We start from the raw sequence: 57,671 nt of genomic DNA, 5'->3' as shown, positions 1-57,671 counted from the left end.
TCGGCGCTGGCGGCCGAGGCGCAGCAGCGCTTCCCGCACGGGACGGTCCACGATGAAGCCGTACTGGTGCTCGAAAAGCGGTTGCCGCAGTTCCTCTATTTTGCGGATTACCATCGCCTGCCTGCGGAAGTGTCCGTCGACGAACTGCTCCGCCACAAAGCCGCCAACCAGCTGACGGTGGTCGATTCGGTGTTCCTGGCGCTGCTCGAACTCGCGAATACATCGGCTGAGGATCTGCAGGAGATCGACCAGTTCGAGTACCTGGTCGCCGAACTCGAGTCGGTGTCGCAACGCATCACGCGCGACGTGCTCGACTACTGGACCCAGGATCGGTCGCTCGACGTCGAGTTCCGGTGTGATGCCGCCCGTCCAAACGATCCCCCGCCGTTCAACAGCGGCTACATCCTCCGGACCCGCATCCGGAACAAGCGGCACAACGTGACGCTCAGCTTTGACGAGCGAAGCAGCGGGTTCATCTGGTTTTTTTCCTTCCTCGTGTGGTTGTCGCACATCCGGCGCGAGCACGAATCCGACTACATCGTGCTGCTCGACGAGCCGGGCCTCAGCCTGCACGCCCGCGCGCAGATGGACATGATGCGGTTCATTCGCGAGCAGCTGCTGCCGCACTTTCAGGTGATCTACACGACGCACTCGCCGTTCATGATTGACCCCGAACACCTGGATGGCGTGCGAACCGCCGAAGACGCGGGCGCCAACGACAAGGTGCTGGGCACGAAGGTGGGCGACCGGTTCCTGAGCAACGACCAGGACACGTCGTTTCCGATCCGGGCGGCGCTGGCGTACGACGTGGCGCGGCGGGCGGTGTTGGGTCCCCAGACGTTGCTGCTCGACCGCGCCAGCGATGTGCTGTACCTGAAGTGGTTCTCGCGTGAGTTGCAGCAGCAGGGGCGCGATCATCTCGATCCAGCGTGGAGCCTGGTGCCGATCGGTGGACTCGACAGCATCGGGCCGTTCGCCGCGCTCTTCGCCAACGCGGCTCAGAAGATCGTGGTCCTGACTGATGGCCTGATGAGCCACCCGCGCCGGCTCGAGGGCCTGTGGGAGCGCGGCGTGCTCCAGTTCGGAAGGATCCTGAGGCCGGCGTTGTATGTGGATCAGGACGACGCGCAGATCGAAGACATGCTCGGCCGTCCCCTGTTCCGCGAACTGGTGACCGGGGCCTTCAACCTCGGCGAATCGGGCGTGCTCCCGGGGGACGCGCCGGCTGATGCGCCTCATCGGCTCGTGGCCGAAGTCGAGCGGTTCTTCGCCTCCATGCCGCCGTGGGCGCCGAAGTTCGACAGTTTCGCGCCGGCGTCTTATCTGTTCGAGAATACGGCCACGCTGCGCCTGGCGCTGCCCGATCTCGACGCGGCGCTCGATCGGTTCGAAAAGCTGTTTCGCGACCTGAACGGCATCGCCGCTGAGTGAGGAAGAAGCCAGAAGACGGGGTTCGGGATTCGGAACGAACCCAGGGGCCCGGAGAGAGCTGATGGCGATCGACTGGAACGATGTGCCGCAGTTCGCCGGTTATGAAACCGTCCCCAATGCAGATCGCTCGACCCAGATGTCGCAGAGATGGCCGAGCGTCTCCACCGACTTGGCCATCCATTCGAGCGGCACCCATTCCTTTTTGCCGTGGAAGTTCATCGAGCCGTTGAAGAGGTTCGGCGTCGGCAGTCCCATAAACGACAGGCGTGATCCGTCGGTGCCCCCGCGCACGGGGAGACGCTGCGGCACGAGACCGGCGCGCCGGACGGCCTGGTCGGCGCACTCGACGACATGCGGGACGGCGTCGAGTTTGTATTTCATGTTCCGGTAGGCGTCCTTGATCTCGACGGCTACTTTCGCGCCGGTGTACCGCTTCTCCATGAAGGCGGCGGTGTCGCGCAGGATGTCTTCGAGTTCGCGCAGACCTTCCTCGCTGAAGCTGCGGACGAGCAACTGCGCCTTCGATTCGGACGTATTGCCGGAGATCGAGATGGGATGCAGGAATCCTTCCCGGCCCTCGGTCGTCTCGGGCGTCTTGTGCTGCGGCAACGCCATCAGCAGTGCGCTCAGCACGCGCACGGCGTTCACCATCTTATTCTTGGCGTAACCCGGATGCACGTCCGCACCGGTCACCGTCACAAACGCCGTGTCCGCGCAGAACGTCTCGGCTTCGAGCGAACCCAGGCCGGACCCGTCAATCGTGTACGCGACGGCGGCGCCAAATTTTACGACATCGAAATGTTCTGTGCCGCGGCCCACCTCTTCGTCCGGCGTGAAGCCCACGCGGATGGGGCCGTGCAGTCGGGATGGGTGCTCCTTGAATTGCCACAGCGTCTCGACGATGACCGACACGCCAGCCTTGTCGTCGGCGCCGAGCAACGTCGTTCCGTCGGTGGTGATGACCGTCAGCCCCTTGCATGCCGCGAGTTCGGGTTCATCGGCCACACGGATGACCTGCGACGGATCACCGGGCAGGACGATGTCGCGGCCGTCGTAGTGGCGATGGATCTGCGGTTTGACGTTGGCGCCGCTGACTTCGTGATACGTGTCCACGTGGGCGATGAGGCCAACGGTCGGGACCTTGCCGCGGGCGGGATGCCCTGAGGGGATATTCGATGGAAGCGTGGCCATCACGTAGCCCCACTCGTCCATCGCGGCGTCGTCGAGCCCGGCCGCCTTCAGATCGTCTATCAGGACACGGAGCAATTCCTTCTGCTTCTCGGTGGACGGGTACGACGTCGAGGTCCCCGACGACTGGGTATCGATCTTCGCGTACCTGACAAACCTGTCGATCAGGGCTTCTCGTTCAGCCATCGTTTCCTCCCAACCCCATTTCGAGTGCTAGATCCCGCCGGTGATGTACCGTCCGTATGCGGTCGCGTCCACGCTGCCGCCGCTCAGCACGGCGACGGTCGGGCTTCCCGCCGGGACGGTCACTCTCGCCGCTCCATCCCGAGACCACGACGCGTCCTGGCGACCGAGCACGGCGGCGACCGTGGCCGCGCCGCTCGGTTCGACGACGAGTTTTGCGTGATCGAACAGCCACCGGATCGCACGCGCGATGGCCGCATCGTCCACGGTGATCATGTAGTCGACGTAGGCCTGCACGTGCCGGAACGTGATATCGCCTGGACGCACCGCGAGCAGGCCGTCGGCGATGCCGCTGACCGAATCCAGCGTGACCGGGCGACCGGCGTGTAGCGACTTCGTCATCCTGTTCGCGCCGGCCGGCTCGACGCCAATGATTCGCACGGCCCGGTTCAGGCTCTTGATCGCGGTGGCGACGCCCGCGATCATGCCTCCACCGCTGGCTGGAACATAGACAGCTGACACCTGCGGGCACTGTTCGAGAATCTCGAGTCCCATCGTGCCCTGGCCGGCGACAATCCACTCGTGGTCGAACGGCGGCACAATGGTGAGCCCACGTTCGGCCGCCAGCTTCTCAGTTCTGATCTTTCGCTCAATCGTCGTCGTGCCCTCGAACACGATTTCCGCACCCAGCCGGCGGGCCGCCTCTACTTTGACGGTTGGCGCCGTGGTCGGCATGACGACGACGGCGGACACGCCCAGTAGTTTCGCGGCCAGCGACATCGCGATGCCGTGGTTGCCGGATGAGAACGTGATGACACCTCGGGCCCGATCGGATTCGGGGAGCCTGAGCATCATGTTGACGGCGCCACGAATCTTGAAGGCCCCGCTGCGTTGGAGATTCTCACATTTCAGAAACAGCGGACCTGGAGGCTCGAGATCACCGCTGACGTCGGTCACCTCGAGAAGCGGCGTGACCCGGGCCAGCGGGCGAATGCGGGCGGACGCTTCGCGAATGGCGTCGATGCTGACGAGTCCGTCAATCATGGCAGCCAGATTCTGTCATGACGACCCGGTTGGGGCCAAGTGGGTGGGCAACGCTAACCCGAATCCCCAATCCCGTCTGAAGTTCAGGCCAGACCGTGCCGCAGCAGCAGGTCGTGATCACCGAGGATCGCCGCGACGGATCCGTCCGCCACGATGCCTCCGTGGTCGAGAACGACAGCACGCGAGCAGAGTTCGGTGACGAATCCCAGGTCGTGGCTCGCCACGACGATGGTCGCGGTCAGGCCGCGCAGCAATTCCGCCAGCCCGCGCCGGCCGCGGGGATCAAGACCAGACGAGGGCTCATCGAGCAGGAGCAGGCCGGGACGACACGCCAGCACGCCGGCAAGACACACGCGGCGCTTTTCGCCGGCCGAGAGATGGTGCGGCGAGCGGTGCTCGAATCCGGACAGGCCGACGGCGGCCAGGCTTTCTTCGACCGCGTGGGCAGTCGTCGTCGCCGTCCAGCGGCGGGCCCGTGGGCCGTAGGCGACATCCTCACCAACCGTCAGGCCAAACAACTGGTCATCGGGATCCTGAAACACGATGCCCACCAGATCGCGGATCCGTTTGATGCTGCCGGGCGCCAGTTCCGTACCGTCAACCACGACCCGTCCCACCAGGCCATGGCGATGTGCGGTTCCCCCTGGTTCGTGAACATGCAGGTATCGACGCCGTTCGGGCAGGAGGCCCGCCACGTGCAGGAGCAGCGTGGACTTACCGGCGCCATTGGGGCCGAGCAGCGCGACGCGTTCTCCGGCGTCGACACGCAGACTGATGCCGTCGAGCGCAGCCGATCCGTCCGGGTAGTGGTACGTGAGGCCGGAGACCTCGAAGCCGACAGCCCGCGGACGCTCGCTGCTCATGGCTCAAGCCCTCTTGCGCGGCGGGCGCGCTCGAGGGCCTCGGCCCGCTCGAGTGAGCGGAGGAGCAACGCGGCCACCAATCTGCCGAACCCGCGGACGGTGTCTGCCGGTTCCGTCAACATGTCACTCCACGCGCCGAAACGTGTGCGTCGAGCTTCGCGTGCCTGGAGCATGGCTCTGACCTGCCGCAGCACAGTCGCAAGGCTGGCGAGTGTCGCCTCGAGCACATCGACCAATCGTTGCGGCGCACCCAGGTGGCGGGTGCCGTTGACGATGCCGCTTGGCCCGAGCCAGGTGGCGATACCGGCGCCTGCGGCGGCCGCCGCCAACGCGCGCACCGAAAGGGTCAGCGCCACCAGACCTCGGGAACGAGTCGGTGCGAGTAGCGCCGCGGGCAGCGCGAACACCGCGACGACCGGCGTCAGCCAGGTGATCCGTCGCAGAGCTTCGGCGACGAGAAGGCCCGCTTTGTGAAATGCCCACAGTGCGGTAGCGAAGGCAAGCGTCCACAGACCCCACGCCCACACAGGTGGGCGATCCCCCTGCAAGCCTGCCGGCGCAAGGGCCGCGGCAGACGCGACGACCAACCCGCATGCGAAGACGAAGCCGTGGCGCCTACCGGTGTATGGCATCGGTCGGTGCCCGGAGACCGCGGCTGATGAGCCAGGCCAGCATGGCCACCGCGATCGTTCCGAGCGTTCCGGCGATCGCTGTGGCCACACGGCCCGAGGCTGCGAATGGAAGCGAGTACTCGGCAAAGGGCGCCGACCACGCGGCGTGGGCACGACCGGCAAAGCCGAGGCGCTCGGCCGCATACTCGAGACCGTCTGGCAGCGCTGACGCGAAGGGCGAGATGAAGGCCGCGATCACGACAGCCACGCCAAGGATGCCGACAAATGCAACGGCCGGATGGCTCACCGTATGACTGGTGTTGAGACCCCGCACCAAGTCCGGTCTCCACCGCAGCACGGTCACGAGGATGGCCCCGGTCAGTGCCGCTTCGAGCACGCCGATCGCCACATGCGTCACCAGCATGACCTGCACGATGGCCCCGAGCGGATAGAGGCCCGATAGGCCGAGCCAGACGCCGGTCAGGACGGATGCCGCAACGGTCGCCGCGAACGCGCCGACCACGACCCCGATGGCAAATCCGCGTGGGCTTCTCAACCAGCGGGTGGTGAGCGCCGCCACGGCGTACCCGACCGCGACACCCGCCACACCCATATCAACGATGTTGGCGCCGAGCGCGCTGATGCCCCCGTCCTGGAAGAGCACGGCCTGGATGGTCAGCACGACAGCCATGGCGACGAGCGCGCGCCAAGGCCCAAGCAGCGCCGCAGCCAGCGCGCTTCCAACCAGGTGGCCGCTGACGCCGGGCGCGATCGGCACGTTGATCATCTGGGCGGCGAACAGGAAGGCCGCCGTGGCGCCGAGAATGCCGGCTGGCATTGGATGGCTGTCGGCCTTCTCCGCCCGAAGCGCGGAGGCCACGCCGACGGTGGCCGCGGCCCAGGTGGCCGTGGTGACGCCGACGCTCAGAAAGCCGTCAGGGATGTGCACGCGCAAGAGCATACCATCGGGGATGGGCCATCGCCGGAGCGAGAGGAGAACCGGTTTCACAACCCGTTCTGACGGCCTGGTGACGGGCCGCATACGCAGGTTTTGAAACCGTCCCCAGTTAATCGAGACGTCGCACGTTGCGCGACACGGCGCGTCCAAGCATCCGGAGGCGGTCGCCCCACGGCAATCGCCAAAACGTGGTTGCCACGACGCCCTTGGTGAAGAACGTCTTTCGCGAATAGTCGATCGCGACGTCGACGACGACCGGCCTGCCGCCGCGCGCCACTTCGAATGCTCGATTGAGCGCGCCAGCGACGTGAGCGTCCTGTCGGCATGCCACGTACTCGGCGCCAACGGCGGCGGCCAGCGCGTCCACCTTGAACGGCGGCAGCACGCTGTTTTCCTCTTCGCCAAGCGCCGTTCTCTGAAACTGGGCAATCTGCGCGAGTTCGCCGTCGCGCAGCACGCAGACCACGACGCCGAGGCCGTACGACGCGGCCGTCGCCAGTTCCAGCCCGGTCATCAACAGTGCGCCATCCCCTGGCAGTGCGACAACGTCGCGAGCCGGGTTGGCCAGTTTGGCGCCGATGGCCGCTGGCACCGCATACCCCATACAGGAAAAATCCACCGGGGCGAGAAACTGTCCGGGCAGGTCCAGCCTGAGATGTTCCATGCCGAGAAACGTCCCGTTCCCGCTGTCGGTGGCATAGATCGCGTCGGGCGACAGGCTCTGGAGCGCGTCGAAGAGGACGGCCGGTGTCACACTCGTTTCGCTCCGGTCGCGCAGCCACGTCTCACGAAGGTCGCGATGGCCGACCGCCATGTGTTCTGTGGTGTCGCCCCATTCCTCACGGGCCGTGATGAGCGGCAGGAGTGCCGACGCGAATGCGGAGGCGTCGGCTTCGATGGCCAGTGTCGCCGGGAAGTTGCGATGAAAGACGTCGCGGTTGATATCGACGTGGATGAGCGTCGCCGGGGGCGTGAATCCGTAGCTTCCCGTGCCGACCTCTCCAAACCGGCATCCGATTGCCAGCATGACGTCACATCGGCCCGCGACCGTCCGGACAAACGGAGGCGCGGAACGACCGAGGCCGTTCCACAACCACAAGGGATGATGTTCGGGGAACACGCCCTTGCCCTGGATGGTCGTCGCGGCCGGTGAGCCGAGCTTCTCGGCGATGGCGACCAGCGCGGGCCCCGCGTCACGAGCGCCGTATCCGAGATAGAGCAGCACGCGTGTCGCGCCATTCAGGAGGCGGGCCGCTTCGGCGAGGGCATCGGGGGCGACCGTCATCGACGCGTCCACGGCGCTGTAGGGCGGCGTGGCCGCCACCTCGTGCGTCAGCAGATAGAAGTTCGCGGGGATCTCGACGGCGACCGGACCCGGTGTTCCAGCCTGGGCGAGATCAAACGCCTGTCGAACGACCTGGTAGATGTCATCCGGCGTCGCCGGTGTGAGACATGCCTTTGTGACAGGCCGGAGCAGGGCAAGCTGATCGATGTCGTGCAGTTGATACGCGCGGCCCGTGTCGTTGCGGATACCACAGGCCAGGACAATCAGCGGAATGCCATCCAGGTAGGCCTCTGCTATGCCGGAGAGGCAATGCGTGATGCCGGCGCCCGGCACGACGTTGACGACGCCCACGCTCGACGAGGTGCGCGAGACGCCGTCGGCCATGAAGCCGGCGCTCTGCTCGTCGGTGACCAGCACCGCGAGCACCTGTTGTGACCGATGCAGCGCGTCGTACAGCTCGATGTTGTGGGTGCCGGGGATCCCGAAGGCGAACCGTGCCCCCGCATCCTCCAATGCCCGTACGACCAGATCGGATCCCCGCATCCTCATGACGACAGCGCTCGCAGTTCCGGCAGTTGCCGGCGGACGCCTTCGGCGACGCGGTCGGCCAGTGCCATGATGGTTATGTACGGGTTGATCTCGGCGCAGCGGGGAAACAGGCTGCCGTCCGCCACAAACAGCCACGGCACGCCGTGGACCTGGCCCCAATGGTCGGTGACCGATTCGGTAGGGCTCGAGCCCATGCGGCATCCCCCCATCGGATGCGCGCTCGCGATGGCGACCTTGCCCAGCACGAGACCATCAAGTGGGATCAGTTCGTCGACTCGATGTACGTCGCTGGCCTCGATGAAGAACTGCGGCGACGCCGGCGCGTGGATCCGGGCCGCGCCTGCTGCAAAGAAAATGCGCGCCGACGCTCTCATCGCGAGCACCAGCGACCGTTTGACCCGGTCCGTGAAGCAGTAGCGCACCACCGTCCGGCCCTCGCGATCGACGAGCACACGGTTATCGGGCTCTGGCGGATCGATTGCCAGCACGAGAATCATCTGCAGCCGGTCCATGGCGCGCATCAAGCGACTGTGTTCGGCGCCGAACCCGGTCAGGCTCTTGGCCGTCGTAAACGGGAAGTACATGCACGTTTCCAGCAGGAACCCCTCCGAATCGGCAAAGTGATCGCAGTAGAAGCTCTTCGGGTGTCCAGCGTAGTTGGTGATAGGGCGGTCGTGCTGAGCGACAAGGATCAGCGCGGGATGGCACGTGAAGTACCGGCCGAGAGCCGGGAGCGGCGCGGGCAGTTGTGACCGCAACATCAGCGCCGGTGATCCGATGGCTCCTGCTGAGACGACCACGGCTCTGGCACGGACCCGGTACTCACCCGGAGCCCAGGCGGACGGCTCGCCGTACGACCGCTCGCTGACGGTGGCGACGACCGCGCGATCTTCGATGCGGTCGACCGTACAGTTGGTCACGACGCTGACGCCCTGCCGTTCGGCCTCCGGCAGTTGCACGCGATGGGTGCCCATCTTCGCGCCGCTGGGGCATCCGAGATTACACAGGCTCGATCCTGTGCAGCCTTTCAGATTCAGCGGGAACTGCTCGACGCGATACCCGAGCGTGCGGCAGCCTTCGGCGAACAGGCGGTTGTTGTCATTGAGGTCCTCTTCGTCGAGAAGATGGACGTTGTTGTCCGCCAGGTACTTCTGCGACCGCCGAAGCACATCGCCATGCGTCAGCCCGGGCACGCCCCACCGTTCCAGCGTCGGCTCGGCGATCGTCAACGATGTGCCCGTGTAGACGACCGTCGATCCTCCGTAGGCTCGTCCGAACGCAAGCGTCATGGCGCGGTCTTCGGTCAGGAACCCGCCGTCATCCACATACAGCCGCCGAGCCATTTCGACCTCGCGGCCCGTGAACTCCGATTCACGCAGTTTGGGACCCGCCTCGAGGACCACGACGCGCGCGCCATCCCGGCAGAGAGGAGCAAGTTCCCTGGCGACCGTGCCACCACCCGCGCCGGAGCCGATGATGACGATGTCAGCGTCGCGATCGAGCATGGAGCACCGCGTTGCCGTCGGCCGAAGGTTGGTAGCCGATCGATGCGCCCACTTCGGGGCGGGCGTAATAGCTCATCATCACCAGTGTGCGGACACCCCAGAATCCGCTTCGAATCACTTGAACGGGGAAGTCCTGGAACCAGCGCAACACGGAATCCTGCTGCTGTGGCGCGAGGCGGTCGAGCGGGCGTCCATAGCGCGCCACCGGTGCCCAACGCAACACGTGAAGGAATAGAGAGAACTGGCGCTGGATGGCGGCCGGCCGGTCAGCGAGAGCCTGGTCGATAAGCGCGAGCATCTCATCGTGCTCGGTGCGGGAGCGTTGCGCCGACTCTGGCACAAGACGTCCGGCAAGCAGGCGCAGCAGATTGCGTTGACTGTCGGGGATGACGCTCACGCGCGTATTGGACCAGAGAGAGGGCCGTTGGCGCAACCGATCTTCGACGCGAGCCTACCGTTTAGGTCGGGGCAGCGAGCGAGGCTCCGACGTCGCCGGCTTTGGGCACGCCAATGGTGGGTCCCGGCACAGGGAGACTCCTCCGCTTCTATGGCATGATACGAGCACTGATGAGCTCTGCTTCGTGCCGATTACGCGGGTCCGACATGCGGACGATGATTGGCGTTCTGTTGTTGACCGCTCTGCTGGCATCGTCTGCCGCCGCGCAGACCGCCGCGCCCGGTGACCTCTGGCGTTGGTCCCGATTCACCACACGCGACGGCCTGCCCTCCGACATGGTGCTCGACGTCGTCGACGCCCGCGATGGCACGTTGTGGGTGCTCACACGGGGAGACATCTCGTACTTCGATGGATTCCGATGGCGCCCCGTCGCGCTTCCTGCCGGATACGAGAACCGGGCAACCAACGTGGCGGCCATCTCCGGCAGCGGCGTGGCGGTGCTCGCCCGGGGCCAACTCCTGCTCGCCGACCGACACGGTGTCCGGGTAGCAGGGGCCGTCACCCGCGGGGCCGCTCGTGAGTGGGTGGCCATGGCCGGCGTGCGCAAGGGCCCGCTGCTATTGCTTGGGGATACTGGCGCGCTGTACGAATGGGACGGCAAGACGTTCCGGTCGCACCAGGCCGCTGCACCCTTTGGCCGCGTGCTCAGCTTGTACCAGGCGGGCCAGGCGGGAGTGTGGATCAGCACCGATCGCGGGCTGTACCGCTGGGATGGCACGACGTGGCACTCGCGGATGCCGCGCGTCACCGATCCCTACGTCCTCTCCAGCGTCGTTGAACTGGCAGACGGGCGGGCCTGGGCCTACATTCCGAGTCCCCAGTCGGTCCGGGGATTGTGGCGGTGGGACGCATCAGACGTTCTGCGGGGAACTCGCCAGCCGATCCTCAGTCAGGCGGTCTCGCTGGCCGTCGATAGCGACGGCGATGTGCTGGCTGCCCACCAGACCGGCGAACTGACGGTCCTCCGTAATCAGGAGTGGGGCCCGCTCACCACACGCTTTGCCGAGATCACTGACGCGCACGGGATCGGGGTTCGAGCAAATGGCGATGTCTGGGTGGCCTCGGACCACGGCCTGTTCCTCTACATCCATTCGGCCGTCCGATGGTCCTTCCTGTCGTTCCCATCGGCCGACGGCCGCAACGGCGTCAACGAGATCTATCGCGGCCACGACGGCCTGTGGCTGGCGACCGCCAACGGGCTCGTTCGCGTGCAGCGGGGCACCAACGCCACCGAACATATCGATCGGGTTGGTGGGGAGTTCCTCGGCGCGGTGACTGGCGTTGTACGGGACACACGCGATCGCCTCTGGATCTCGAGCGGGGCCAGTTTTACTGGCGTGCGGTGGCTGGATCGGACGGGTTGGCATCGGTTGACCGACGACCCCCTGCTGGACCGCAGCTACGTCCATCGGGTGGCCACTGATTCGAGCGGCGGCGTGTGGTTCCTGGGCATCGCGGCGACGGCTGGCCCCGGCGGGCCGCCGCCTGCCGAAGGCCCCGGTGCCTTTCGGCTCGGGCCCGACGGCCGCATCGCGCGCTGGGGCGTTGCCGAAGGCCTGAAGAACGGCAGGGTCTATGCCTTCGCGGAAGGGCCGGATGGCGCGTTCTGGTTTGGTACGGGCGGGGGACTGAGCCGCTTCTACCGCGGCCAGTGGCGTCACTGGGCCAGCGCCGAGGGACTTCTGGTCGACAGGGTATTCAGCCTGGCGATTGAATCGTCGGGGACGGTGTGGTTCGGCCATCAGATCAAGGGGGGCCTTGGCCGGTTACAGGGTGACACGCTCCGCTACTTCTCGAGCGTCGATGGGTTGGCGAGCGATGACGTCTGGGCGGTGCGCTCCGATGTGAAGGGTCGGTTGTGGGTCTCCTGCCTCGGGGGCCTGTCGCTTTTCGAGAACGGCAACTGGACCACATTCGACGCGGGCGCTGGATTGCGCAGCACGAGGGTGTGGCCTGTGCTGCCAGAGACGGACCACGCCTACGTCGGGACCAGCGGCGGTGGTCTGGCCGTTCTCAGTCTCCTGAAGCCGTCGCCGCCCCCGATCGTGATCAACGAGGCGCCGGTGACCGAAGCGAACGCGGTCCAGGTGAGCTGGCGTGCGTTTGCGTGGTGGGGCGAGCTTGCGTCATCCGACGTGCCGACTCGCGTACAGATTGATGACGGCCCCTGGACCCTGTGGTCGACCGAACGGACACGAAGGTTCGGCTCGCTCGCCTCGGGAGACCATGCTGTTCGGATCCAGGCGAAAGGCCTGCTTGGGCACCCCGGGCCAGTGACGACGATTTCCGTGCCCATTGCTCAGCCGTTCTATCTTCGCCCGACGTTCTACCTGCCGATGGCGACGCTGGGTGCCATCAGCCTCGGTCTTGCCGTCAGCATCGGTATTCGCCGTCGGCGTCATCGCCGCGAGCTCCAGGAACGAGAGCAGAGGTTCAGCCAGATCTTCCATTCCAGTCCGCTGGCCTCCGCGATCTCGTCGGTCGACGAGGGACGCTTCGTCGACATCAACGAGGCGTTTGTCCGGAACTTTGGGTTCGCGCGCGACGGGGTGATCGGCCGGACAGCAACCGACATTGGCCTGTGGCTTCGGCCGGAGGATCGATCTGCGGTCGTGTCGGCTCTCAGCGGCCCTGATGCCCAGCACTGGGTCGAGACATCGCTGCGCCGCAAGTCGGGCGAGGTCGCCGACGTCGTTACGTACGCCGCGCGGATCGAGATTGGCGGAAAGCCTGCGCTGGTCTGGCAGATCCTCGATGTCACCGCGCAACGCCGCCTCGAAGCGCAGCTTCGCCAGGCTCACAAGATGGAGAGCGTCGGGCGTCTGGCGGGAGGCGTTGCGCACGACTTCAACAATCTTTTGACCGTCATCATGGGCAATGCTTCGCTACTCGACGATGCCCTGGAGCACGGGGACGAGCGCCACGGCGAGGTCGAGCAGATTCGGATTGCGGCCGAGCGCGCGGAAAAGCTCACCCGTCAGTTGCTGGCGTTCGCCCGCAAGCAGATTGTCGAGCCGCGGACGACGAATCTCAACGACCTGGTGCTCAAGACCGATCGCATGCTGCGGCGTCTGATCGGCGAGCACGTCGAGCTGGTGACGATCATGACGCCTGATGCCGCGGCCGTGTTTGTCGATCCTGCGCAAATCGAACAAGTGCTGGTTAATATGGCGGTCAATGCGCGAGACGCGATGCCGAACGGTGGCACGCTGACGCTTCGCACCGCGAACGTCGGGATTGCGGAGAGCGACCCGACGCGTGAGCCGGACACGCCTCCGGGCGCGTACGTCAGGCTGTCGGTGGTTGATACGGGCACCGGCATGGATGCCCACACGGCCGCTCACGTGTTCGACCCGTTTTTCACGACGAAGGAAGCCGGCAAGGGAACCGGGCTCGGTCTGGCGACCTGCTATGGCATCGTCAAGCAGGCGCGGGGGCAGATCACTATCGACACCGCGTCAGGTCGCGGCACGGCGTTTCACATCGACCTGCCCGTGGCCCGGGTCCAGGACCAGCCCGCGGAGATGCCCGAGACGCAGGCCGAGTTGCCCAGGGGGCGCGAGGTGGTGCTGCTGGTGGAAGACGAGGTGCAGGTGCGCAGGCTTGCGGCCACGATCCTGCGCCAGCGCGGTTATGAGGTGTTCGAAGCGGCAAGCGGTTCGGACGCCCTGCAGTTCGAAGCGGCGCATCAGGGACCAATCGACATGCTCGTGACCGACATCGTGATGCCGCAGATGCGGGGGACCGAACTGGCCAGCCATCTGCGGTCCCGCCGGCCCGATCTGAAGGTGCTGTTCGTCTCGGGCTACACCGACGACCAGGTGTTCCGCCAGGAAGTCGGAGCCGGGCCGTTCGCGTTTCTCGCCAAACCGTTTACGCCGGCAGCCCTGGCCAACAAAGTCCGGGAGCAACTCGACAACCCCGTTCCGTAGTTCCGGTCGCCCCACGCCCAGCCGACGCGTCAGGACGTGCGGAACTGGAGTCCGCGCAGCATGCTGGCGAGTACGGACGAACCGCCGGTCACCGCGACCGCCGTCTGACGGAACTCCCGGCGCATCGGATATGTCCTGCGCAAGTCGTCGAAGACCAGACCACGTTCGACAGGTGTCATCTCCGCCGTTCGGCGTAGCGCCTCGTGGTCGCGCGCGATCGGATACACGGCCGTAACAGCTTCCGCCAGCACGTCCACCTCGTCTCGTCCCGCGGCGGCGATGGTGAGCTGCGGGACGGGCGGCGGCGGCGCCGCCGCTGTGGCGTTCCAACTCGGCTCGACCCCGAGGAAGCGGCAGGCGGCGTCGTACACCATGGCCGTGCCGTTGAGCTTGCCTTCGAGCGAATACCCGGCGATGTGCGGCGTGCCGATGTCGACACGCGCGACGAGCCGTCCGTCGATGGCCGGCTCGTGGTCCCACACATCGAGAATCGTCGCGCCGAGGCGACCCCGATCCAGCGCGCGATCGAGTGCCACCTCGTCGACCACCTCACCCCTCCCGGTGCTGCAGAACCACGCGCCCTGCTTCAGGCCCGAGAAGAAACCCTCGCCAATGAGCCGATACGTGGGATCCGGCCCGTCGTACGTCAGTGGCGTGTGACACGTGATGATGTCGCAGTCGAGGAGTTCGTCGATCGGACGGTAGGTGTCGCTCCCGGTGTCGCGCGCCTTTGGCGGGTCGTTCAGGACCGGCACCATGCCGAACGCCCTGACCTTATCTACGACCAGCGACCCGACGTGCCCGACGCCGATGACGCCTACGTGTCGGCCGGCGAGCGAACATCCGCGACGGCGAGCCAGCGTCAGCCATGCCGTTGCCATGTATTCGGCCACCGCGTTGGCGTTGCAGCCGAGCGCGACGTAGAACGCGATATCCCGCCGTGCGAGATCATCGACCACCACGTGGTCATAGCCCGACGTGGCCGTGCCCACGAATCGTACGCGGGTGCCGGCCAGCAATGGCTCGTCCACGCGAGTGACGGAACGGACGACGAGCAGGTCGACATCACGAAGATGATCGCGCGTGATCCGGCGCCCGTGCGACAGGCGTACCTCGCCGAGCGTCGCAAACGCCTCGCGCGCGAAGGGGATGTTCTCGTCGGCCAGAATGGTCACGGCGGCCACGAAGGGATTCTACTAGGCGCGGGGCGTGAGGCGATAGGCGGTGGGGGATGGTCACTTAAGGATGAGGCCGAACACCTGGCCGACAAAGGCCTGCACCTCCAGCGTGTGGCCGTCCGTGCGTGATCGCCGCCATCCCACGGTCACACCGCCGGCCAGCCCGCCCTTGCCGCTCTGGAGGAAGTACAGCGGCACGTCGAAGCCGATCGTCCCGGACGCCATGTTGACCGAAAAGCGCGGATTCACCGCGAGCCTGGAGCCCAGGAACTTCCGGAGTTCCACCCGTGCAATTTCCCGATGACGCCCTGTGGGCGCGCCCACCACCTTGTCAGAGCACTCCAGGATGTCGGCGCCGTCGACCGGGACACAGATGTGCCGGATCTCGGCGGCGTCATGGTCGACTTCGTGCAGGTACTCGGCACCAATCGACAAGGTCGGACCGGTGACGAGGCCTGCTCGCGCTGAGACCGACCAGTTCATCCGGCTTTCGCTCGCGCCGGCGGCGGATAGCGTCGGCGCAAACGTAAACCGTTCAGGCCCGACCTTGTAGCTCAGCCCGGCCAGAAAGAGGCGCCGCGGTTCGAGAAGACGCAAGACGCTATCTACCAGTGGTTCTGCGGGTTCGCCGGGCGCGCCCGACATCGCCTCCCGTTTAGCGGCGCGCAACTCCGGCATGGTGCATCGTGCAGGCGCGAGGGCCTGCCGTGACGTTGATTCGTAGTTGGCGCAGGCGGCCTCGAGGAGGCGCAGCGGAATGCTCCGCGGGTAACTGGCCCACAGGACGCCGAACTCCGCCGTCGACTTGTTGCGCAGCCCACCGAGGTCGGCCAGCACCGCCTGCCCGCTGTTGCTGTCGACCAGGCCCTGCAGTTTCAGGTCGAGCAGAAGGTCCCGATACTGGAACCCGACGCGAGCCGCTGCGGTCTTCGACGTTGCCCCGGCCTCGAGCAGAAAGGTCGGTGTCGGGCCGCTCACGACCGATCGCATGGTCGGGTCCGAGACCCGCGCCAGCGCCCCGTTGATGGCAGTGCGCCGCTCGGCCACACTCAACTCTTCCTGCTGGAACGTCGATGGGCGCGGCCCTGCTGTCTCCTGCGCGCGCAGGTTCACGCCGACCGCCAGAAGTACGACAGCTGTTGCCGCCCGCCTCATTCGCATGGCATCTCCTCGCAGTCTTCCGTCGTTCGCCTGGGCGAGCCTCGGCCCGACACCGCAGGCGTGTGCACCGCCATCACCGTGGTGAGTGCGTCAGTCGGGCATGAAGCGTGGCCGCTCGGCATCGACACGGATTATACGGAACCCCGGAGCCGGCACCTGCCGGATTGCACGGCGCGTTTGCACACAAACATCCGGCGCCGGTCGGTTGAGATAGAATTCGTCTACTTTCCCCAGGAGGATCCGTCATGGTGCGAGCCCGTCACTTGGTCGTCTGCCTCATCGTGTTGACTGCCCTCGCGGTTTCCGGGTTCTTTGGTCTCGCGCTGCGGGCCGAGCCGCCACAGGCGAACGCCGCGACTGGCGCCGACCAGGCGCTGCTCGCGGCCTTCAAGTGGCGCAGCATCGGCCCCGATCGGGGCGGCCGCTCGCTCACAGTCTCCGGTGTCGTCGGACGGCCGAAAGACGGGTACTTCGGCGCCACTGGTGGAGGGCTCTGGAAGACGACGGACGGTGGCGAGAACTGGGCACCGGTGACTGATGGCCAGATGACCAGCTCATCGGTTGGTGCCGTGGCGGTGGCCGAAACCAAACCTGATGTCGTGTTCATCGGCACCGGCGAGGCGTGCATTCGCGGCGACGTCCAGCCCGGCGATGGTGTGTACAAGTCCACTGACGCCGGCAAGACGTGGGCGCACGTTGGCCTGCGCGAGACCGAGAACATCTCGAAGATCCGCATCCACCCGACCAATCCGGACATCGTGTTCGTGGCGGCGTTCGGCAAGCACGGCGTGCCCAACGCCGAGCGCGGCGTCTTTAAAAGCACCGACGGCGGCACGACGTGGCGAAAGGTCCTCTTCCGCAACGACAAGACGGGCGCGGCCGATCTCTGGATTGACCGGCGTAATCCGAACGTGATCTTCGCGTCATTGTGGGAGGCGTACCGGGTTGAGTACCAGATGTCGAGCGGCGGTCCCGGAAGCGGCCTCTTCAAGTCGACCGACGGCGGAGAGACCTGGACCGAGATCACCCACAACCCCGGACTGCCGCCAGGCGTGGTCGGCCGCATCGGCGTGTCGGTCTCAGGCGCGGACTCGAACCGGGTGTACGCGATTGTCGAACACGAGAACGGGGGGCTCTTCAGTTCGGACGATGGCGGCGCGACGTGGCAACTGGTGAACAGTGGCCGCAATATCCGGCAACGGGCCTTCTACTATACGCACATCACCGCGGATCCCAACATCCGGGATGTGGTCTATGCCCTCAATGTCGGGACGTTCAAGTCAACCGACGGCGGCAAGACCCTCACCAGTTTTGCGGGCGGCGATTCACACGATCTGTGGATCGACCCAGCCGACTCGAAGCACATTCTCCACGCGAGCGACAGCGGTGGCGCCGTCACCTACACTGGCGCGCAGCCCTTCACCGCGCGCGATTATCCGACAGCGCAGTACTACCACGTCATCACGACGAAGCACCTGCCGTATCACGTCTGCGGTGCCCAGCAGGATGGCAGCACGGTGTGTCTCCCGAATGAGATGCCAGGGGGTGGAGGCCGCGGAGGCGGCGGAGGCCGGGGCGGCGCGGCCGCCACGCCGCAGTCGCTCGCCTACAGCCCCGGCGGTGCCGAACCCGCCTTCATTGCGCCCGATCCGAAGGACCCCGACGTGTTCTTCTCGGGCGGCAACAACGGGTCGTTTCTCGTGTGGACCAATCGCCGCACGGGCCAGAGCCGCGAGGTGCATCCCTATCCGCGCATGTTCTCGGGTGAACCATCGAGCGCGCTCGTCGAGCGTGTCCAGTGGACCTTTCCGATCGTCTTCTCTCCCGTCGATCCGACGGTCCTCTTTACCGCGACGCAGCACGTGTGGAAAACGACCAACGGCGGGCAGACGTGGACGAAGATCAGCGGCGACCTGACGCGGCATGATCCGAAGACGCTCGGGCCCTCCGGGGGGCCGATCACCCGGGATATGAACGGGCCAGAAGTGTACGCGACGGTTTTTACCCTGGCGCCTTCGAAAGTCGACGTCAACGTCATCTGGACTGGCTCAGACGACGGGATGATTCATGTCACCCGCGATGGCGGCAAGACATGGACCAACGTGACCCCGCCCGGCATGCCCGACTTCGGGCGCGTCAGCATCATCGATGCGTCGGCCTTCGATGCGGGCACGGCCTACGCCGCGGTGAAGCGCCCCCTGCTGGGCGACCATGCGCCGTACCTCTTCCGGACGCACGACTTCGGCAAGACGTGGACGAAAATCATCAACGGGCTCAAGCCCAACGACTTCACCCACACCATTCGCGAGGACCACAAGCGGCGCGCGATGCTCTATGCGGGTACGCAGCACGGCGTGTACTACTCATACGATGACGGTGACACATGGCAGTCGCTCTCGCTGAATCTGCCTGACGTGCAGGTGTCCGACCTGTGGGTGGAGGAGACGGACCTGGCCATTGCCACGCACGGTCGATCCTTCTGGATTCTCGACGACATCGCCCCGCTCCGGCAGTTCAACGCGGCCGCCGCTCAGGAGCCGGATGTGGTCCTGTTTGCGCCCGACGATCCGATCCGGTCGTTCAGCGGGGCGACGATCCGATACTGGGTCAAGCGTCCGGTCAAGAGCGTGAAGATCGACGTGCTCGACAAGACGGGGACCGTCGTGCGCAGCTTCGACAGCACGCCGGCAGCCGGAGCCGCGGCGGCGAGCGGTCGCGGCGGACAGGCAGGCGCACCCGAAGCCGGTGCGGGCCCGCCTTCGCCTGCGGCTACGGCGGGGCAGGCCGGTGGCGGGCGTGGTCGGGGAGGCGCAGGCGCGCTTGCGCCGCTCGCCACGGGCGTCGGATTGCAGAGCGCCACCTGGGACCTGCGGTACCCGAGCGCGACGTCGTTTCCCGGCATGATCCTGTGGGGCGGCGGTGTGACCGGGCCGATGGCGGCGCCCGGGACCTACCAGCTGAGGCTGACGGCGGATGGCAGGACGCAGACGCAGTCGTTCAAGGTCAGGCGTCATCCGCTGTTCAAGGAGGTGACCGACGCGGATCTGCAGGCCCAGTTCGATCTCGCGATCCAGATTCGCGACAAGACGAGCGAAGCCAATTACGCGGTCATCCGGATTCGAGCGATCAAAGCGCAGGTCGCTGATCGGCTCTCGAAATCACCTGACGCCACACTGAAAACCGCGGGCGGGAAACTGACGGACGGCCTGAGCGCGGTCGAACAGGAGATCTACCAGGTGAAGAACCAGAGCGGGCAGGATCCGCTCAACTTCCCGATCAAACTCAACAACCGTCTGGCCTCGCTGCTGTCGGTGGTGAGCCGCGGGGACGGTCGGCCCATCGGCAACGCGGAACCGATCTTCAAGGACCTGGTTGCGGAGTTGAGGGTGCAGACCGATCGGCTGACGCAGGCCCTCGTCAGAGATCTCGTCGCGTTCAACACGGAGGCGCGCCGGCTGGGACTGGAGCCCGTCACAGAGAAGTAACCCGGCTGCACGAGGTGACTGATGGTCGACGTGAGGGAAGTCCAATCGCGATCGGAGCTGAAGCAGTTCGTGACGTTCTCGGAACGCCTGTATCGGGGACACCCGCAGTACGTGCCCAAGCTCATCGATGACGAACTGAACACGCTCCGCCGGGATCGGAATCCCGCGTTCGAGTACTGCGAGGCCCGCTACTGGATGGCCTTCAAGGACGGCAAGCCCGTGGGCCGCATTGCCGGCATCATCAGCCACCGGTACATCGAGACGTGGAAGAAACGGCGGGCTCGCTTCGGGTGGATTGACTTCATTGACGATCCGGAGGTGTCGGCGGCGCTACTGGGCGCGGTCGAGCGCTGGGCAAAAGAGCAGTCGCTCGACGGCGTGCACGGACCGCTGGGATTCTGCGACATGGACCGGGAGGGCATGCTCATCGACGGCTTCGATGAACTCGACATGCTCATCACGATCTACAACCACCCGTACTACCCGGTCCACCTGGAGCGACTCGGCTACGCCAAGGACGTCGACTGGGTTGAATACCTGGTCGAGGCGCCCGCCGAGATGCCCGAAAATGTCGACCGCATCGCCCGGATCGTGCTCGATCGCTGCAAGCTCCGCCTCGTGGAGACCAAGGGCCGCCGCGATCTGCTCCCGTACGTCGATGGCATTTTCGCCCTCATCAACGATACCTACAAAGAGCTTTACAGCGTCGTCCTGCTGTCGGAGAAGCAGATCAAGTACTACACGAAGGCCTTCTTCGGCTTCCTCGATCATCAGTACGTCAAGATCATCCTCGACCAGCAGGGGAAGGTCGCCGCGTTCGGCGTCGCGATGCCCTCGCTGTCGAAGGCGCTCCAGCGATGCCGCGGGCGGTTGTTTCCATTTGGATTTGTGGGCATCCTGCGGGCGCTCAAGAAGAACGACCGCCTTGACCTCCTGTTGACGGCTGTGCGGCAGGACCTGCAGAACAAGGGCGTCAATGCCGTGCTGATCAACGAGGTCTGGAAATCAGCCGTGAAAAACGGCATCACGTACGCCGAGACCGGACCCGAACTGGAAACCAACGACAAGGTGCAGTCGCAGTGGAAGCACTTCACCAATCGCCAGCACCGGCGACGGCGCTGCTTCTACAAAGCGATCTAAACCCTGAGCTCACGTGGGTCGCGGACGGCAGTGGAACATTGGGCCCTCGTTTTGCGGCTGAGAGAAGGCCGGGTAGTGCGCAACACAACTCGGGTCGAAGGGTGAGGCCTCGAACATGCCGTCTCCGTTCCGCCTGCTGACCCAGGCCGATGTGCGCCGTTCGCTCGATGGCGTCGACCTGGTCGCGCTGATGGAGGACGCGCTGCGCGCGTTTTCGGCGCGAGAGGTGGTGCAGCCGGTCCGAACGGCCCTGTTTGTCGGACCCGAGCGATCCGTGCTCGGCCTGATGCCGGCCCACGTCCCCTCTCGGGCCGCGCTTGGCGCAAAACTCGTCGCCGTGTTCAACAGCAATCACACACGCGGGCTGCCGAGCCACTTCGCGACGATTCTCCTGATGGACGACCAGACCGGCGAACTCGTGTCAATCATGGACGGCAGCTACATCACAGAAACGCGGACGGCGGCGGTGTCGGCCGTAGCGGTTCGCCATCTGGCGTCGGGGCCGGCGTGCCGGCTTGCGGTCTTCGGCTGTGGTGTTCAGGCACGAAGCCACGTCCGGGCGATCGCTGCTGCCGGAGCCCCGCTTCGGGATGTGAGGATGTGGAGTCCGGTCGGCGACCCCGTCGAGTGCGCCGCCGAACTGAGCGCGGAGATAGGCTGTCCTTGCACGGCCGCGACAGGCGGTGAGGCGGCTGCAGAAGGCGCGGACGTCATTGTGCTGGCCACCTCATCACCCGATCCCGTCATCGATCGGGGCTGGGTGAATCCAGGTGCCCTGGTGATCTCGGTGGGTGCCTGCCGCCGCGACCACCGCGAAATGGACCCCGAACTGGTCGCTGCTGGCCGACTGTTCGTCGATTCGCGCGACGCCGCCCTGGTCGAGTCTGGCGACATTGTGCAGGGGATCGCCGAGGGCCGGTTTGGATCGGATCATGTCCGCGGAGAACTAGGCGAGGTCATCCTCGGCCGCGCCATCCCGCGCGAGCGACCGAGCGAGGTTGTCGTCTTCAAGTCGCTCGGTCTGGCCGTCGAGGATCTCATGGCCGCCGATGCGGTCTACCGCCGGGCGGTCGCCGAGAACCTCGGGACGTTGCTGACGCTCTGAGTCGGGGTCAGGACTCTTCGTGGATTGACCCCTTTTCCCAGGGCTGCCGTTTGACGCGTGGGCGCGGTGCTCGGCGTCAGCCTGACCCCGGAGGACCGCGAGATCGGACGATGACCTTGATCCGATCAAGAAGCGGCCTGAGGTCGTGGAGTTGTTGCGGGGGAATCGATAACCAACGGTGTTGTTCACGGGTTGGAGCGGTCTTACTCACATGGAGGGAGCATCATGAAGTACAAGGGAGTCACCAGAGTCATTACCATCTTCATCAACAAGGTTGTGGGCCAGAGGTACGCCATCGACGTCGCCCCGGATCCTGCAGAGGTCGTGGTTGGAGACAAGATCGTGTGGCACGTGCAGAACGCCCCGCACGGCATCAAGGTATCGGTCGGGAATTTTCGGCGCCTCGAACCAGCCCCGGATGTCCTGCTTCGTGCTGACAAGGCGCCGCTTGTGAGGGAGAGGACGTTCAATCCCGCGGCTCCGTCGGGACTGATTCACCAGGCCAAGAAGGCAGACATCGGGTACTACAAGTACGACGTCCTGTTCGACGGGCAGACGGTGCTTGACCCCGAGATTGAGGTCAGGGGGCCGAAGGTCTAGTCGTCGCGAGCGACCTCCCCGGAACGGCGCGCGTCAGGTTCGGCCGATGGCCTGCTTGACGCGCGCCGGCGTCATCGGCAAGTGGTCCAGGCGCGCCCCCACCGCATCGAAAATCGCGTTGGCGACGACCGCCCCCACCGGAACAATCGTCGGTTCGCCGCAACCGGCCGCGGGAATGTCGGGCGCGTCGATGAAGACCGCCTCGATGCGCGGCACCCACGAGAAGCGCGGCAGTTCGTAGGTGTCGAAGTTCTTGTCGAGCACCTCGCCACCCTTGAAGCGGATCTCCTCGCTGAACGTGTAGCCGAGGCCCATCGTGATGCAGCCTTCAACCTGCTGCAGCGATCCCTCCCGGTTCACGATGACGCCCTGATCCTGCGCGCACACCACCCGCTTGACCTGCACCCGGCCGGTGGCCTTGTCGACGGCAACCTCGGTCATCAACGTAACATAGGTGCCCGCGTCGATGCCGCAGGCGACGCCGACGCCGCGCCCGCTCGGCCCGGGCCTAGGGGTCCAGCCGAACTGTTTCGCGGCCGCCTGCAGCGTGCGGATCATGCGCGTGTCCGTCAGGTTCTTCAGCCTGAAAGCGACCGGGTCCAAACCGGCCTTCGCCGCCATCACGTCGATGTGCGACTCGCGCGCAAACGCATTGGTGCTGGCCCCAGGCGCACGCCACGGACCGATCGCGAACGGATGGTAGCCGGCCGTGCCGGCGTCGCCCCCGCCGCCCCAGCTCCCGTACACCATCGTCCGGTGGTTGGCGATGTTGTAGAACTGCGCCGCGCCCCGTTCCCCGGCGGCATACACGTTGTAGTCCCACAGCACAATGGCGCCTGAGGCGTCGATGGCCGACTTGATCTTTATCACCGCAGCGGGACGGAACGTGTCGTAGAAGAACTCCTCGTCTCGCCCGAAAATGACGCGCACCGGTTTGCCCGTCAGCACGGCGAGCCGGGCCGCCTCGACCGCCTGCCGCGACGCGGACTTGCCGCCGAACCCCCCGCCCACAAACGGCGTGATGACGCGCACCTTGTCGGCCGGGAGGCGGAGCGCCGCCATGATCTGATTCTTGACGGGGAACGGCGTCTGCGTGCCCGCCCAGACCGTCACCTTCCCATTCTCAACCGCGGCGACCGCTGAGTGCGTTTCCATCGGCGCGTGCGCCATGTAGCTGTCCAGGTACGTCGCCTCGAACATCTGCGCCGTGGCGGCAGCGAAACCAGCGACATCGCCGCCAGCCGCCGCACGCTGACCCTGCGGCGCGTTTTTCACCAGGTGATCGAAGATCGTCATGTTGTCGACGGGCGGATCGTTTCGCGTGAACTGTGCCTTGATGAGCGCGAGCGCCTTGTCCGCCTCGTCCCGGTGTTCGTGCAGCACCGCTACCATGTCGCCATCCCGGATCACGCGGACGCCCGGCAGTTTCTCAGCCGCCGACGTGTCGACCTGCGTCATCGTGGCACCGTGAGCCGGAGGCCGGAGGATGCGGGCGTGCAGGGCCCCGCCCGGCGGCACGATGTCGCCCGCGTACTTCGCCTTGCCGGTGACCTTCTCGATGGCATCTCGCCGGGGCGCCGACGTCCCGACGATCGTGAACGCCTCGACAGGCTTGACCGTGGCCTTCTGCTCGAGCTTGCGCTCGATGCGCTTGCCTTCGGTGAGCTGGCCGTACGTCACCTTTCGGGTCGCATCCCCCGCGACCGAGACGACGCCCGCCTTGACCGCGAGCTTGTCGACCGGCATCTGAAGGCGTTCTGACGCCAGCAGCAGCAAGACTGCACGCGCCTCCGCGCCCGCGTCCCGCAGGACTGGACCGAAACTCCGGATACTGAGCGACCCGAACGTGCCCATGTCCCACGGACACACGTCCGTGTCGCCCATGACGATGTCCACGGATGTGAGCGGCACGTCGAGTTCTTCGGCGAGCAACTGGGCGAGCGACGTCATCGACCCCTGCCCGAGTTCGACTTTGCCGACAAAGCAGGTGGCGCGGTTGTCGGCGCCGATGTGCAGGTACGCATTGACGTCGGTGGGGTAGCCCTGCCGGCCCGTCTGCGGTCTGGCCGTTTCCTGCAGGCCATGCACCGGATCGACTGCCATCAGCACGAGCAGGCCCGTGCTGGTCAGCTTCAGGAAATCGCGCCGATCGACCGGGAAGGTGGTCGGGCCGTCTACGACCAGTTCGTTGTCATCGTCCCAGCTCATCGCGCGCCCCCGTTCATCGATGCCGCCGCCGTCTCCATCGCCGCCACAATCCGGACGTGCGCGCCGCAGCGGCACAGGTGGTCGTCCATGTGTTGAACAATCTGGGCACGGGTGGGTTTCGGGTTCTTGAGCAGGAATGCGTAGGCGCCAAGAATCATCCCGGGCGTGCAGAAACCGCACTGGAACGCCAGGTGTTTGACGAAAGCCTCCTGCAGCGGGTGCAGCTTGACATTGTTGGCGAGACCTTCGATGGTGATGACCTTCTTGCCATCGACGTCCTTCATCGGCGTGGCACACGAGCGCACGGCATCGTTGTTGACCAGCACCGTGCAGGCGCCGCACAAGGCGGCGCCGCAGCCAAACTTGGTTCCGCTCAGGCCGAGGTAGTCGCGTAGAACCCACAACAGCATGCGGTTCTCGTCGACCGTCAGCCGCGTGGGCTTGCCGTTCAGGGTGAAAGCTACCGTTCGCATCGCAGGAGTCTCCCGTGTAACAACCACGTCCCGGAGTGGTTGTTGTAGGCCGCGTGTAACAACCACTCCGGGAGTAGTTATTACTCCGGGAGTGGTTATTACTCTGACCCGCATTGATACGCCCGGCCGTCGCGGATGTCAACTGGTCGGGAAGAGGGGTCGGACCTATTTTCGCGAGGCCGGCAACGAAAATAGGTCCGACCCCTTTTCCTGTTCATGACTTGATGGCACACTGCAGGCATCGGTACCTGCTGTTAGTCCGCTGGACTCCATGAACATGAACCTTCGTCACATGCGCCCTTCTGTGGCCCTGCTTGGGATCGCGCTCGTCGCCCTTGTCGTTCGGCTTGTGTACCTGGCGGAACTCAGCGGAAACCCCCTCCTGTCGGTCCTGATGGGCGACAGCCGGCAATACGACCAATGGGCGCAACAACTGGCGGGCGGCCAGTGGATTGGAACGGAGGTCTTCTACCAGACGCCCCTCTATCCATACGCGCTCGCGGTCATCTTCAGGATCGCCGGACACAACCTTGGCCTCGTTCGCATCATCCAGGCCATTCTCGGTGCGGCATCCTGCGCCCTGCTCGGCCTGGCCGGCCGCCGGTTCTTCAGTGATCGTGTCGGCGTGATTGCCGCACTGCTGCTGGCGCTCTATCCTCCGGCGATCTTCTTCGATGGGCTGATCCAGAAGTCATCGCTCGACATCTTCCTGATCACGCTCATTCTCGCTTCGCTCGCCGAGTTCCAGGGTCGGCCTCACTGGAAGTGGCTGATCGCGCTGGGCGCAACCACTGCGGCGCTCGTGCTCAATCGCGAGAACGCCGGCGTCTTCTACCCGGTGATCGCCGCCTGGCTGCTGTTCCAGTTCCGCGACGTCCCCGTCCGGCGCCGGGTCGGGTGGGCCGCCGTGTTTCTCTCCGCCACGCTTGTCGTGCTGCTGCCGGTGGGCGTTCGCAACCACTGGGTTGGCGGCGAGTTCCTGCTGTCAACGTCTCAACTCGGGCCGAATTTCTTCATCGGCAACAACGCCCACGCCTCGGGCAGCTACGAATCCCTCGTGCCGGGCCGTGGTGATGCCGTCTACGAACGCGCTGACGCCATGGCTCTCGCGTCGAAAGCTGTCGGCCGGCCACTGTCGCCTGGCGAGGTGTCCGACTATTGGCTTCGCCAGTCGTTTGCCTTCATCCGCACCCAACCGGTTCAATGGCTCGCTCTGTTGGGGAAGAAGGTTCTTCTCACGCTCAACGCGGCCGAGATCCCTGATACCGAGTCGATTGAGGCGTATGCCGACTCCTCTCGGATGCTCGGTGGGCTCATGTGGCTCAATTTCGGCGTCGTGCTCCCGATCGCAGCTCTCGGCGGCTGGATTTATCGCCGGAAGTTTCGACGGCTGCTCATCCTCTACGGGATGGTCGCGAGCCTGGCGCTGGCGGTGGCCGCCTTCTACGTTGTCGCTCGCTATCGGCACCCCCTGATCCCGATCGTGCTGCTGTTCTCAGCCGCCGGGTTGGGCGCCCTCTTAGACATGCGCCGGGCCAGTTCACCGAAACCAGTCGGTGGACGCCCACCGCGCGGGAATGCGCACAAGCCTCCTGCCAGCCGACAGCCGCTCTCCCCGCAGGGCTGGAGTCGAGAGTGGATCCCAGGCCTCGCCGCTGCGGGACTTCTGGCCATCGTCACCCACCTCCCGATGAAGGTGGTTTACGACGAAACGTACAAGAACCTCGGCGCGGTCCTCGTAAAGAACGGCAGAGCAGCCGACGCCGTTCCGGTGCTTCTCAAGGCCGTTGCCGTCGATCCGAGCTACGCTGAGCCGCACTTCAACCTGGGACTGGCGTACCGCGAGACCGGAGAGCAGCAGGCCGCCCTTGAAGAATTGACAACGGCCGTACGTCTGCGCCCGGACTACGTCGAAGCGCACAGTGCGCTCGGGGTCATGTTGCGGGACCTGGGCCGACCGGCCGACGCACTCCAGCACCTCAAGGAAGCGGCGCGGCTTGCGCCGCAATCAGTCGAGGCGCACTCGAATCTGGGGCTGGCCCTGATGGAGACTGGCCAGCCGAACCAAGCCATCATCGAGCACCGGCGCGCCATTGCCCTGGCGCCGGACACTCCCAACCCTCACAACAACCTCGCTGTGGCGCTTCAGCAGAGTGGCGACGTGCGCCAGGCGGTTGCGGAGTACCTGAAGGCCTTGCTGATCAAGCCAGACGACGCCGCGGCACACAGCAATCTCGCGTTCGCACTGGCCTCTGTCCGGGATTACGATGGGGCTTTTCGGCACTTCGGCGAGGCGATTCGGCTCCAGCCAGGCAGCTATGGCATTCGCATCAACTTCGGCAACGCGCTTTGTGAGGCCGGAAGGACCGCCGAGGGTATCGGGCAGTACCAGGAAGCGGAACGCCTATCGCCCGACTCAATCGACGCGCCATACCTCGCCGCCCAGGCCTACGCCCGAGCAGGCCGTTTCGCAGAAGCCGTAGCGAGTCTGGAGAAGGCGCTCGGCATCGCGAACGCCACCGGCCGGACCGACATGGTCCGGCAGATCACCGAGACCATCCGACAAACCAGAGCGCTGATGGGCCCTACGCCGCCTGCCCGTCTCCCATCCTGATGTTGATCGACTTCTCGATCGCGTGCAGGTAGGGCAATTCGTCGGCCGCCACCAGCGTCACTGCCGTTCCTCTCGCCTCCGCGCGCCCCGTGCGTCCGACGCGATGCACGTAGGCATCCGCCGAGTGCGGGACCTCGTAGTTGATCACGTGCTCGATGCCGTCAATGTCGAGGCCGCGCGCGGCGATGTCAGTGGCCACCAGAACCGTGTGCCGGCCACTCCGGAAACCCTCGACGGCCGCCGTTCGCTCCCGCTGCGTCCGGTCCGCGTGCAGCGCCACGCACCGGATGCCTCGGCCTGCCAGCGCCGTCGCCAGCTTGTCGGCGAATCGCTTCGTGCGCACAAAGACCAGCGCCGGCTCGCGGTGACGCCGCAGGAACTCCGCCAGCCAGTCCGTCTTGTCCCGTGACGGCACTTCGTACGCCACGTGCGTGATGGTGGTCGCCGGCCCGCCGGCCCGGCCGATCTGCACGTGCTTCGGCTCGCGCATGATCTCGCCCGCCATCCGGACGACGTCGCTCGACGTCGTCGCTGAGAAGAGCAGGGTCTGCCGAGCCGTGGGCAACGTCGCGACAATGCGGCTCACATCAGGCCAGAAGCCCATGTCCATCATGCGGTCCGCCTCGTCTAACACGAGCACTTCGAGTCGCGTGAAATCTGCCGCGCCGCAGTTCATCAGGTCCTGGAGCCGCCCCGGCGTGGCGACCACGACGTCGGCGCCCGCCTTCAGGCCCCGCGTCTGGATGTCCGCATCCACACCGCCGTACACCACGACGCTCGTCAGCGTCGTGTGATAGGCGAATCCCTGGAAGTCGTCCTCGATCTGGACCGCAAGCTCGCGCGTGGGCTCAAGCACCAGCACCCGGGTGCCAGCCTGGCTGGCGGGCTGGGAGAGCAGCCGCTGCATGATGGGCAGCAGAAACGCTGCGGTCTTTCCCGTACCGGTCTCTGCGCAGGCGATCAGATCCGCGCCTTCGAAGACCACGGGGAACACGGCGCTTTGAATCGGCGTCGTGCGCGTAAACCCGCGGTCCTCGATGCCGATTCGGAGCCGTGGATCCAGTGTCAGTGCCGAGAAGTCGATCGGCGTGGGGTCGTGCGCGAGCGTTTCGAATGGGAGCTTGACCGGCGCTTTGGTCGTGAAGGTCGGTCGGTGTGCCGCCGAACGGTGGCCGGGCCGGCGCGGGCGTCGCGACCGCTCCTGGGATGTCGATGGGGTCAATGTTGTCAATTCCTCGGTCGTATCAGGCGTGGCGGGTGTTGATCCGAGGGAAAACGGGACGACAGATCGGTCAACTGAAGGGTTCTTTCGACGGCCTTCGCCGTAATCCTCCACGCGTGTGTGTTCCTCCGATTATGGCATAGATTGCCTCGGAGCCCGGGTTCGGCTTGGGCGGGCGGCACAAACCGTGCCGTGGCTTTGACATGGCCCGCCCACCGCGGATAGAGTCGGGGAACCTATGATCATCCCGGTGCGCGCTCGGCGGATGTCCCTGTTGACCGCGATGATGGCGGCGATCGCCGTCATGGATCAGCACTCTGTGTCAGCCCAGCAGAAACTGCCGATTACCTGGTCGGTCACGTCGGCCAACACGCCGGTGGCGGCTGGATCGATCGTTCGCGTCGAGGTGACGGCTCGCATCGACGATGGGTGGCACCTTTACTCTTTGACACAACAACCGCCGCCCGATCCCACGCGCATCACCGTGCCCGAAGGCCAGCCGTTCACACTCGGTGGCAAGATCGAGGCCCCGGCTCCGGAAACCGGATTCGACAAGGCCCAGGACGCCGACACGGAGTACTACACCGAGAGCGTCGCCTTCAAGGTGCCTCTTGCGGTGGCTCGCACGATCGCTCCGGGCAAGTATGTCGCACGCATCAGGGCGACGTGGCAGGCCTGCAACGGCAGTCTCTGCATCCGGCCGCAGGTAGCCTCGCTCGAGGTGCCTGTCCAGGTATCGGCTACGAAATAAGCCCGCCTTCGCGTCGGTCTTGCCCGAACCCATCCTCGTGCCTTCGCTCTTCGAGCTATGGCGGTGCAAGCCCGCCGCTTCGGCGCGCAGCCTTCGTCTGTACGTGCTGGCGAAACCAGCCGTAGCTTCCCGAGGAGAGTAGAGGAATCCGAAGGAAAGCGAAGGCTGGTCCGCTCAAGTTCTGCCCACCTGCGTCGATTACCCACAGCGACAGAAGTCGCTTAACCGGATACATCCGGCACCGTCGCGGTGCCCTGGTCAGCCCGCGATGGACAGGGCACTACAAAAGGTGGGTCGCCGTGGGTAGCTGGTCTCTTAATCGAAAACTGTTCGTGGCCTTTGGCCTTCTCGTGACGTTTGTCCTCACCATGGGCACAATCGGATGGCTGGCGACGGCCACCAAGGGCGCGAGGCAGGACGACACGGTTCTGTCCGCGGAGCGCCTGCAGGTCGTCGATGACATCAGACAAATCAACTCCGAGATCTTCAGTGCCGAGAAAACGATGATTCTCGCCAGTGTCGCTGGCGACAAGGCCGCCTTGCAGACCTGGACTGATCGACTGCAGAAACTCGTCGAAAACGGCACGAAGGCGTCCGATCGATTGGTCCAGGCGACCAGTGGAGCCGACCGCCTGCAGGCGGTAGAACTGAAGAAGGCGATGGAAGCGTGGGGGGGGCGCTGCGACGCCTGCCACGCAGTCGCGATCGGGGCTGACCTCCGCAAGGAAATCGATAAGGTCCTCAAGGTGTCGGCCGACAGTGAAGCCGTCGAGCGAAAGAACACTGCTCTCGCCAACCTCATCAGGACCTCGCAGGAAGCCTCATTCAAGGTGTACGCCGAGCGCGCCGACAGCACGTATGCTCAGGCCCGCACGATGATTGCCTCGGCGGCGCTGCCGGCCATCCTCATTGGCGTCGCGGCGTTCGTCGTGGTGACGCGCGTGAGCCGGCGGTTGCAGAACGCCGCCGGGCGTCTTCGCGCAGGCGCCGAGGCCGTGATGGGCGCGTCGTCGCAGGTCTCCTCGTCTTCGCAATCGTTGTCGCAGGGCGCCACCGAGCAGGCCGCGGCACTCGAGGAGACCTCAGCCTCGATGGAGGAGATGTCGTCGACAACCAGGACCAATGCCGATCACACGCACGAGGCGGCCCGCTTGATGAACGAGGTCGACCACAGGGTCAAGGACTCAGACCGGGCGCTCGGCACGATGGTGGAGTCGATTACCTCGATTCGTCGGTCGAGCCAGCAGGTCTCGAAGATCATCAAGACCATCGACGAAATCGCGTTTCAGACCAATCTGTTGGCGCTCAATGCCGCCGTCGAAGCCGCGCGGGCCGGCGAGGCCGGGATGGGATTCGCCGTCGTCGCCGATGAGGTGCGCAATCTGGCGCAGCGCTCGGCGCAGGCGGCCAAGGACACGGCGGAACTGATCGAGGAGTCGATCCGCCGCGCGGAAACCGGCGCGAGCAATGTCGATCACGTCGTCGGTGCGATTGCCGGAATTGCCGATACGGTCCGCCAGGTCAAGGGGATTGTCGACCAGGTGAGCGAGGCCAGTCGTCAGCAGGCGCAAGGCATCCAGCAGGTGGCGCAGGCGATTGCCCAAATGGAGTCGGTGACGCAGCAGACCGCCGCGACCGCCGAGGAGAACGCCGCCGCATCGGTTGAGCTGACGTCGCAGGCAGAGATGACGATGGAACTGGTCACGTTTCTCGAGACCACGGTCAACGGCACCGGTGGGGCAACTCGCCGCCCACATCAGAGAGGGGCAGGGGGTGACCACGCCTCGGCGACAGGCACCTTGTCCCTCGCCGCCTGAGCGCCGTAAGGGCGCGGAAACTCCTGGGTGGGAGTCGTGGCGGTCTCTCTGGGCGGAGTGGTGAGCATCATCCCGGTACTGCGCGCATGGGAATCGGAACGGATCATCTTATTTGGGTCACACGCGCGCGGCGATGCGCGCCCGGACAGCGACCTCGACATCCTCGTCGTGCTGCCCGATCGACAGCCTGCCACCCGAGCCATCGTCGTTGACATGCGCGTTGCGATCGGCTCGGTGCCGACAGACTACGACCTTCTCATTACATCGCATTCCGAGTACGCGTGGCGCCGGAACTACGTGGGCACGATCGAATATCCCGCGAATCGCGAAGGAATCGAACCTTTAACCCGCAGATTAAGAGCCCCTCTTTCGGCCGTCTCCGTCCGTCTCTACCCGTGCAAACACTGAGAAAAATGCGCGATCGCCGATCGCTTCGTCTCCCCGAGCATCTCTGCGTGCAACGCTGCGGGCGTCAGTGAGGGAGTCAAGATTCGAGGGCAGACGATGGCGGAGAGATGCGGGCGTTGATGCCAACCGTCGGCACGAGACAATTGCCCAAAACGTACGAAACGGGTAAAGTACACCCATGATCAGATTGGCTGCCACGGCCGTGCGCGATACCTTCGGCGACACCCTCAACCGCGTGGCCTATCGAGGCGAGCGGATTATCCTCGAACGCCACGGCAAGGCCGTCGCGGCGCTCGTCTCCGTCGACGACCTCGCTCGACTGGAAGTCCTCGAAGACCAGGACGACGCGCAGGCAGCCCGGAAGGCGCGTCGCGAGCGTGGCCGCGTGCCCTACGAGGAGGTCCGGCGCAAGGCCGGCTTGGCATAGGTGGCCCGCTATCGGTTGGTTTTTACGCCGTCTGCTGAGCGAGCATTTCTGGCGCTCCCAGTACACATCCGAGCCCGGCTCGACGCGCGACTCCTGGCGCTTCAGGAACAGCCTCGGCCGGCAGGGGTGAAGCTGCTGGCCGGCGTCCACGGCGTCTATCGGCTGCGCGTGGGTGACTACCGCGTGCTCTATGAGGTCCGTGGCGCCGAACTGCTCGTGCTGGTCCTCGCCGTCGGTCATCGGCGCGAGGTGTACCGGCGGCGGCGTTGACGCAGACACGTCGATCCAGAACGGCCCAGGCCCGTGCGACCGACACTGAGCGGTGTTTCGCAGCGGGGAGAGCGTGGCGTCGGGGCGGTTGGCCTCCGCCGCCCCATTCCATGGGCCCGGGTAATCGGGCTCTCATACGGCCCCTTGGGCCGCAAACTGTCGAAGATGAGTCAGAATCTGGACGCCGATGATGACCAGCGCGCTCGAACGTCTGCTGCCGTGTCTGACGTGTGTCGTGTGCGGCGAGAGCCGCTGGTCGCCGTCGGGCACGCCCGTTGACGCTCTCGCATGCGGCAACTGTGGCACAAGGCACGCGGTTCGTGACGGCGTGCTCTATATGGCGGCCGCACAGCAGGACGGAGCGGTCGTGTCTGAGCGGGCTGCGGTGGCCGAGACCGAACACATTGCGCGGCTAGGCGGTATCAACGACGAGTTCGACAACCTGGCCACGGCAACCGGCGCGCTGAAGGACGCCATCCTCGCCCTGCCGTACGGCAACGGTTCGCGCTACTACCAGGAGCCTGGCTACTTCTCAAACGTCGCCGCATGTGCTCCGGCCTTCGACTACATCGTCTCCAACCTCGGATGCACGTCCGGTGGCCGTATCCTGGACATCGGAGCCGACCTGACGTGGTCGACCTCGCAGTTGGCGAAGCGGGGATTCGAGGCCGTCGCCATCGACATCAACCACCACCTGCCGGTCGCGTCGATTTTCGAGGAGTCGGGGCCGTGCTATGCGCGCGTGAACGCCGATATGCACGCCCGCGCGTTCGGCGACGCGAGCTTCGACGGCGTCACCGCGTTCAATGCCCTGCACCACACGGGGCGGCTGCAACTGCTGGCCGACAACATCGCCCGCGTGCTCAAGCCCGGCGGCCGCCTCGGGTTCGTCGAGCCGTATTGTCTCGACGCGGCACGGAAGCTCGACTTCGGCGCGGATCAGTCAGCATGCGGCATCAACGAACACGTGTATCTGCTGGAAGAGTGGCACCTCGCGTTCGTGTCAGCCGGGCTCGAGCTGGTCACGTTTCTCCTGGCCGACTCGTTCAACGCTATCTACCGAAAGCCCGCCGGCGGGCGCCCCCCCGCGTTCATCAGCCTGTCGCAGGCACGCGAGGCGCTCTTTGCCGATTACTACGACGCCGTGCTCTCGGTCGAGCCGCTTCTGGACCAGAGCGCGGAACCCGCTGACAGGCTGAAGGTCCCGGTGCGCGTACGGAACCGAGGTCGCGCGAGCTGGTCGAGCGTCGGCGCGATGCCCGTCTATCTGAGTTACCACTTGTCGCGCGTCGAACAGTCCAACGTGATTCTTGTCACCTACGACAATCCGCGCGTGTCGTTTCCGGCGTTCTTCGGGCCTGGCCAGTCCACCGTCTTGTCGCTCGACATCCAAGTGCCCGCCGACACGGGTGACTACCTGGCCGAGATCGACTTGGTCCACGAGGGTCAGACCTGGTTCGTCCAACGAGGCGTGCGCCCGGAAACGGTGCGATTCGCCACCCCGAGTCGCCGAAAGACATGCTCCAGTGGTTGAATCGATGGGCGCCGGCACACGACGACATCGTGGGCATGATCGAGATCGGCTCTGCCCGATCGCCATCCGCGTACTTCTGGGACGCCGAGGCCGACGATTGCTCGACCTGCGCCGCTCACGCGCGAGTCACTGCTGGCGAAGCCGACCGTAGCGCGACGGTGTGATGAAGGAAGCGGTGAGGCCGCCTTCTCGCACAGCATCTCCCCGGAATGCCGGGAGAAGCGCTTTCGGAGCCTCGGCGAGAACGGAGAGGGCGGCCTGGTCGACGCTTGAGGAGGCGCACCATGCCGACAGCGCCGCCCCTCAACGGAGAACCCAGAACACGCAGTGCCGTGTTTCGTGCAGCACAGTTGCGACGCTGGCGCACGACCCGACCTAGGAGGTAGGATCCCTCTCATGTCGACGCTCCTGAGCCGCACAAGGGTCATCTACGCCGTCATCGCCGTGATCGTGATCGCCGTCGGTGGCGCCGCCGCCGTGACGCGGCTCTGGTCCGGGCAGCCACACAGCCAGATCACGCTGGTCTACCCCCAAGAGGGCGCCCTCTTCCCGCCCGACTTCGTGCCGCCGACTCTCGAGTGGCGTGACGCGAGTCAGAACGCCCAGATTTGGACGATCGATGTCGGCGCCCGCGGCGGGAACGCTCCGTCTGTGCACGCCACCTCGCGCGGCGAGCCGCCACAGATCGGGGAAATCGACCAGGACGCGATCGGCCCGACGAATAAGCTCCCCGAGCTCGCGCCAGAGCGCGCCGCGGCGCACACCTGGAAACCGGACGCCGCGACGTGGGAGTCGATCAAGCGGATCGCGACCGGCAGCCCTGCCGTCCTCACGATCACCGGCTACAGCGGCACGTGGCTGCGGCGGGCCGTGTCGCGCGGACAGGCCACGATTCAGGTCTCGACGGACCCGGTCGGCGCGCCCGTCCTCTATCGAGACGTCCCGCTGCGGCCCTCGGCAGGCGAGCGTGGCGTGATCCAGCCGCTCGAGAAGAGTGCTATACCCCTCATTGCCTGGCGCCTGCGTAACCTGGCCGAGCCAGGCAGTCGTGTTCTGATGAAGGGCCTCCACACCTGCACGAACTGCCACTCGGTCTCCCGCGACGGCAAGATGATGGGGCTGGACGTCGACGGACCGCGAAACAACAAGGGACTCTACGCGTTGTTCCCGATCCAGCCCGAAGCCGCGATCCGCAAGGAGAACGTCATCGAATGGAGCACCTTCCGCGGCAAGCTGGGCGGCAAGCTGCGCGTGGCCTTCATGTCGCAGGTCTCGCCGGACGGCCGCTACGTGGTGACGATGATGAGCGATCCCGGCCGCGGCCAAACCGACTACCAGCGCCGGCTGAGTCCCGACGACCTGCGCCAGAACTACTACGTGGCCAACTTCACGGACTACCGTTTCCTGCAGGTGTTCTACCCGACGCGCGGGATCCTGGCTTGGTACAGCAAGGCCACCGGCATGCTGAAGCCGCTGCCCGGCGCCGACGACCCGAGCTACGTCCATACCGGTGCCACCTGGAGCCCCGACGGGAAGTTCCTGGTATTCGCTCGCGCCAAGGCGCGCGCGTCGTATCCGCCGGGGGACCAGCTGGCCACCTACGCCAACGATCCCAACGAGACGCAGATCCAGTACGACCTCTACCGCATCCCGTTCAACGACGGCCAGGGGGGCAAGCCCACGCCGATCGCGGGCGCCTCGGCCAACGGCATGAGCAACAGCTTCCCGAAGATCTCGCCCGACGGACGCTGGATCGTCTTCGTGCAGGCGCACAATGGACTGCTGATGCGTCCTGACGGAAGGCTCTACATCGTTCCAGCCGAGGGCGGCCAAGCGCGCCAGATGCGCGCAAACACTCGGCTGATGAACTCCTGGCACAGCTTCTCCCCCAACGGACGCTGGATGGTCTTTTCCTCCAAGAGCCGCTCGCCGTACACCGAGATGTTCCTCACGCACATCGACGCCGAAGGCAACGACACGCCGGCGATCGTGGTCGAGAACAGCACCGCGGCCAACCGCGCGGTGAACCTCCCCGAGTTCGTGAACATCCCGCCCGGCGGACTGCTCAAGATTGACGCGCCGGTCGCCGAGTACTACCGCCTCATCGATCTCGCTTCAGAGGCGCTGGACGCCCGTCGGAGCGAGGAGGCGCTGTCGCTCCTGAGGCAGGCCGTGGAGTCGAGCCCGGGCGACGCGGAGGTCCACAACAGCTACGGCATTGCGCTCGTCGCAGCGGGACGCGTGGCGGATGCGACGGCGCAGTTCCGCACCGCGATCAGCTTGAGCCCGGACTACCCCTATGCGCACCTCAACCTGGCGTCGGCCCTGGCCCAGAGCGGCCAGGCGGGTGACGCCGTCAGCGAGTTCAAGAAGGCCTTGGCCCTGCGTCCCGATTACCCCGAGGCGCAAGCGGGTCTCGGCAGCGTGCTGAGCCAGAGTGGCAGGATCAGTGAGGCCATTCCACTCCTGCTCAAGTCCGTCCAGAGCCTTCCGCGGGACGCCCAGGCACGAACGAGTCTGTCCTTCGCCCTGTTCATGGCAGGCCGACCACAAGAGGCCCTTCCGCACGCCAAGGAGGCAGTAGCTCTCTCGAATGGACAGAACCCGCGGGTCCTCGAGCTCCTCGGCCTGATCTATGCGCGGACGGGTAGAATCGCGGATGCGATCGAGTCGACACGACGGGCGTTGGACGTGGCCGTGAAGACCGGCGATCGGCAACTGGTCGATGATCTCCGTGCGCGGCTCGCATCGTACCGGGCCGCGACCGCCAGGAATCGCTAGCAGACGCGGGCCGGGACGCCCCCTCTAGCGCGTAGGCGATCGGTGGATGGAACGGCGGTGGGTGAGGTCCGCCTTCGCGACGGTCCGGCTTGAGCCAGTCCTCCCGTCGCTTCGGCGCGCAGCCTTCGCCTGTGTTCGTCACTGTCGATGTGGAAGTGGACGAGCTGGCGAAGCCAGCCGAAGCTCGGCGAGGAGTGTGATGGAATCCGAAGCCGAGCGAAGGCTGGTGAGCCGCGAAGGAATCGAACCTTCAACCCGCAGATTAAGAGTCTGCTGCTCTGCCAATTGAGCTAGCGGCCCACTCTGAAGTGTCATCGCCGACCGCAGGTCGTGTCGGCGGCCCCGGTCTCAACGACCGGGACTTGTTATTATACAGAACGCGCGCGCTTGCCGACAAGAACATCCACGATGCGAGATTGTGCCGCGCTCGGCATCAGGCCCTGTTCGGCGTCGGATGTTTCTTGCCGGGTGTGCAGATCAAATTGTCGCTGATCATCCCCGATCCAGTGCCTGGCGAATCCTGGTCGCCAGCAGCTCCGGCGTGAATGGTTTGTTGATGAGTGTCACCTTGGGATCGAACGGACCTCGATTGGCAAACGCGTCCTCGGTGAAGCCCGACATGTAGACGACGTGGAGGCCGGGCTTGAGGGCCTTGAGACGGCCCGCCAGCTCCAGCCCGCTCGTCTGCGGCATGATGATATCGGTCAGAAGCAGTTGAATCTGATCCGCGTGGCGTTCGAAGACCTTTTCCGCTTCCGCGGCGTTGCCGGCCATCAGCACCTGGTAGCCGAATCTGCGGAGCACCCGGCCAGCCAGTTCGCGCACCGGTTCGTCGTCTTCCACGAGCAGAATAGTCTCGCTCCCGTCCTGTGGAACTGGCGCCGTGCTCGCCGGCACCACGATCCCCGTCGACGTCGCGGCCGGCAGAAAGATCTTGAACGTGGTGCCCATGCCAGGCTGGCTGTAGGCCCAGATGTACCCCCCGCTCTGCTTGATGATTCCGTACACCGTCGCGAGTCCGAGCCCCCTGCCTCGTCCCCGATCCTTCGCCGTGAAGAAGGGCTCAAACAGCTTGGCCTTCGTGTCGGCATCCATGCCCTTGCCCGTGTCGCTCACAACGAGCATCACATACTGTCCCGGCACGACGACGGGCCGGCGGCTGGCCGAAGAGGCGTCCAGTACGCCCGTGGCCGTTTCAATCTCAAGCTTCCCGCCGTCCGGCATCGCGTCGCGGGCGTTGACGACCAGGTCGGTGATGACCTGTTCGATCTGCGATGGGTCGGCCGTGATTTTCGGGAGCCCGTCCTCCAGGTGGATCTGCACGTCGACGTCGCGTCCTGCTGTGCTGCGCAGCAAGCCGTCGAGACCGGTCAACACGTGATTCAGATCGATCTGGCGCGGTTGCAGCACCTGCTTCCGGCTGTAGGCCAGCAACTGGCGCGTCAACGCCGCGGCGCGTTCGCCCGCCTTCCGGATTTCCTTCACATCGTCGAGCCGCGGGTCGCCGACCGGGATCTGCTCGGTCAACAGCTCGGCATATCCGAGGATGGAGCTGAGCAGGTTATTGAAGTCGTGCGCGATGCCGCCGGCCAGTCGACCGATGGCCTCCATCTTCTGCGATTGCCGGAACTGTTCCTCGAGAATGCGATGCTGGGTGACGTCTTCGGCAAACGTCTCGTACACCACCGGATCCCCGCCGATGGCGCGGCCGCGCAGCCGGACGGTGATCGGCGAGCCATCCTTCCGCTTCCACTGCACCTCCACCTCCTTCGTGGCGCCGGACGGATCTGGCAATAACCCTTCACGCTGAGACGAGTCCAACCAGACATCGGTGGTGATGTTCAGCGTCAGCACTTCGTCGAGCGACTCGTACCCGAGGATGCGGACCAGTGCGGGATTGGCGTCGAGGAACCGCCCGTCCTTCGTGGTGTGGTAGATGCCGAATGCGGCGTGCTGCACCAGCGATTCGAAACGCTGCTCGGATTCGCGCAATGCCTGCATGGCCACATGCCGGTGCGTGACATCGTGCGAGACCACCACCCAGAAGGCATCCGGGTCGGCCGGCCGCATGCTGCGGCCCTGACTTTCGATGTATCGCCACGACCCGTCCGTATGCCGGAGCCGGTATTCGACCCGTTCGAATGGGAGACGTTCACGGCGCGCTCGCGCGATCAGTTCCGCCAGCCGCGGTACATCGTCTGGGTGCACGTGCACCAGCACGTGACGTCCGATGCGTTCGGACTGTGGAAAACCACTGAGCCGCTCGCTCGCCGGGCTGCTGTACTGGACGATGCCATCAGGGCTCAGCACCGCGATGGCGTCCGTCATGGTCTCAACGAGCGTGCGGAACAACTCGGCATCAACCTGGAGGCGATTGCCCGCGGGGGCTCCGACAGGATCAGTCATGGCGTAAGTGCATCCCTTCATATCTTGTAGACCATGTTGCAAGGGAAGGGCCATGCCAACGGGGTGGCACCCTGTTTGGCTAAGTGGTTGATGGAATGAGAGTTATTGCCGTGTGCGTCAGCCGCCCAGGCGGTGGCTCAGGTGTGCAGTGGAGATTACCCGTGTCCGCGCATGTGCGCACAATCAAAGGCGTTACACCAGATCTTGGAGAGCGTCACGAATCCATGCCCGGCATTGTGATGAGGGGAACAAGAAGGGCCCTGAGAAGGAAGAAGGGTAGATTCTACACGAACCTCGTAAGACTCGCCTGCCTTATGGCAAGACGCTGTCGGGAGCGAGACCAAGCAGCCGGACGAAAAAAAAGACCCGGCCGGGAGTCATCCCGGCCGGGTCCTCGAAAGCAGGCGGTTTGGCCCTGCGGGCGCCGATGCCCGCTACACCGCTGCGGCTACCAGGTGATTCGCAATCCGAATTGCGTGATCCGGCCGCCCGGATCCTGCGAGTTGCTGGAGTCATTGGCGGCGGAGACGACCTGCCACGAGGTCACGCTGCTGCCCATGCCGGTGGTGGAGGTCACGCTGGACGGGCCCGTCGGCGTGAAGTTGATCGTGTTGAACACGTTGAAGAGATCCATGCGGGCTTCGAGCCGCAGGTTCTTCCACATCGAAATCCGCTTCACGAACGTGAGGTCGACCTTCCAGAACTTCGGCCCGGTAATGAGCCGCGTGGTCGCCGTGCCCGGGCACTGGCCGGCCAAGTACTGCACGCAGTCCGGACCGCTGGCCGGCGCCAGGTACGCACCGGTTGGGAGCGTTCCAGAGTACCCAGTCGCGGTGGTCGCCGACTGGGTGTAGAGCGCCAGGATCGAGTTGGCGATCACGTCCTGCGGAAGCATGTAGATGCGCTCGAGGCCCGCCGCATCTATCACATGGTAGAACTTGAACATGTCCTGGAGCTGCTTGTCGGTCATGCCGACCAGGCGGTAGCCGCCGAAGTTGAACTTCGGGCCGCTCTGGATACGGGCGACGCCGTCAATTTCCCATCCACCGATGAAGCCATCCACAAGACGCGAGGCGCCGCTGCCAAACGCCTTGCCGCGACCGAACGGCAGCTCGTACACCCAGTTTGCCTTGAGGGTGTGGTCCGCGCCGCCGCCGCTGGGAATGTAGAACCAGTCTTCGCGCAGCGACCGCTGCGTCCAGGTCTGCCGGCTGAACTGGTAGGTGTAGTTGCCCGTGATGAGGAACCCGCTGCTCATCCGGCGGCGCAGTTCAACCTGGATCGAGTTGTACCTGGTGTTGCCCGCCGTCGTCTCCAGATAGGAATTCCCCAGTGCCAGGGCCGGGTTGGCCATAAAGAAGTTGACCGGCAGGCCGGCCGCGATGCGGTTGGCATCGAGGCCCGTCCCGGTGGTAATCGAGTTCTGCAACCCGCTCGTGCCGGTGCCTGAAATCCCGGTGAGGCTCGGGTTGTACATGCTGAGCGAGTTGTACCAAGACGAAGCCTTGTAGTTCGCCGAGGTGTAGTTGGCCGGAACCTGGTTTGCCGCCGATGTCAATGGAGTGCCGGCAAAGTAGGCCTGGAAGATCGGGAGCGGCGAGGTGCCGGCGGCGCCAGTGTAGGCGAACGTGTTGCCATTGCCCGCGAGGATGTTCGCCCGGAGATTGGCCTGTGCTAACCGGAACTCGTCGTAGAACCCGTTCTCGCCCTTGAGCATGCTCCACTGGGCGCTGCCGTTCATATTCCAGGTGGTCCAGCCGCCCACGTTGATGTTGCCGACGTAGCGGACGTCGAGCGCCATCGACTTGCCGAGTTCGCGCTGGATCCCGAAGCTGTACTGGTGGGTCGAGGGGACCGGCCAGTTTGGATAGTGGATGTCGATCGACTCGTTGATGGCCGGCGTGAGCGACCAATTGCCGGTCAGCGGAGCCGGCGCCGCCGACGGGTACATCTTGGCCCCGTCGCGCAGCAGCACCGGCCAGCCGTCGAAGCCGAGCAGCGGGGTGCCGGCCGTGGAAGAGCGGGCGCCCGCCCGGCTGCGGCCGGGGTTGCCCGAGTAGTTGGAGTCGAAGAATCCCGTGCCCAACCTGGTGTACGTAATCGCGTACCCGCCGCGGAACACCGGGTCGTTGCTCAGGATCGTGCTCAGGAACGACGACTTGAGGTTGGGCCGATACGTAAACCCGACGCTCGGCGCGACGTTGTTCCAGTCGGTGTTGTACGCCGGCCGGTTGTTTTCATACGGCACGACCACCGGCGCGGTGCCGGTCAACGTGCCTGGCTTGTAGAGGTTGCCCGAACCGTAGAGACCCGTTCCGGCGCCGGTGGCCCCGTAGACCATCTGCCACGTCTGCGGCCGCGAATACAGGCCGTCGGTCGTCATCGGGAGCTGCACCTGGTAGCGGACGCCGAGCGTCAGCGTGAGGTTCGGCTTCAACCGCCACGCGTCGCTGGCGAACAGCCCAAGGTCCTTCGCGGTGGTCGCGTTTGTCCGAACGCCGTTGGCGATGTAGGTGCCGTCCGGCTGCAGGTAGTACGTCGAGGCGATGCCATTAACGCGGCCCGTGAGGAAGCCATACAGTGTTCGGGCATAGGTGGCGTACGTCGAGTTGATGCCGCCGGGGAAGTTCGTGGTGGTGGGATCCAGCATGGCGTACGCGACCGTGTCGGTCGAGCCGGTGCCAAACGTCAGACTCGTCTGAAACGGCGTCTCGCCGTAGTTCCGCATAGCGGTGACGCCGTACGACCCGCCGAAACTCAGGCTGTGCTTACCCCTCAGCCACGTGAAGTTGTCCTCAATCGACCTCTGATTGGCTACGCCGGCGCTTAGCGAACCGTAGGCGGTGGCGCTCGAGAGGCTCACCGGAAAAGCGGACGACGTCGTCGACGGGAACCCGAAGCTGTAGCCCACGCCCCCGGAGGCCTGGCAGCCGATGCCCGAGCAGTTGAACTGCCCGGAGTTGACCCCGTCTCCGAAGACGGTCCCAAGGCCCGTCGCGTCCTGCGCGCCCACGCGCAATTCGTTGACCATGCTCTTGCCGAGGGTCGACCGCAGGCTGGTCTGCCACATGTAGCGGCCGGAGACCTGGCCGCCCGTGTTCGGGAAGCCCGGGTACCGCGGTTCGGCGCTGTTCAGGAAGTCCGGGGTGGAGTCGAACTTGTTGTACCGGTAGGTGAACGAGATCCGGTGCGCGTTGGTGATGTTGTAGTCCATCCGCACGGTCGGGAACTTCCGCAACTGCGTGGAACTGGGAGCGTAGTCGAACTTATCCACGTTCTGGTCGTAGGCGGTAATGCCTCCCGTCCCGGTGATGGCCGTCCGGATGTCGGTCAGGAGCTTCGCGAGGGCCGGATCCGGCGTCGTCGTCTGCGCGTTGGCCGCCGCGATCGTGTACAGGTTGACCGTCACGTTCCCCCTTCCGTCAACCGCCGGGTAGGTGAACAGGCCGGCCTGCGCGGACGTGTTCAGGACATAGCGGGTGCGGGGAATGGACTGGGGCAACAGGAATACTTCGTAGTTGAAGAAGTAGAACAGCTTGTCCTTGAAAATCGGGCCGCCCAGCCGGAAACCGGGCGTCTGCACCCGGACGTCAGAGATGTAGTAGTCGCCTGCGGCCGTCTTGGGAATATCCCGGATGTTGAACCAGTACGGGGTGTTGAGGCCCCAGAGCCAGCCGGGATGCTTCGCCCGAGTGAGCGTGTCGGCGTCACCGGTGCCCGCCTGGTTCCGCCAGGTGTTGTACGCCGATGCGGTAAACCGATTCGAGCCCGACCGGGTCTCCATCTTGATGGTCGCGCCGCCCGCCCCAGTGGCCCCGGCATTCGCGTTCGACGTCGAAATCGTGACTTCCTCGACCGAGTCCATCATCGGGCGGATGTACATGAACATCCCCTCGGTCCCGCGCTTGTCCTGCACGTTGATGCCGTCGAGCGTGATGTCGATCGCGCTGGTCGGCAGGCCGTTGATGGTCGACCCGCGGAAGTTGAGGGCCGTGGTCTCGACGCCCGGCAGGCTCACCAGGAAGTCGAGCGCGGTGTGCGAGATGACCGGCAGTTGCTGGATCTGCTTGATCGCGACGGTGGTCGACACGGTCGCGCTCTGAGTCTGCACGATCTCGGTGGCGCCGGTCACGACAACCGTTTCTTCGAGTCCGCCAACCTGGAGCGTCATCTTGACCGACGCCGGCGTCGCGGAGACCACCTGCACGTCAGGCGCGACGGCCGTCTTGAACCCCATGAGAGCGACGGTCACCGTGTAGGTGCCGGGAGGCACCTGCGGAAGCACGAACCGACCGGCCGCATCCGTGACCCCACGGACGGTCGCGCCGGTGGCGTTGTTCTTTCCCACCACGTCAGCGCCCGGGATCACACCGCCCTGAGCGTCAACGACCAACCCCGACAGCGTCGTCGTGTTCGAACCGCTCTGGCCAAACACGGGTGGACTGGCCACCATGACCATGGCCACCAGCACCATGGCCCACATCACCACAGCAACACTACGTCTCATGAAATCCTCCTCCTGGACCCGCAGCCGAATAAGACCACTGTTCTTTTCGACCCCCACGCGCCGTGCCGACAACACGGCTCGTCCGACTCAGTCCGACGACAACGAGCTTATTGTACGAGCCTGTGGCTGAACGCCGCCGCAATCCGGTGCAGTCGCCATGCCAGCCAGAACTCGACAGAATCCTTCGATAATCAACAAACACGATCGCGGGACCGGTTGCAAATTCAAGCGTCCGGATCCACGGGACCCCATGCGCATCCAAGTGTTCGGATCCGCCGAACGCGCCGCGAGCACACGAGTCCAGATCCCGTTATCCGGAACGCCACCGTGAACCCGAATTGCGCGTTTCGCCCCCAATCAGAGGAATTAGGAGGGCTTGGGCGGTGAATCAATTATGAAACAACAGAATTAATGGGCTTACCATACGGCAGATGCGGTGACTGTGACAAGAAAAAAGCGAGAAGTCAGCCAGAGACCCTATATGCCGGGCTGGAGCCCGGCGATCCCAGGGCTGCGCTCAACGCCCTTCGCCTTTTCGCAACGTACGAATCGCACGCCCGACCGGTTTCCCATCGAGGCTGACGACCAGGCGAACCAGGAGGTCCCCAGGCGGGAACGGCCCAATCGGAACGCCACCGAGAATCACACGGGCGTCATCGGTGCCCTCGCCCACGATCTTCGTGGACCCCTGAACCAATGGCGGCCCGTCCTCGGATTCCGCGACATCCACGGAGGCCGACAACTGCGCGGCCTTGCCAACGCCGTAGACCTCCAGGTAGCCGATAGCGAGCGGCTCGGTGGTGAACGTCAACCGCCCGGTAAACGACCCGGCCTCGGCAAGGCCGAGAATAAGCGAGCCCAGCTGCAGCGGCTCGGCGCGCGTCAGTGCCACCGTCACGTCGGTATCGACGGTTCCGCCGCGATCAGAGGCGTCGGTCGCGGCCACGCGCATCCGGTAGACCCCGGGGCTCGCGAGAAGTGCGATCGTGGGAAGCTTGCGCACGAGATTGGCGGCCTCGGCCGTTCCCTGCACCGTGAGCCTGCCCTTCTGGTCGTATAGCCCCACGACAGCCGATTTCAGCACCACCGCCGGGTCAACAGGCTCGAACAGCACGACGAGTTTGATCTTATCGGTTCCGGCCTCCCGCGAGGCGAACGCGGCCGCCCGGAGTTCCAGGTCGCGACACCCCTTCGCCTCTCGCAGCATGTCGCGCGCCGCCGGCGCCTTGGCGGCGGCGGCTTGGCCTCCGGCCTTTGGAATCAGCACCATCGGCCGCACGCTGACATCGACGCCGCTCCGCTTGACCTGCAGTTCCACGCGATGGGTCGAGCCGTTGCGCTCGGCGGTGTCGGGTTCGAACGCGGCGCGGTACCACACCGAATTCTCGCGGACCACGCGCGCGATGTCGCGCTCGCCGTTCCTGATCGGCTGAATCAGTCGGTTGCCGCCCACCCCGGCCAGGTGTTCGAGCCCGGCCTGCAACCTGTTCGAGGCGCCCAGCGACGACGCCGAGGTATCCGCCGCATCGACGACGTAGATGTTGACAGCCGATGTGAGCGCGGCCGCCTGGAGCTGCTGGTAGTCCCTGGCCTGGATTTCACACATGCCGGTGGGATTGCTCACCGAGTTCGAGCGCATGGTGGCCAGTGTCGCGACGCCGGGAGCCGTCAGCCCGGTGGAGAAAAAGAGGACCGTGACGGGCGCGCCGCCCGGCGGGAAGTTGCCGGCGACGCTGACGAGGGCATCCAGAACCCGGCGTGTCCGACACGCCGAGTCCTCGTCGGCTTCGGCACGACGCCCCCGGCCGACCATGCCGGCCAGAGCCGATCGGATCGCGGCGTGCTGGTCGGTCAAGCCCATGTTGATGCCGCTGCCCTGCACCGTCAAGGCGCCCGCGCGATCTCCGGCAGCGAGGCTGCTCAGATACTGCTCGGCCGCGAGTTTGACGGTTTGTTCGGCGCCTGGCTGAATCGACTCGTCGTCGATGACCAACAGCGTGTCGCGGCGTCGGGTGGCAAGGGCATTGGTCGCAAACGGAGCCGGGATCGCGGCCCGAGCGGCGCCCCCGGACTTGCCGCGAGATTGGATCAGTTCGAACGAGCGGATCTCCCGCTCGCGTCCATCCACCTTCAACGTCACATCCGCAACCTTCAGATCGATCAGCGGGCTGGAATCGCCCGTCACGGCCCGGAAGTCGACGGTGACAAGCGGCCCGCCCGGGCGGGCCGGGCTCTGTGGGGCCGGACCTGCGGCCCAAGCCGCCGGGGTCACAAACAGGGCCAGGAACACCAGAATGGCGGCAGTGTGGCCGGATTGCTTGAAATGCACGGCCCGATGATACTCCTGTTCTGCCGTGGCGCCAGGCGTGTTGGGTGGATACAAAATGCTGTCCGTGACAACATCCGAACATCCGGTTGACGCCACGAGGTCGAGGTGTTAGCGTCCGCCCACCGGATCCTTCGACATGACGGGCGCCTGGATGGGCACGCACGACGGCGTGCTGCTGGTGGTTGCGTTGGCACAGTGGTAAGACATGCCATCACGAAGACACGAAGGCGCTAAGAAGAGGGGGCCGAGGTTTGTCGTGGCCGCCGGGGCCGCGATGGTCATTCTCGCGGCACTCGCGGCTGTCTTCTTGCGGTCAGGGCGATCGCAGGCCGATCTGCGTCGGATCGGCGGCCAGAATGTTCTCCTCGTCACCATTGACACGCTTCGGGCGGACGCGCTCAGTGCGTACGGCGGACCGGCGGTGACGCCGGCGCTCGACCGGCTTGCGGTCGAGGGCGTCCGCTTCGATTTCGCGCACGCGCATGCCGTGCTCACGCTGACGTCGCACGCGAGCATCCTCACGGGCGAGTATCCGTTTCAGCACGGCCTCCGGGACAACAGCGGATATCGCCTGCCTCGCGATGCGCGTACGGCGGCGACCATGCTCAAGCAGGCCGGTTACGCGACAGCGGCGTTTGTCGCCGCATTTCCACTGCATTCCCGGTTCGGGTTGAACGTCGGATTCGAGGTCTACGACGATCGCTTCGGTGACGAGCACGGGCTGACCGACTTCAACATGCCCGAGCGGCCGGCGTCCGCGGTGGTGCCGCTGGCGCGGGACTGGATCGCAGGCAGGGCGGGCAGGGCAGCAGGGGAAGGGCAAAGGGCGAACGGCAGCGAGCAGAGGGCCCAGCCGTGGTTCGTGTGGGTTCACGTGTTCGATCCGCATGCGCCGTATCGACCGCCTCCGCCCTTCGACACGCAGTACGCCGGGCAACCCTACTACGGCGAAGTGGCGGCGACCGACGCAGCGCTTGCGCCGTTGCTGGACGATGTGCGGCGCTCCGCGCGGCCGACGCTGGTCATCGTGACCGGCGATCATGGCGAGGGACTCGGGGATCATGGAGAGGAAGCACACGGGATTTTCGCCTATGAATCCACCCTGCGGATTCCACTGATCATCGCGGAAGTGGGTGGTGCAACGTCCGATTCGTCCGTGGTGTCGTCGTTGGGGCGGACCCGTACGGGTGAGGTCTCATCGGTCGCCGCACGCCATGTCGACATCCTGCCGACCATCCTCGACGCGGTCGGCCAGATGGTGCCGTCCGATCTTCCCGGTCGAACGCTGCTCCCCCGCGAAGAGCGGGATGCGGGATCGCCGCCGCGCGCCACGTACTTCGAGGCCATGTCGGGGATGCTCAATCACGGATGGGCGCCGCTCACCGGCGTGCTGGTGGGTCGTGACAAGTTTATCGACCTGCCCATTGCCGAGCGGTACGACTTGGCGAGCGACCCCGCGGAGCGGTTGAACCTTGCCGGCCGCTCGCCGGAGCGCGATCGGATGCTCGCCGCCGCGTTGGGCGCGTTCAAACCGGCGCTGCCCGGCCAGCGCGTGACGGAAGATTCGGAGGCAGCCGCCCGGCTGCGCGCGCTTGGGTATGTCTCCGGCGAGGCGCCTGCCAAGGCGCGGTACTCCGAGGCCGATGATCCGAAACGGCTGGTGGATCTCGACAGCGCCATCCACCGGGCTGTCAATGCCTTCATCGACGGGCGCGCCGCAGAGGCTGCGGACATCTATCGACAGGTGATTGATCGTCGCCCCGACATGGGCGTCGCGTATCGCCATCTGGCGTTCATCTTGTGGCAGGAAGGGAACGCTGCGGGCGCCGTCGAGGTGCTGCGTCGCGCGATTGCGCACGGCGTGACCGACCCGCGAGCGCTCGCGCAGCTCGGCGAATACCTCACCGACACGGGCCACATTGCGGAAGGGATCCGCATCCTCGATCCGTTGGCGCGCAATCCGGCCGCGGACGCCGACACATTGAACGCGCTGGCCATTGCGTTGGCGCGCGGCGGCCGCGCCCAGGACGCGCGGCGCGTGTTCGAGCGCCTGCTCGCGGTCATGCCGGGGAGCAGCGCTCCGCTCGAGAACCTGGGCGTGCTCGCGCTCGAGCAGGGTGACGTCCGCGGCGCGAAGAAGTACTTCGATCGCGCGGTCGAGGTTGCGCCGGGTTCGTCGCGTGCGCACGCCGGCGTCGGCACCACCGCCCTCCAAAGCGGTGATCGCAAGACCGCGTACGAGGCCTGGACGCGCGCCGTCCAACTCGATTCGACCAACTACGAGGCGCTGTACAACCTGGGAGTCAATCTGGCGCGCGATGGTCGAATGGATGCAGCGCGTCCGTATCTCGACCAGTTTCTACGGACCGCGCCGCAGGCTCTCCATGCGAACCAGCGGCGAGAGGTATCGCGCCTGCTGCAATCGGGACGGTGACGCGTTGGCGCAGCGACAAGGAATATGAACTTTCACAGGGGTTCGCGGGACCGGTCCGGGAGGGCCTCCCTGGTTGTGGTCCATTCTTCTGACGCCTGGATCCAAACTCATGCACTCCGCGGCGCGCAGGATGGCCGCGTCGCCTGGATCGCGGTGGCCCTGGCCGCGACCACCGTCGCCGTGTTCGCGCCGGTGTGGAGCTACGAGTTTGTCTCCTGGGACGATCCCTGGTACATCACGAATAACCCGCACGTGCTCGGCGGGCTGACCTGGCCAAACGTGGTGTGGGCATTTACGACAGGCGGCGACTTCTACTGGCATCCGCTCACGTGGCTCTCGCACATGCTGGATGTGAGCCTCTACGGCGTGGATGCGGGACGCCACCACCTCACGAACCTGCTCCTGCACGTGGCCAATACGCTCTTCCTGTTCGCGCTGTTGCGGCAGATGACCGGCGCGCGCTGGCGGAGCGCCTTCGTGGCGGCGCTCTTCGCGGTGCATCCGCTGCATGTCGAGTCGGTGGCCTGGGTCGCGGAGCGCAAGGATGTACTGAGCACCTTCTTGTGGATGGTGACGCTTGGCGCCTACCTCCGCTACGTGCGGATGCCGGGTTGGGGCCGCTACCTCGCCGTGCTCGGCGCCTTCGCGCTGGGGCTGGCAGCCAAGCCGATGATCGTGACGCTCCCGCTCGTGCTGCTGCTGCTCGACGTGTGGCCGCTCGGCCGCTGGCCGATTCGCGCCGCGACAGCACCAGGAACCCGGGCCGCGAGCGACGGTGGGCGGGCGGTGATCGGTAGGCTCCTCGCCGAGAAAGTCCCGCTCCTGGTGGTCGCTCTCGCATCGGGCGTGGCGACCTTCATCGTGCAACAGCAGGCTGGGGCCATCGGCGGACTCGCGGCGCTCCCGCTGCCATACCGCGTGTCGCATGCCGTGCTGTCATACGTCGCGTATCTCGGCCTCACCATCGTCCCGATCAACCTGGCCGCGTTCTACCCCTACCCATCGGCCTTGCCCGACTGGCGCCTGGTGCTCGTGGCAGCGGCTGGCCTGGCGTGCGCCATCGTGGCTGCCGCGAGAACGGCGCGCACCCATCCGTACGTCCTCGTGGGCGTGTTGTGGTATCTCGTGACGCTGTTCCCGGTCATCGGGTTGTTTCAGGCTGGCGACCAGTTGATGGCAGACCACTTCACATACGTGCCCCTCATCGGTGTCTTCCTGATCGCGTCGTGGGGTGTTCCCGACCTGTTGGCAAGATGGCGCGTGCCCCGTGTCGCACTCGCCACGGCGGCCATCGTCGTGGTGATGCTGTGCGCCGTTGCGGCCCACGCGCAAGTCCGGCACTGGGCGAACAGCCAGGCGCTGTGGACGCGGGCAGTCGAGGTCACGATCGATAATCACCGGGCGCACGCGGGTCTGGGGGAGTGGCTGGCCAGCCAGGGCAGACTAGACGAAGCGATTGGACAGTACGAAGAAGCGATCAGGATCGCGCCGGCCGGGGCCGAGTATTACTACAACCTGGGCTTCTTGCGCATGCGGAAGGGTCAGGTCGCCGAAGCCGGCACGCAGTACGCGTTCGCCGTGCGGTTGAACCCGCGCCATGTGGGGGCCCGCGTAGGTCTTGGAGCGGTCCTGGCCAGGCAGGGCAAGCTCGACGAGGCGATTGCCCAGTACACCGAGGCGTTGCACCTCGAGCCCGGCCACGTGCTGGCGCGCACCAACCTCGGGCTGGCGCTGCTCGAACAGGGCAGGCCCACGGAAGCCAGACGTGCGTGCGACGAAGCGGTGCGGCTCGATCCGGCGTCGGCTGACGCAAGGGGGTGCCTGGGTATGGTCTATGCACGGCAGGGAAGATACGAGGAAGCCGCCGCTGCGTTTGCCGAGGCGATGCGGTTGCGTCCGGGTTTCGAGGACGCAGCCGTCAATCTCGGCGTGGCCCTGGCGAAGACGGGTCGCACCGAGGAGGCCGTCAAGGCCTTCCGGGAGGCACTGCGCATCAATCCCGCCAACGAAATGGTTCGCGGCGCGATCGCCGAGTTAACGCGCCACGAGCGATAGGGCGCAGCCGTCTGATGCTCGCGCGAAAAAAAGACCCGGCCGGGATACGTTCCGGCCGGGTCCACGAACATGAGCGGTTTGGCCCTGCGGGCTCCGATGCCCGCTACGCCCTTCGATTCGTGCGTCCGGTCACGAACCTACTCACTCAGGACGTAGCGCTGAGCGAGCATTTCTTACCGGATCGGGTCGCAAGAACATGCAATCGTACTTGCGAGTCGAAGCGCTACGCCGTTGCCGCTACCAACTGATTCTGATCGCCATCTGCATCGTCCGCGACTGGTCGTTGGCGCTTGTCACCTCGTAGTTGGTCGTGGTGCTGCCGCCAACGCCACTGACCGGGTTGAAGTTCACGCGGTTGAACACGTTGAACACCTGCAACTGGCCTTCGAGCGCGATGCCCTTGACCAGCGCGAGCTGCTTCACCAGGTTCATGTCGACGCGGATCACCTTCGGCCCGGTGATGATGACGCTGCGCGCGCCGCAGTCGCCCCATCCAGCGATCGACTCGATGCAATCCGGGCCGTTGGCCGGCGCGAAGTACCGGCCGGTCGGCGCGCCCGCTGTGCCGTAGCCGGTGGCGGTGATGCTGTACGCCTTGATACTGTTGTCGATGATGTCCTGCGGCAGGATAAACACCAGTGTCCGGTATGCGTTGTTCGGATCCACGGTCATCCTGATCTTAAACATGTTCTGGAGCTCGGTCTTCGTGAAGCCGACGAGCCGGACGTTCCCGAAGTCGATCATGCGTCCGCTCTGCAGGCGCACGACACCCTGGAGACTCCAATTGCCGATGATCCGGTTGAGGATGGGACCCGCGTTGCCGCCCACCGCCTTGCCCCGGCCGAACGGCAGTTCATACATCCAGTTGGCTGTCACCACGTGCCGGACGTTGCCGGTCGCGTTGCCGCCACCCGAATTCGAGTAGTTCTGTTCGGTTTCCACCCACGGTTTGTGGAATGAGTAGAACTGGAACTGGTTTCCCTTCCCGTAGGTGTAGTTGGCCTGCAGCATGAGGCCCTTGGCGAACCGGCGGTTGAACACCAGCTGGATACCGTTGTACGACGTGTCCGGTCCGTTGGTGGCCACATAGGCGTTGCGCACATCCGGGTTGGCAACCCAGAAGTTGACCGGACGCCCCGAAGCGACGCCGCTGGCCAGCATCGTCGCGTTGCCCCTGATCGAGGTGGGAATCGTATACGGATTCGGATTCAACGGGTACAACGACGTCAGGTAGGACGACGAGGTCCAGTTGGAGCCCGAGTACTTGGTCGTATCGGTCGACGCGCTCGATCCGTTGAAGTACGACAGCAGGATGGGCAGCGGTGCGGTGCCGGCTGCTCCCGTGTAGGCGAAGGTGTTGCCCTTGCCGGCCGTGATGTTGGCCTGCAGGTTGGCCTGCGCCACCTTGAACTCGTTGAAGAACCCGTTATCGAGGATGTTGAGTTCGTTGTAGTTCATGTTCGAGAGGTTGCCGAGCGTCCACGTGGCGTAGCTGGCCGTGTGGATGAACCGCGCCTCGACCGACGTCGACTTCGACAGCGCGCGCTGCCAGCCGACTGACCACGACATCGAATGCGGCGTCTTGATGTTCGGATCGAAGGCGTAGGCATCCGAGCTGGCCGTCGGCACCGCCATCGGAAACACACGCGTCAGGGGGATGGGCGGCGCGCCCAGATCGCTGCCGGTCAGCAGCACCGGAAGCGTTCCAAGGTTGCCGTTGGTCTGGTTGCGCGTGGCGTCGATGGACACCCCAGGATTGCTGCCAAAGATTCCCGTGAAGTCGTTCATCCCGCCGCGCTGGTAGGACACGCTGTACCCGGCGCGAATCACCGAGTCGCCGTGCTTGCCGAAGATGGCGTGGAGCACGCCGTTCTCGGACCCGATGGTCCAGGCCGCCCCGAGGCTGGGCGCGAGGTTGCCCCAGTCGGTGGCATACGCCGGCTTGCCCTTTTCGAGCTGCTTGAACGTCGTCGCCGTGCCCTGGAGCGTGCCAGGCTTGAACAGGTTGCCGAGGCCAGTGACCGTCGATCCAACGACCAGGTCGGTTCCCGTGCCGGTGACGCCGAAGATGTCGGCCATCGTCGCCATCGAGTAGCTGTTGTTGGTCGCGTAGAACGGCAACTGCCAGTCGTACCGCAACCCGGCATTGATCGTGAGATTCGGCTTCCACCGCCACGAGTCGCTGAAAAACAGGCCGTACTGCGGCAGGTTGCCCAGCTGATTGCTCGCGCCGAGGATGTTAAACGTCGTGCCGTCACCCGCGATGCGAGCGTTGCGGTTGATGTTGTAGATGCGACCGGTCAGCACCGAGTAGAGGGATCTGGCATTGTTGATGTCGGTGGACGACGCCCCCGGGAAGTTCGCCGTCGTGAACATCGCGTCGGCCGGGTCGCCAGACGACGTCATGCCGAGAGCGAGGCTCGGCACGTATTGCTGCTGGTAATACCAGATTTGGGCCATGGTGAGCCCGAATCCCATGCTCATCGCGTGGGCGCCCTTGATCCAGCTGAGCGTGTCCTCAACGACCTTTGTCTTGCCCTCACGCGAGCTAGTGGCAAAGAGCGGAGCCGGGTTGACGATGCTCCTGAAATTACTCCACTGGATGTTGTAGCCGTTCATGTCACCGACCGTCTGACCGCTGAACATGCCCGGGGCCAAGTCGGGCGCGAACGCGGTCGCCCCGCCTGTCGCGCCGAGCCGCAGCTCGTTGACCATGTTGCTGGTCAGCGTCGAACGCAGGTTGACCTGGCCCGTGTAACGGACCGAGTCCTGCAGGCCATGCACCGGGAATCCCGGATAAACTCGCGTGTAGCTGTTGGTCGTGTCCGGGTCCGAGATCAGGTGGTTCCGCGTATACGAGAACGAGATGCGGTGTTTCTGCGTCACGTTGTAGTCCACGCGAACGGTCGGGTAGTTGGTCGTGCCCTTGGTCGGCTGCTGCCAGGTGAACGCCTGCGTCAGCGGATCGGTGGTCGCGGCGACCGATCCCACGGACGTCGACGAACGAACATCGGCGAGCAACTTGGCGACGATGGGATCGATCCTGGCCGTCTGGCCGTTGGCTGCCGCCAGCGCCATCAAGTTGACCGTCCCACCGGAGTACTGGAACTGCCCCTGTTCCGACAGCGGGCTCATGATCGTCCGGGTGTTCGTGGACGTGCCAGGCGAGCTGACCCATTCGTAGTTGACGAAGAAGAAGAACTTGTCGCGGCCGTCGTACAGACCCGGGATCCTGACCGGACCGCCGAAGCGGCCGCCAGGCTGGTACTGCGCGAGCACCGCCTTGTTCGTCGGCACGCCGGCGGTCGTCACGTTGCGGTGGAGGTTGAACCACGTGTTGGTGTTCATCCAGTCGCGCCGCAGGTAGTAGTAGGCGCTGCCCTGGTACTTGTTCGTCCCAGAGCGGGTGACGAACTTGATCTGCACGCCGCCCTGGCCGGCCATGTCGGCGCCCTGCGCCGCAGTCGACACGGTCACCTCTTCAACCGCGTCGAGGCGCGGGCTGACGCGGGTGAACATCCCATCCCACGTCTTGGCGTAGTTGTCCTGAATGTTCATGCCGTCGAGCGTGATGTTGACCGCGCTCTGCGGCAGCCCGTTGACCTGGGATCCTCGGATGCTGCCATCGGTCGAGGTGACGCCAGGCATGTATGAGACGATGTCGAACGCCGCGCGTCCGGGCACCGGCAGGTTCGCGATCTGGCGCGAACTGAGGGTCTGGGCCACCGAGGTCGCCTGCGTCTGGATGATCTCCTGCGCCCCGGCGACGATGACGGTTTCTTCGAGTCCGCCAAGTTCGAGCACGGCCTTGACGTTGGCCGGGCCGGCGTTGGTAACGGTGACCTCATTGAGCACCGCCGTCTTAAAGCCCATCAGCTTCACCGTCACGGTGTACGTGCCCGTAGACACGGCCGGAATCGTGAACGATCCGTTTGATCCGCTCACGGCATTGAGCAGCACGCCCGTGGCGTTGTTCTTTGCCGTCACGTCCGCGCCAGGCACCACGCCGCCGGTCGAGTCGGTGACGGTGCCAGAGATCGTTGACGTCGCACTGCCTTGCGCGAATGCCGGTAGCGGACTGAGCGCCGCCACCATAGTCACGAGCAGCAATGCCATCGTGACCCTAAATAACCGAGCCATCATGAATCCCTCCTCCGCGAAACATTAACACTCGTGAACCGCAGGCAAGAGACCAGCGGTTCAACTGGGGAATGACCAGACGATCGCGGCGAGCCCCGAGCCGCGTTGGCCGGCCTCTCGTGGATGGACGCGTGATCCATCCACGAGCAATGCGAAGAATATATCTCCTCAGGGGGCCGATCGGACCGACCCGGCAGGGGAGACGCCTCCCGGGGTGGCCATACCATACGACAAGATCCGGGATTTCGGAAACGATAGTTCCAACCGCGCTCGCGCGGGGATCTATCGTATTTCCGAGGATTTCCCGAACTTGTGTTCGGTCTAGCCGGGCGCGAGTGCACGACCGGACCTGCCAATAGACCTGCAAGCGGGGTGCCCAAGGCGCCGTCGGCAGACCCTGAACTGGCGGTTGGGAAACGGCCCGAAAACCATGGAATCCGAGCCGTTCCCTGGTGTGTGTGCCGATGGACCCGGCCCGGAATTCCATGATCCCGGGTTTTGGATCCAAGCGGTTGGAGACCAACGCCGTCAGTCGTCATTCCGGCGCACGCTGGAATTCCGTCTGCCTACTGTCCCCCGCGTCCGCGGCCGCCCTGTCCCGGCGGCGGCAGCGGATTGCGCGGGAGTTTTTCGTCGCGGTTCGCCGCTAGATAGGCGAAGCCTGCCGCGATGGTCGCCATCCGGGTCACGTCGTTCGGCTGCAGCCGTTCGTACGTATCCAGGTTGGTGTGATGCGTCATCGCGTTGTATTCGATCTCATCCTGGATGAACTGGAAGCCCGGCAGGCCCACGTTATCAAACGACAAATGGTCGGTGCCGCTCGTTCTCCGAATCGTGAGCGTCGTCATGCCCAGAGCGCGGAACGGTTCCATCCATTCGCGGAAGATCGGCGCCACCGCTTCGTTGCCCTGCAGGTACACGCCGCGCAGCGCGCCTGTGCCATTGTCGATGTTGAAGTACACCGACAACTTGTCGTAATCGGGTTTGAGTTCGAGCGGACCTTGCGGGCCGCCGCGTCCACCGCCACCGGCTGGTGCGGCGCCAGCGGCCGGCGCACCCGGTGCGGCAGGCAACGCCTGACGGCTCGCGAAGTGCGCGGCGACGTATTCGCGAGAGCCGATCAACCCCTGTTCTTCGCCTTCCCACAATCCGATGCGCACCGTGCGGCGCAACTTGACACCGGTGGCTTTCAGGATGCGCATCGCCTCCATCATCGCCGCGACACCCACGTTGTCGTCGGTGGCGCCGGTTGCCGCATGCCACGTATCGAAGTGACCGCCGAGCATCACGATCTCATCGGCCTTGTCGGTGCCGGGCAACTCGCCGACGATGTTGAAGACGGCCGGGTTGGGATAAAACGTATTCTTGATCTCGGCCTCAATCGTCACGGCGACGTTCTTGGCGAGCATGCGCGCGACGCGGTTGTACTGCTCGGCGGCAATGGCGACAGCCGGAAGCGTGGCGGCCGGATCGGCGTTGCGGTTACCGCCGATTGTGTAGATGCCGTGACCGCGTGGCGCGGTGGAGATCGTCCCGAGTGCGCCTTCGGCGAAGAAGAAGGCGGCGCGGGCTGCTGCCGCGCCCTGACCGCCGCGTCCGCCAGCCGGCGCGGGCTGCGCGGGTGTCGCTGCGGGAGCTGCTGCTGCGCCACGCTGTCCCGGCTGCGCGGGTGCCGCTGCCGCGCCCCGTTGCCCCGGCTGTGCCGCCTGCGGGGCGCCACCCGGACCGCCACGGCCAGCGCCCGGAGGCGTGACGCCGAATTCCAGAGGCGGCGGCGTCTGCAATTCCATCGTCTGCAACTGCTCAGTCGTATACCGCTTCGCAATCGGATCCCAGTACGCGGCCACATCCGGCACCGCCTGCGTCAGAATCCACTTGCCCCGCAGCTTGCCCTTGAATGTCGCCAACTCCTCTTCGGTTGTGGCCGCCACCAGCACGACGCCGCCGGTGACCAGACCGTTGGTACCAGGCGTCCACGCCGTCGGCGTGCCCGGGATCGGGAACTTCCCGTCGGCCGACGAGAATGCCATGTAGAACTTGTCGTTGGTCCATCCGCGTTCGAACCCGTTCCGGTTGACCCACGGTTCGATCTTCACGTTGGTGAGGCCGTACTCCTTCATCTTCGCGACGGTCCAGTCGGCGCCCTTCTGTGCCATCGGCGAACCGGTCAGGCGCGGCGCATAGACATCCGACAGCCAGCTGCAGAGTTCCATCACCTGGGAGCGCTGCATGCCTTCAGCCTTGATCTTGGCGAGATCGGCATAATTGACGTTCTCGCCGGCGGCGCCAAGCGAGACGGTAGCCGCGACCGCCACGCCGGCGATGGCCAGCGTCATGCCGACTACCAGCAACCTCTTCTTCAGTGTCATGTCTGTTTCCCTTCTCGCGTCTGTCTTTCGTCTTTCCGCTATCGTCCGCTGTCCAGCGACAACTGACTGCCTCTTCTTGTGACTTGCCCCTCGCGCCGTGTCGTCGGGACGACGGTTCCTCCGCGTCCCCGCTCACGCAAGCCGGGTGGAGTAGGCCCCAGTCCGCCGTGGAATCACGCACGGACCAGCAACCCCTCGTCAAACCGTACGTGCGGATTTCCCGCATACGGCTTCCCTCGACGTTCACCGAG

At 65.3% G+C, this 57,671-nt stretch carries 35 protein-coding genes and 1 tRNA gene (1 of these 36 running past the window's edge); 17 read left to right on the top strand and 19 right to left on the bottom strand.

The genetic code is table 11. The annotated features are described in order from the left end of the window. Positions 1-1,431, top strand: the 3' portion of a protein-coding gene (locus tag NT151_08245) for an AAA family ATPase (GenBank protein ID MCX6538908.1). The gene continues 513 nt to the left of window position 1, outside the view; only the last 1,431 of its 1,944 coding nucleotides appear in the window; the start codon falls outside the window, past its left edge; the stop codon is at positions 1,429-1,431. A gap of 99 nt (positions 1,432-1,530) precedes the next feature. Here NT151_08245 and pepT read toward each other — a convergent pair whose 3' ends face one another. The 8 genes from pepT to NT151_08205 form a co-directional block, all read right to left on the bottom strand. Then, a complete protein-coding gene (gene pepT / locus NT151_08240) occupies positions 1,531-2,805 on the bottom strand; it encodes a peptidase T (GenBank protein MCX6538907.1) in 1,275 nt (424 codons plus the stop codon). Positions 2,806-2,832: 27 nt separating this feature from the next. Next, positions 2,833-3,846: a threonine/serine dehydratase gene (locus NT151_08235; protein ID MCX6538906.1), complete on the bottom strand. Its 1,014-nt coding sequence runs from the start codon at positions 3,844-3,846 to the stop codon at positions 2,833-2,835. 83 nt (positions 3,847-3,929) lie between these two features. Beyond that, a complete protein-coding gene (locus NT151_08230; protein ID MCX6538905.1) occupies positions 3,930-4,709 on the bottom strand; it encodes an ABC transporter ATP-binding protein in 780 nt (259 codons plus the stop codon). Then, positions 4,706-5,236, bottom strand: a complete 531-nt coding sequence (locus NT151_08225; protein MCX6538904.1) for a hypothetical protein — start codon at positions 5,234-5,236, stop codon at positions 4,706-4,708. Before NT151_08225 ends, NT151_08230 begins: the two co-directional genes overlap by 4 nt. A gap of 88 nt (positions 5,237-5,324) precedes the next feature. After that, positions 5,325-6,329: an energy-coupling factor ABC transporter permease gene (locus tag NT151_08220; protein ID MCX6538903.1), complete on the bottom strand. Its 1,005-nt coding sequence runs from the start codon at positions 6,327-6,329 to the stop codon at positions 5,325-5,327. 58 nt (positions 6,330-6,387) lie between these two features. Beyond that, a complete protein-coding gene (locus NT151_08215) occupies positions 6,388-8,112 on the bottom strand; it encodes a thiamine pyrophosphate-binding protein (GenBank protein ID MCX6538902.1) in 1,725 nt (574 codons plus the stop codon). Further along, entirely contained in the window at positions 8,109-9,617 is a 1,509-nt protein-coding gene (locus tag NT151_08210; protein ID MCX6538901.1) for a GMC family oxidoreductase, read from the bottom strand. The genes NT151_08215 and NT151_08210 overlap by 4 nt, the downstream gene beginning before the upstream one ends. After that, a complete protein-coding gene (locus tag NT151_08205) occupies positions 9,598-10,014 on the bottom strand; it encodes a gluconate 2-dehydrogenase subunit 3 family protein (GenBank protein ID MCX6538900.1) in 417 nt (138 codons plus the stop codon). The genes NT151_08210 and NT151_08205 overlap by 20 nt, the downstream gene beginning before the upstream one ends. 206 nt (positions 10,015-10,220) lie before the next feature. On the opposite strand from NT151_08205, the gene NT151_08200 reads away from it, so the two are divergent. Then, positions 10,221-14,006, top strand: coding sequence for a response regulator (locus NT151_08200; protein ID MCX6538899.1), 3,786 nt, complete (start codon positions 10,221-10,223; stop codon positions 14,004-14,006). 29 nt (positions 14,007-14,035) lie between these two features. Here the strand turns inward: NT151_08200 and NT151_08195 are convergent, their stop codons facing one another. Together NT151_08195 and NT151_08190 are read right to left on the bottom strand one after the other, a co-directional pair. Beyond that, entirely contained in the window at positions 14,036-15,190 is a 1,155-nt protein-coding gene (locus tag NT151_08195; GenBank protein MCX6538898.1) for a 4-phosphoerythronate dehydrogenase, read from the bottom strand. 51 nt (positions 15,191-15,241) lie between these two features. Then, entirely contained in the window at positions 15,242-16,345 is a 1,104-nt protein-coding gene (locus tag NT151_08190; protein MCX6538897.1) for a hypothetical protein, read from the bottom strand. Positions 16,346-16,590: 245 nt separating this feature from the next. Here NT151_08190 and NT151_08185 point away from each other — a divergent pair, with 245 nt between their 5' ends. The 4 genes from NT151_08185 to NT151_08170 all read left to right on the top strand — a co-directional run bounded on the left by NT151_08185 (position 16,591) and on the right by NT151_08170 (position 22,675). Further along, the gene (locus NT151_08185) at positions 16,591-19,830 is read left to right on the top strand and encodes a glycosyl hydrolase (GenBank protein MCX6538896.1); all 3,240 of its coding nucleotides are present in this window, start codon (positions 16,591-16,593) and stop codon (positions 19,828-19,830) included. 21 nt (positions 19,831-19,851) lie between these two features. After that, the gene (locus tag NT151_08180) at positions 19,852-20,970 is read left to right on the top strand and encodes a hypothetical protein (protein ID MCX6538895.1); all 1,119 of its coding nucleotides are present in this window, start codon (positions 19,852-19,854) and stop codon (positions 20,968-20,970) included. A gap of 115 nt (positions 20,971-21,085) precedes the next feature. Next, positions 21,086-22,075: an ornithine cyclodeaminase family protein gene (locus NT151_08175; protein MCX6538894.1), complete on the top strand. Its 990-nt coding sequence runs from the start codon at positions 21,086-21,088 to the stop codon at positions 22,073-22,075. A gap of 225 nt (positions 22,076-22,300) precedes the next feature. Further along, positions 22,301-22,675 carry a hypothetical protein gene (locus tag NT151_08170; GenBank protein MCX6538893.1) on the top strand — a complete coding sequence of 125 codons (375 nt, stop codon included), beginning with the start codon at positions 22,301-22,303 and terminating at the stop codon, positions 22,673-22,675. 33 nt (positions 22,676-22,708) lie between these two features. Here NT151_08170 and NT151_08165 read toward each other — a convergent pair whose 3' ends face one another. Next, entirely contained in the window at positions 22,709-24,883 is a 2,175-nt protein-coding gene (locus tag NT151_08165; GenBank protein MCX6538892.1) for a molybdopterin-dependent oxidoreductase, read from the bottom strand. Continuing rightward, positions 24,880-25,356 (bottom strand): (2Fe-2S)-binding protein, encoded by a 477-nt coding sequence (locus NT151_08160; GenBank protein MCX6538891.1) that lies wholly within the window; start codon positions 25,354-25,356, stop codon positions 24,880-24,882. The genes NT151_08165 and NT151_08160 overlap by 4 nt, the downstream gene beginning before the upstream one ends. A gap of 277 nt (positions 25,357-25,633) precedes the next feature. Between NT151_08160 and NT151_08155 the strand changes: the two genes are divergently transcribed. Continuing rightward, on the top strand, positions 25,634-27,970 hold the full coding sequence (locus tag NT151_08155; protein ID MCX6538890.1) for a tetratricopeptide repeat protein: 2,337 nt from the start codon (positions 25,634-25,636) through the stop codon (positions 27,968-27,970). Here the strand turns inward: NT151_08155 and NT151_08150 are convergent. Beyond that, positions 27,942-29,192 carry a DEAD/DEAH box helicase gene (locus NT151_08150; protein MCX6538889.1) on the bottom strand — a complete coding sequence of 417 codons (1,251 nt, stop codon included), beginning with the start codon at positions 29,190-29,192 and terminating at the stop codon, positions 27,942-27,944. The genes NT151_08155 and NT151_08150 overlap by 29 nt on opposite strands. Before the next feature lie 238 nt (positions 29,193-29,430). Here NT151_08150 and NT151_08145 point away from each other — a divergent pair, with 238 nt between their 5' ends. From NT151_08145 to NT151_08110, 8 genes are all read left to right on the top strand, one after another. Beyond that, the gene (locus NT151_08145) at positions 29,431-29,943 is read left to right on the top strand and encodes a protein-disulfide reductase DsbD family protein (protein ID MCX6538888.1); all 513 of its coding nucleotides are present in this window, start codon (positions 29,431-29,433) and stop codon (positions 29,941-29,943) included. 299 nt (positions 29,944-30,242) lie between these two features. Further along, entirely contained in the window at positions 30,243-31,760 is a 1,518-nt protein-coding gene (locus NT151_08140) for a methyl-accepting chemotaxis protein (protein ID MCX6538887.1), read from the top strand. 36 nt (positions 31,761-31,796) lie between these two features. After that, positions 31,797-32,168 carry a nucleotidyltransferase domain-containing protein gene (locus tag NT151_08135; GenBank protein ID MCX6538886.1) on the top strand — a complete coding sequence of 124 codons (372 nt, stop codon included), beginning with the start codon at positions 31,797-31,799 and terminating at the stop codon, positions 32,166-32,168. A 178-nt stretch (positions 32,169-32,346) separates the two neighbouring features. Continuing rightward, the gene (locus NT151_08130; protein MCX6538885.1) at positions 32,347-32,595 is read left to right on the top strand and encodes a type II toxin-antitoxin system Phd/YefM family antitoxin; all 249 of its coding nucleotides are present in this window, start codon (positions 32,347-32,349) and stop codon (positions 32,593-32,595) included. Continuing rightward, positions 32,596-32,865 carry a type II toxin-antitoxin system RelE/ParE family toxin gene (locus tag NT151_08125; protein MCX6538884.1) on the top strand — a complete coding sequence of 90 codons (270 nt, stop codon included), beginning with the start codon at positions 32,596-32,598 and terminating at the stop codon, positions 32,863-32,865. Positions 32,866-33,052: 187 nt separating this feature from the next. Further along, the gene (locus NT151_08120; GenBank protein MCX6538883.1) at positions 33,053-34,399 is read left to right on the top strand and encodes a class I SAM-dependent methyltransferase; all 1,347 of its coding nucleotides are present in this window, start codon (positions 33,053-33,055) and stop codon (positions 34,397-34,399) included. Continuing rightward, positions 34,384-34,563: a hypothetical protein gene (locus NT151_08115; GenBank protein MCX6538882.1), complete on the top strand. Its 180-nt coding sequence runs from the start codon at positions 34,384-34,386 to the stop codon at positions 34,561-34,563. Before NT151_08120 ends, NT151_08115 begins: the two co-directional genes overlap by 16 nt. A gap of 232 nt (positions 34,564-34,795) precedes the next feature. Then, complete coding sequence (locus NT151_08110; protein ID MCX6538881.1) at positions 34,796-37,180, top strand: tetratricopeptide repeat protein; 2,385 nt, start codon at positions 34,796-34,798, stop codon at positions 37,178-37,180. Between the two features lie 224 nt (positions 37,181-37,404). On the opposite strand, the gene NT151_08105 is transcribed toward NT151_08110, so the two are convergent. The 4 genes from NT151_08105 to NT151_08090 form a co-directional block, all read right to left on the bottom strand. Beyond that, positions 37,405-37,480 (bottom strand) — tRNA-Lys (locus NT151_08105). A 192-nt stretch (positions 37,481-37,672) separates the two neighbouring features. Beyond that, positions 37,673-39,586, bottom strand: a complete 1,914-nt coding sequence (locus NT151_08100; GenBank protein MCX6538880.1) for a PAS domain S-box protein — start codon at positions 39,584-39,586, stop codon at positions 37,673-37,675. Between the two features lie 448 nt (positions 39,587-40,034). After that, positions 40,035-44,093, bottom strand: coding sequence for a TonB-dependent receptor (locus NT151_08095; protein MCX6538879.1), 4,059 nt, complete (start codon positions 44,091-44,093; stop codon positions 40,035-40,037). 517 nt (positions 44,094-44,610) lie between these two features. Beyond that, a complete protein-coding gene (locus tag NT151_08090; protein ID MCX6538878.1) occupies positions 44,611-46,422 on the bottom strand; it encodes a hypothetical protein in 1,812 nt (603 codons plus the stop codon). Positions 46,423-46,627: 205 nt separating this feature from the next. Here NT151_08090 and NT151_08085 point away from each other — a divergent pair, with 205 nt between their 5' ends. Together NT151_08085 and NT151_08080 are read left to right on the top strand one after the other, a co-directional pair. After that, positions 46,628-48,856, top strand: a complete 2,229-nt coding sequence (locus tag NT151_08085) for a sulfatase-like hydrolase/transferase (GenBank protein ID MCX6538877.1) — start codon at positions 46,628-46,630, stop codon at positions 48,854-48,856. 75 nt (positions 48,857-48,931) lie between these two features. Next, a complete protein-coding gene (locus NT151_08080; protein ID MCX6538876.1) occupies positions 48,932-50,911 on the top strand; it encodes a tetratricopeptide repeat protein in 1,980 nt (659 codons plus the stop codon). 237 nt (positions 50,912-51,148) lie between these two features. Here the strand turns inward: NT151_08080 and NT151_08075 are convergent, their stop codons facing one another. Further along, positions 51,149-55,054: a TonB-dependent receptor gene (locus NT151_08075; GenBank protein MCX6538875.1), complete on the bottom strand. Its 3,906-nt coding sequence runs from the start codon at positions 55,052-55,054 to the stop codon at positions 51,149-51,151. Positions 55,055-55,617: 563 nt separating this feature from the next. Then, the gene (locus NT151_08070) at positions 55,618-57,420 is read right to left on the bottom strand and encodes a M20/M25/M40 family metallo-hydrolase (protein ID MCX6538874.1); all 1,803 of its coding nucleotides are present in this window, start codon (positions 57,418-57,420) and stop codon (positions 55,618-55,620) included. Between the last annotated feature and the right edge of the window lie 251 nt (positions 57,421-57,671).

The sequence above is a fragment of the Acidobacteriota bacterium genome, assembly GCA_026393675.1.
In the GTDB taxonomy this organism is placed as follows: domain Bacteria; phylum Acidobacteriota; class Vicinamibacteria; order Vicinamibacterales; family JAKQTR01; genus JBAXOX01.
Note: the sequence above shows the minus strand (reverse complement) of the source record. Positions and strands in the feature narration are given on the sequence as shown.

Coding starts and splice junctions, on each gene's coding strand:
- pepT (MCX6538907.1), bottom strand. CDS start 2,805: ATGGCTGAACGAGAAGCCCTGATCGACAGGTTTGTCAGGTACGCGAAG.
- NT151_08235 (MCX6538906.1), bottom strand. CDS start 3,846: ATGATTGACGGACTCGTCAGCATCGACGCCATTCGCGAAGCGTCCGCC.
- NT151_08230 (MCX6538905.1), bottom strand. CDS start 4,709: ATGAGCAGCGAGCGTCCGCGGGCTGTCGGCTTCGAGGTCTCCGGCCTC.
- NT151_08215 (MCX6538902.1), bottom strand. CDS start 8,112: ATGAGGATGCGGGGATCCGATCTGGTCGTACGGGCATTGGAGGATGCG.
- NT151_08210 (MCX6538901.1), bottom strand. CDS start 9,617: ATGCTCGATCGCGACGCTGACATCGTCATCATCGGCTCCGGCGCGGGT.
- NT151_08200 (MCX6538899.1), top strand. CDS start 10,221: ATGCGGACGATGATTGGCGTTCTGTTGTTGACCGCTCTGCTGGCATCG.
- NT151_08190 (MCX6538897.1), bottom strand. CDS start 16,345: ATGCGAATGAGGCGGGCGGCAACAGCTGTCGTACTTCTGGCGGTCGGC.
- NT151_08185 (MCX6538896.1), top strand. CDS start 16,591: ATGGTGCGAGCCCGTCACTTGGTCGTCTGCCTCATCGTGTTGACTGCC.
- NT151_08180 (MCX6538895.1), top strand. CDS start 19,852: ATGGTCGACGTGAGGGAAGTCCAATCGCGATCGGAGCTGAAGCAGTTC.
- NT151_08175 (MCX6538894.1), top strand. CDS start 21,086: ATGCCGTCTCCGTTCCGCCTGCTGACCCAGGCCGATGTGCGCCGTTCG.
- NT151_08170 (MCX6538893.1), top strand. CDS start 22,301: ATGAAGTACAAGGGAGTCACCAGAGTCATTACCATCTTCATCAACAAG.
- NT151_08165 (MCX6538892.1), bottom strand. CDS start 24,883: ATGAGCTGGGACGATGACAACGAACTGGTCGTAGACGGCCCGACCACC.
- NT151_08160 (MCX6538891.1), bottom strand. CDS start 25,356: ATGCGAACGGTAGCTTTCACCCTGAACGGCAAGCCCACGCGGCTGACG.
- NT151_08155 (MCX6538890.1), top strand. CDS start 25,634: ATGAACCTTCGTCACATGCGCCCTTCTGTGGCCCTGCTTGGGATCGCG.
- NT151_08145 (MCX6538888.1), top strand. CDS start 29,431: ATGATCATCCCGGTGCGCGCTCGGCGGATGTCCCTGTTGACCGCGATG.
- NT151_08130 (MCX6538885.1), top strand. CDS start 32,347: ATGATCAGATTGGCTGCCACGGCCGTGCGCGATACCTTCGGCGACACC.
- NT151_08120 (MCX6538883.1), top strand. CDS start 33,053: ATGATGACCAGCGCGCTCGAACGTCTGCTGCCGTGTCTGACGTGTGTC.
- NT151_08115 (MCX6538882.1), top strand. CDS start 34,384: ATGCTCCAGTGGTTGAATCGATGGGCGCCGGCACACGACGACATCGTG.
- NT151_08110 (MCX6538881.1), top strand. CDS start 34,796: ATGTCGACGCTCCTGAGCCGCACAAGGGTCATCTACGCCGTCATCGCC.
- NT151_08100 (MCX6538880.1), bottom strand. CDS start 39,586: ATGACTGATCCTGTCGGAGCCCCCGCGGGCAATCGCCTCCAGGTTGAT.
- NT151_08095 (MCX6538879.1), bottom strand. CDS start 44,093: ATGAGACGTAGTGTTGCTGTGGTGATGTGGGCCATGGTGCTGGTGGCC.
- NT151_08085 (MCX6538877.1), top strand. CDS start 46,628: ATGCCATCACGAAGACACGAAGGCGCTAAGAAGAGGGGGCCGAGGTTT.
- NT151_08075 (MCX6538875.1), bottom strand. CDS start 55,054: ATGATGGCTCGGTTATTTAGGGTCACGATGGCATTGCTGCTCGTGACT.
- NT151_08070 (MCX6538874.1), bottom strand. CDS start 57,420: ATGACACTGAAGAAGAGGTTGCTGGTAGTCGGCATGACGCTGGCCATC.